The following is a 54,452-nucleotide window of genomic DNA, read 5'->3' as shown; positions in this document are numbered from 1 at the left end:
CAGCCTGTCCCGCACGGGCGCACGGGTTCCGCCGCGCGCGCACGTCGTTTTCCGCGGGCTCCCGGGCGACGTCGTATGGTGTTCTCCGTGACCTCCCCACTCGCGCACTTCCACCCCTTCATCCCTGCCGGAGGGGTGGGCTCCCGGCTGTGGCCCCTCTCCCGGGCCGACGCCCCCAAGTTCCTGCTCGACCTCACCGGCTCCGGCTCCTCCCTGCTCCGCGCCACGTACGACCGGCTCGCGGGCCTGGGCGACGGCCCGGTCATGGTCGTGACCGGGCGCACGCACGCGGCCGCGGTCTGCCGCCAGCTCCCGGAGCTCTCCACCGGCGACCTCGTGCTCGAGCCGTCCCCGAAGGACTCGGCGGCGGCCATCGGCCTGGCCTGCATGCTCGTCCAGCGCCGCGACCCCGAGGCGATCATCGGGTCCTTCGCGGCCGACCACGTGATCGAGCCCGCCGGCGCCTTCCAGGACGTGGTCCGGGAGGCCGTGGCCGCGGCGGCCTCGGGGCGGATCGTGACGATCGGGATCCCGCCGAGCTCCCCGGCCACCGGCTTCGGCTACATCCGGGCCGGCGCCCAGCTCGGGCTGCCGGACGCGCCCCACGCCCTGCAGGTCGAGGAGTTCGTCGAGAAGCCCGACGAGGACACCGCCCGGCACTACGTGGCGAGCGGCAACTACACGTGGAACGCCGGGATGTTCGTGGCGCCCGCGTCCCTGATGCTGCGCCACCTCGCCGCGAGCCAGCCGGAGCTGCACGCGGGGCTCACCGAGATCGCCGACGCCTGGGGCACGCCCGCCCAGGACGAGGTGGTGGACCGGGTGTGGCCCGGGCTGCCCAAGATCGCGATCGACTACGCCGTGGCCGAGCCCGCGGCGGCCGCCGGGGACGTGGCCATGGTCCCGGCGAGCTTCACCTGGGACGACGTCGGGGACTTCGCCGCGATCCGGCGGCTCAACCACGTCGACCCCGAGACCGACCCCGACGTCACGGTCCTCGGCGACAACAGCCGGGTGCTCTCCGACAGCTCCAGCGGCATCGTCGTCTCGGACACGGGCCGGCTGATCGCGCTGATCGGGGTCGAGGACATCGTCGTCGTCGACACCCACGACGCGCTGCTGGTGACCACCCGGGAGCACGCCCAGCGCGTCAAGGACGCGGTGGCCTCCCTCAAGCAGAGCGGCAACACGGACGTCCTGTGAGCGTCGGGGGCGGCGCGCGCCCGGGAGTAGTCTGGACAGATGCCTGACGCGCCATCCTCCGCCGCGGCCCTGGAGGCCGGCCTCCCGCCCGCCATCGGCCCCCTGCTCAAGCGCTACCTGCCCGACCTGATCGCCTTCCGGCGGGACCTGCACCGCCACCCGGAGCTGTCCTACCAGGAGTTCCGCACCACGGACCGGATCGTGGGCGCCCTGGAGAACATGGGCCTGTCCCCGGTGCGGCTCTCGGACACCGGGTGCTACGTGGACATCGGGCACGGCCCGATCGGCGTGGGCCTGCGGGCGGACATCGACGCGCTGCCGATCCAGGAGGGCACGGGCCTCGAGTACTCCTCCGTCAACGACGGCGTGGCGCACTCCTGCGGGCACGACATCCACGCCACGGTGATGGTGGGCGTGGCGAAGGTGCTCGCGGACCTGCACCGGACCGCACACATCGCCGGGACCGTGCGGATCGTCTTCCAGCCCGCCGAGGAGCAGCTGCCCGGCGGCGCCCTCACCGTGCTGCGCCAGGGCGTCCTCGAGGGCGTGCCCCGGATGTTCGCCCTGCACTGCGAGCCCAAGGTCGACGTCGGCCAGGTCGGCACCCGGATCGGCGCGATCACGTCCGCCTCCGACACCGTGCGCATCGAGTTCACCGGCCGCGGCGGGCACACCTCCCGCCCCCACCTCACGCAGGACCTCGTCTACGCGATGGCCCAGATCGCCGTCAACGTCCCGGCCGTGCTCTCCCGGCGGATCGACGTGCGCTCCGGCGTGGCCGTGGTGTGGGGCCAGATGCACGCCGGCGTGGCGCCCAACGCCATCCCCGCCACCGGGTTCATGTCCGGGACGATGCGCTGCCTCGACGCCGACGCCTGGCACCGGGCGGGCACGCTGCTCGACGAGGTCGTGCACCAGGTGGCCGCGCCCTACGGGGTGGACGTGGAGCTGGAGCACATCCGCGGCGTCCCTCCCGTGGTCAACGGGGAGGTGGAGACCACCCTCATCGAGAACGCCGCCCGCGCCGAGCTCGGCGAGGACGCGGTGGTGCTGGTGCACCAGTCGATGGGCGGGGAGGACTTCGCGTGGTTCCTCCAGGAGGTGCCCGGGGCGATGATGCGGCTGGGCACGCGCACGCGGGGCGGGCACACCTACGACCTGCACCAGTCGGACTACGTGGCGGACGAGGCCGCGATCGGCTGCGGCATCCAGGTCATGACCAACACGGCCCTGCGCGCCATCCGGCTGCACTCCCGGCAGACACGGCCGGACGTCACCACGAATTAACGCGGGCCTCCGGCGCCCCGCCACTACCCGTGGGTAGAGTGGCACCACGTCGCGCTTGCCGCGTGACCGGGATCACCGCCCGGCCGCGCCCGTCACCTGGAGGAACCATGACCTTCCCGCCCCGGACGTCCCGAGGAACCCGCCCGCTCTCCGCCGCCGCGCTGCTCGGCGCCTCCGCGCTCGTGCTCGCCGGCTGCGGCGCGGCCCCCGAGGAGGGCGGCGAGGCGCAGGAGCAGGCCACCGACTTCACCGGCTGCATCGTCTCCGACTCCGGCGGGTTCCAGGACCGCTCCTTCAACCAGAACTCCTACGAGGGCCTGCAGGCCGTCGAGGAGTCCATGGGCATCGAGGTCAACCAGGCCGAGTCCCAGGCCGAGACCGACTTCGAGCCCAACCTGACGTCCATGGTGCAGTCCGGGTGCGACCTCACGCTGTCCGTGGGCTTCCTCCTCGCCGACGCCACCCGGGCCGTGGCCGAGGCCAACCCCGAGTCCAACTTCGCGATCGTCGACGACGCCTCGATCGAGCTCGACAACGTCAAGCCGCTCGTCTACAACACGGCCGAGGCCGCGTTCCTCGCCGGCTACGTGGCGGCGGGCAGCACCCAGAGCGGGACCGTGGCGACCTACGGCGGCATGGACATCCCCACCGTGACGGTGTTCATGGACGGCTTCGCCGACGGCATCGACCACTACAACGAGACCAAGGGCGAGGACGTCCGGCTCCTGGGCTGGGACAAGGACTCCCAGGACGGCACCTTCGTCAACAGCTTCACCGACACCTCCGCGGCGAAGACCACCACGCAGAACTTCATCAACGAGGGCGCGGACATCGTGCTGCCCGTGGCCGGGCAGGCCGCCCTCGGCACCCTCGACGCCGTGGTCGAGGCCAACGGCGGCGGCGGGGACGAGGTCCGCTTCGTGTGGGTCGACGCCGACGGCTACGAGACCCTCGACCAGGGCCAGGAGTACCAGCTCACCTCGGTGCTCAAGCAGATGAGCACCTCCGTGCAGGACGTCGTCGAGTCGGCCGCCGAGGGCGAGTTCAGCAACGAGCCCTACGTCGGCACCCTCGAGAACGACGGCGTGGGCATCGCCCCGTTCCACGACCAGGAGGAGGCCGTGGGCGAGGAGCTCGCCGCCGAGGTCGAGCAGCTGCGCCAGGACATCATCGACGGCACGGTCACCGTCGAGTCCGAGAACTCGCCGCAGGCCTGATCCCGGACGACACCGACCACCGCACCCACCGCCGCCAGCGAGGGCCCCGGCCGCAGCTGGCGGCGGTGGCGTGCCCGCCCCGGGCTGACGCACGGCCCAGGAGGAGGACCACCCCACCATGAAGCTGGAACTGCAGTCCATCACCAAGCGGTTCGGCTCCTTCGCGGCCAACGAGGACGTCGACCTGGTCGTGGAGCCCGGGCAGATCCACTGCCTCCTCGGCGAGAACGGGGCGGGCAAGTCCACCCTGATGAACGTCCTCTACGGCCTGTACCGGCCGAGCGGGGGGCGCATCCTGGTGGACGGCGCCGAGGTGTCCTTCCGGGGCCCCGGGGACGCCATGGCCGCCGGGATCGGCATGGTGCACCAGCACTTCATGCTGGTGCCGGTGTTCACCGTCGCGGAGAACGTGGCCCTCGGCGCGGAGAGCACCCGCGGCGGCACCCTCGACCTCGAGACCACCCGCCGCCGGATCCGGGAGATCTCCCAGCGCTACGGCTTCCACGTGGACCCGGACGCCGTGGTCGAGGACCTGCCCGTGGGCGTGCAGCAGCGGGTCGAGATCATCAAGGCCCTCGTGCGGGAGGCGCAGGTGCTCATCCTCGACGAGCCCACCGCGGTGCTCACGCCCCGGGAGACCGACGAGCTGCTCGAGATCATGCGCCAGCTGCGCGGGTCCGGGAAGTCGATCCTGTTCATCTCCCACAAGCTGCGGGAGGTCAAGGCGATCTCCGACGTCATCACGGTGATCCGCCGGGGCCGGGTGGTGGGCCAGACGTCCCCGGAGGCCTCGACCTCCGAGCTCGCGGCCCTCATGGTGGGCCGGGACGTGTCCCTGACCGTCGCCAAGGGCGAGGCCGAGCCGGGGGAGCCGGCCCTGGAGGTCTCCGGGCTCACCGTGGTCGCGGACAACGGCGTGAAGCTGCTCGACGACGTCGGGTTCGACGTGGCCCGCGGGGAGATCCTCGCGGTGGCCGGCGTGCAGGGCAACGGCCAGACGGAGCTGGCCGAGGCGATCCTCGGCCTGCGGGAGCGGGCCACCGGCTCGATCCGGCTGGGCGGCACGGAGCTGCTCGGGAAGTCCGTGCGCCAGGTCCTCGACGCCGGCGTGGGCTTCGTCCCGGAGGACCGCTCCACGGACGGGCTCGTGGGCCCGTTCACCGTCGCCGAGAACCTCGTGCTGGACCTCTACGGCGACGACCGCTTCTCCCGCGGCCCGTCCCTGCGGCTGGGCGAGGTCCAGGCCAACGCCCGCCGCGCCGTCGAGCAGTTCGACGTCCGCACCCCCTCCGTGGACGCCCCCGTGCAGACCCTCTCCGGCGGCAACCAGCAGAAGGTCGTCATCGCCCGGGAGCTCTCCCGGCCCCTCGAGCTCTTCCTCGCCTCCCAGCCCACCCGCGGGGTGGACGTGGGGTCCATCGAGTTCATCCACGAGCAGATCGTCGCCGAGCGGGACAAGGGCGTGGCCGTGCTCATCGTCTCGACCGAGCTCGACGAGGTGTACGCGCTCGCGGACCGGATCGCCGTGTTCTTCCACGGCCGGATCATGGGGATCGTGGGCCCCGACACCCCGCGCGACGTCCTGGGCCAGATGATGGCAGGGGCCACCGCCGAGGAGCTCGGCGCGGCCGGCGTCCGGCCCGACGGCGCGCGGCGGACCGGGGCGCAGCCGGCCGTCCCCCCGCAGACCGGCGCCCCACCGACCGATGCCCCGCAGGCCGGCGCCCCGCAGGCCACGGCGCAGCACCCGAAGGAGCAGGCATGAGTGCCACCGGAGCGGCCCCCGCGGCCGCCGACCAGCAGAAGGCGCCGCCGCCCACGGCCGTCGCCCCCGGGAGCTCCCGGCGGGACTGGACCGGCTCCGCGGTGCAGTCCGTGCTCGCGATCGTCGCCGCCCTGCTCCTGGGCGGGCTCCTCATCGCCCTGACCGACGACCGGGTGGCCGACGCCGCGAGCTACCTCTTCGCCCGCCCCGGGGACACGCTCGCGGCCATGTGGGCCGCCGCGTCCTCCGCCTACGAGGCGATGTTCTACGGCGCCGTCTACAACCCGAACGGCAGCACGTTCGCGCAGCGGGTCTACCCGCTCGCGGAGACCCTCACCGTGGCCACGCCGCTGATCCTGGCTGGGCTCGGGGTGGCCGTGGCCTTCCAGGCCGGGCTGTTCAACATCGGCGCCCAGGGGCAGCTGCTGATCGGCGCGGCGCTGGCCGCCTGGGTCGGCTTCTCCTGGCAGCTGCCGGTGGGCGTGCACCTGCTCGCCGTGATCCTCGCCGGGGCCCTCGGCGGCGCGCTGTGGGGGGCGATCGTGGGCGTGCTCAAGGCCCGCACCGGCGCCCACGAGGTGATCCTGACGATCATGCTCAACTACATCGCGCTCAATCTCGTCGCCTGGCTGCTCACCCGCCCGGCGTTCCTGCGCCCGGGCTCCTCGAACCCCGTCAGCCCCCAGGTCGCGGACACCGCGATGTTCCCCAAGCTGCTGGGTGAGCAGTTCCGGCTGCACTGGGGGTTCGTGCTCGCGGTCCTCGCCACGGTGTTCGTCGCCTGGCTGCTCAAGCGCTCCACGATCGGCTTCGAGCTGCGGGCCGTGGGCGCCAACCCGCGCGCGGCCCGGACCGCCGGCATCTCGGTCACGCGCGGCTTCGTCGTCGTCATGGTCCTCGCGGGCGCCCTCGCGGGACTCGCGGGCGTGGCCCAGATCTCCGGCACCGAGCGCGCGCTGACCGCGGGCGTCGCCGCGTCCTTCGGCTTCGACGCGATCACGGTGGCCCTGCTGGGCCGGTCGAAGCCGTGGGGCACGTTCTTCGCGGGCCTGCTCTACGGCGGGTTCCGCGCCGGCGGCGTCACCATGCAGTCGATGACCGGCACGAACATCGACATCGTCCTGGTCGTGCAGTCCCTGATCGTCCTGTTCATCGCCCTGCCGCCGCTGGTGCGGACCGGGCAGGACCGGGTCCGCTCCCGCCGCGGCGGGAGCGCCACCACCACGGCCGCCACCGCCACCGCCACCGAGGGAGGCCGGGCATGAGCTCGCAGCATCCGGAACCGCGCCCCGAGCAGGCGCCCTGGGACTCCGGCGTCACCGCCGCGACGACCCTGCCCCCGCCGGCCGAGGCGGAGCTGTCCACGACCGCGGCCAACGAGGTCGTGGGCGTCACCAGCTGGCGCACCCCGGTGGTCCTCGGCCTCCTGAGCCTCGTGGCCCTGCTGCTGTTCGGGCTCAACGCCCCGGACAACACGGTGAGCTTCCGCGTCTCGGAGACCGGCGACCTCTTCCGCGTGCCGGACCTCGTGGTGCACGGCGTGCTGTGGGGCTGGCTCACCGTGGCCGTGCTCGCCGGGCTGACGGTCCTCGCGGTCCTGCGCGCCCGGGCCGGGGCGCACCTGCCCCGGTGGGCGGTGCTCGTGTTCGGCTTCTTCTTCGTCAGCGGCTTCCTCGTGTGGGTCGTGGGCAGCGCGCGCAGCCCGGACGTGTCCCTGTCCGGGCTGCTGGCCGGGTCCGTGGCCCTGGCCATCCCGCTGATCTTCGGCTCCCTGGGCGGCCTGCTGTGCGAGCGCTCCGGCGTGATCAACATCGCGATCGAGGGCCAGCTGCTGTTCGGCGCGTTCTCCGCGGCAGTGGCCGGCTCCCTCTCCGGCAGCGCCTGGGTGGGGCTGCTCGCCGCCGTGCTGGGGGCCGGGCTCGTCTCGCTCGTCCTGGCGGTCTTCTCGATCACCTACCGGGTCAACCAGGTGATCGTGGGCGTGGTGCTCAACGTGCTCGTGTCCGGGCTGACCGGCTTCCTCTTCGCCACGGTGCTGGAGTCGGACCCGGGCGTGTTCAACTCCCCGCCGCGGCTGCCGCGCTTCGCCGTGCCCGTGCTCTCGGAGATCCCCCTGATCGGGCCGATCGTCTTCGACCAGTCCGTGATCGGCTACCTGATGTACGCCGCGGTGGCGCTCGTGTGGTTCGCGCTCTACCGGACGCGCTGGGGGCTGCGCACCCGGTCCGTGGGGGAGCACCCCAAGGCCGCGGACACCCTGGGCGTGAAGGTCAACGCCCTGCGCTTCCGCAACGTGCTGCTCGGCGGGATGGTCGCCGGTCTCGGCGGCGCCTTCTACACGCTGGTCTCCGTCTCCGCGTTCACCCGGGACATGACCTCCGGCGCCGGCTACATCGCGCTGGCCGCCCTGATCTTCGGCCGCTGGAACCCGGTCGGGGCGCTGCTCGCGTCCCTGCTGTTCGGCTTCGCGTCCAACCTGCAGTCGATCCTGTCCTTCCTGGGCACGCCCGTGCCCAGCCAGTTCCTGGCCATGCTCCCGTACGTCGTCACGATCCTGGCCGTGGCCGGGCTCGTGGGGGTCTCCCGCGGTCCCGCGGCCATCGGCAAGCCCTACACCAAGGAGTGAGCGTCCCGTGAACGAGCTTCTGCGCCCCGGCGGCGAGGCGACCGACGACGGGCCCCGGATCGACTGGGACCGGCTGCGGGAGGCGGCCGTGGCCGCCCGCGAGCACGCCTACGTCCCGTACTCGCGCTTCCCCGTGGGCGCGGCAGCCCTCACCGAGGACGGGCGGGTGGTCTCCGGGTGCAACGTGGAGAACGCCTCCTACGGCCTGACCCTGTGCGCCGAGTGCGCCCTGGTGTCCGCGCTGCACATGTCCGGCGGCGGGCGGCTCGTCGCGTTCGTGTGCGTGGACGGGAACGGCGACGTCCTCATGCCCTGCGGACGGTGCCGGCAGCTGCTGCACGAGCACCGCGCGCCCGGCCTGCGGCTGCTCACCGTCTCCGGGGTGCGCACCATGGCCGAGGTGCTGCCCGACGCCTTCGGCCCCGAGAACCTCTAGTCCCCGAAAGGACCCCACATGACCGAGCAGTTCGACGCCGTGGACGTCATCCGGACCAAGCGCGACGGCGGTGCCCTCTCGCCCGGGCAGATCGCGTGGGTCCTGGACGCCTATACCCGCGGTGTCGTGGCCGAGGAGCAGATGAGCGCCCTGGCCATGGCGATCTTCCTGCGGGGCATGGACCGGGACGAGATCGCGGCCTGGACGCGGGCGATGATCGCCTCGGGCGAGCGGATGGACTTCTCCGCGCTCGTGCGCTCCGGGGCGCGCTCGGCCACCGCGGACAAGCACTCGACCGGCGGGGTGGGGGACAAGATCACGCTGCCGCTGGCCCCGCTCGTGGCCGTGTACGGCGTGGCCGTCCCGCAGCTGTCCGGGCGCGGCCTCGGCCACACCGGCGGCACCCTGGACAAGCTCGAGTCCATCCCCGGCTGGCGGGCGGCCCTGTCCAACGAGGAGATGCTGGCCCAGCTGCGGGACGTGGGCGCGGTGATCTGCGCCGCGGGCTCCGGCCTGGCGCCCGCGGACAAGAGGCTCTACGCGCTGCGGGACGTCACCGGGACGGTCGAGTCGATCCCGCTCATCGCGTCCTCCATCATGTCCAAGAAGATCGCCGAGGGCACCCAGTCCCTCGTGCTCGACGTCAAGGTGGGCTCCGGGGCGTTCATGAAGGACCTGGCCTCCGCCCGCGAGCTGGCCCGCACGATGGTCGACCTCGGCACCGGCGCCGGGGTCACGACCACCGCCCTGCTCACCGACATGTCCACGCCCCTCGGCCTGGCGGTCGGCAACGCCGTGGAGGTCCAGGAGTCCGTCGAGGTGCTCGCCGGCGGCGGCCCGGCCGACGTCGTGGAGCTCACCGTGGCGCTCGCAGCCGAGATGCTCGCCGCGTCCGGGGTCCCGGACGCCGACCCGGCGGAGGCGCTGCGGGACGGCCGGGCCATGGACGTGTGGCGGGCCATGGTGGCCGCCCAGGGCGGCGACCCCGACGCCCCGCTGCCGCGGGCCCGGGAGTCCGAGACCGTGGTGGCCGAGGCCGACGGCGTGCTCGCCGAGCTCGACGCCCACCGGGTGGGGGTGGCCTCCTGGCGCCTCGGGGCGGGCCGCGCCCGGCGCGAGGACCCCGTCCAGGCCGGCGCCGGCGTGCTGCTGCACGCCAAGCCCGGGGACGCCGTCCGGGCCGGGCAGCCGCTGCTGACCCTGCTCACCGACACCCCCGAGCGCTTCGCACGGGCCCGGGAGGCCCTCGAGGGCGCCGCCGTGATCGCCCCGGAGGCGCCGGCGTCCCGGCCGGACCGCGCCGTGGTCCTGGAGACCGTGCGGTGATCGCCGGCCGCTGAAGCGCCGGGGCCGGATGCCGGGCCCGCCTATACTGCGGAGAGAACCAGCGCGAAACGAGAACCGAGGGCGTGCGCACACGCTCGGAAGGGTGGGTCCAGTTGGGTCTGCGAGGCATTTTCCGGAAGAACACCGAGGACAGCACACCGCGCCACGAGACCGGACGGCCCGAGCAGCCGGCCGGTCCGACCGCCGGCCCCGACACCGGGACCCGGGAAACGGGCCGGGACGGCGACCGGGGCACCGGTTCCCGGGGTCCGGACGGGCACGGTCACGAGGAGCACGGCCCGGAGGAGGTCCGGCCGCTGCCGGACCGCGGACCGCTGCCCTTCCTCGTGGACCGGCTGACGTCCCGGGGGGCCGACCGCGCCGTGCTCACGCTCGTCCAGCGCGGCAACACCATGACCCACCAGACCCAGCAGTCCGTGGGGGACGCCGACCCGTCCGTGGAGTCCGGCACCGTGGACCAGGACTCACCGCTCTTCGACCCCGTGGCCGACCTCTACAGCGAGGCCATGTCCTCGCCCCGCGGCGCGTGGCAGAACGCCCGCATCGAGGTGGGCCCGGAGCAGGACGGGGTCCGCCCCGTGGTGACGACCTACGGCTTCGCCGACGGCAGCGAGGACGTCCGCACCTGGCGGTCGGGGCGGCCCGTGCCGGGCGCCGCTGCCGCGGGCACGCGGTCCACTGCGGAGACGAGCTCCGCCGAGGACCGGCCCGCCGGTGAGCGCCCCACCGGGGAGCGGTCCGACGACGAGCGCCGTCCCGCCGCATCGGAGCCGACGGGCCCGGCCGCGCAGCACTCGGCCGGGGGAGTCCCCGCCGCCGCGGCGGCCGCCGCTGCCGGGGGAGCCGCTGCCGGTGGGGCCGGGTCCTCCGCGGCCGGCGCCGCCCGTGGCCCCGTCTCCGAGCCGACCGGCGTCCCGGTCTCCGCGCGGAGCGCTGAGCCGGCCGCCGAGCCGATCACCGAGCCGACCACCGGGGCGGAGCCCGCTCCCGCCACGGAGGCCCCCGCGGCCGGCCGGGAGCAGGACGAGCACCGCACCGCCGACCGGGAGGCCACCGCCCACGACGTCCCCGACCACGGCGCCGCCCAGCACGAGGTCCCCGACCACGTCGACCACGAGGAGTGGCACGAGGACGTCGAGCCGGCCGCGCCCACCGGGGCGGCGGCCGCGACGGCCGCCGCGGCCGCCGCCGGCACCGCCGCCGGGGACGACCACGACTCCTCCGCCCCGGAGACCGCGGTCTCCACCGACGTCTCCCCGTCCTACCGGGCCCCGGCGGGGGCCCAGGACCGGCCCTCCCAGGACAAGCTGGCCGAGGGCAACCTCGTGCTCAAGGAGGTCGACGTCCTGCGCCGGCTCGCGGACGCCCAGCGGCGCCTGTTCGGCGAGGACGGCACGGCGATGGACGTCTCCACCGTGCTCGTGCGGGTGCGGGCCCTGGGCACCTACTACGACGCCCTGACCCACGTGCGGAAGAACGGCTTCTGGGACCAGCGCCGCACCTTCGACCTCGTCCCCGAGGAGCTGCTGCACGTGCAGGAGCTCAAGGACGAGTCCTACGTGGAGGGCAACGGGGCCCCGCTGGCGATGATGTTCCGCTTCCGGCCGGGCATCCCCCCGGAGGTGTCCTTCGACTACGCGGACGAGGAGGCCTTCGTGCGCTACGAGGACCGGCTGCCCGCGCAGAACTACCTCGAGGAGCTGCGCATGTACCCCCGCACCGGGGCGCACATCCCGCAGCACATGAACGAGGCCCTGCAGGACTGGAACTACTGAGACCGACCGAGACAGGGGCCGTCCCGACCGTGATGCTGACCTCCGCCGAACAGCACCCGGGCCGCGTGCCGGACCGGGTCCTGCGCGACCTGCCCAAGGTGTGCCTGCACGACCACCTCGACGGCGCCCTGCGCCCGGCCACGGTGGTCGAGCTGGCCGCCGCCGCCGGGCACCGGCTGCCGGCCGAGGAGCCCGAGGCGCTGGGCCGGTGGGTGCGGGAGAGCGCCGACTCCGGCTCGCTGCTGCGCTACCTGGCGACCTTCGAGCACACGGTCGCCGTGATGCAGACCCCCGAGGCGCTCGTGCGCTGCGCCCGGGAGTACGTCGAGGACCTCGTGGCGGACGGGGTGGTCCACGCCGAGGTGCGCTGGGCCCCGGAGCAGCACACCGCCGGCGGCCTGTCGATGGCGGAGGCCGTCGAGGCCGTCCGGCTCGGGCTCTCGGAGGGAGTGCTGGCCGCGGAGGACGCGGGCCACATCGTGTCCGTCACCCAGATCCTCTGCGCCATGCGCCACGCCGAGCGCTCCCTCGAGGTCGCCCGCCTCGTGGTGGACAACCGGGACCGCGGCGTGGTGGCCTTCGACCTCGCGGGACCCGAGGACGGCTACCCGCCCGCCCGCCACCGGGCCGCCCTCGAGCTGCTCGCGGACGAGCTGGTGCCCGTCACCCTCCACGCCGGGGAGGCCGCCGGCATCGAGTCGATCCGGGACGCGCTGGCCACGGGCCGCGCCCTGCGCCTGGGCCACGGGGTGCGCATCGCGGAGGACATCGACATCGACTACCTGGAGGACGTCGCCGTCGTCGACCTCGGCCGCACGGCCGAGTGGGTCCGGGACCGGGGCATCGCCCTCGAGGTGTGCCCCACGTCCAATCTCCAGACCGGGGCCGTGGCGGCGTTCGGCGGCGGTCCCGAGCGGCACCCGGTGGACATGCTCTACCGGACCGGCTTCACGGTGACCATCTCCCCGGACAACCGGCTGATGAGCGGGACCACGGTCACGGACGAGCTGGCCCTGCTCGTGAAGCACTTCGGCTACGGGCTCGAGGACCTGGAGCGGCTGCAGCGCAACGCCGCGGCCGCCGCCTTCCTCCCGCTCGAGGACCGCACCGCCCTGGACGGGATGATCACCGACGGCTTCGAGGGGATGCACGCATGAGCCAGGGGCACGGCACCGACGACGTCGCGGCGGGGCTCGGCGTCCCGGAGCGGACCGGGCAGCGCTTCGCGGAGCTCGTGGCGGTCATGGACCGGCTGCGCTCCCCGGGCGGGTGCGCGTGGGACGGGCAGCAGACCCACGAGTCCCTCGTGCGCTACCTCGTGGAGGAGGCCTACGAGGTCGTCGAGGCCGTGGAGGCCGAGGGCGGGCCGGCGGCCCACGCCGGGCTGCTCGTCGAGGAGCTCGGGGACGTCCTGCTGCAGGTGGTCTTCCACTCCCGGGTCGCCCAGGAGCGCCCGCGCGCCGAGGGCGGCTTCGACGTGGCCGACGTGCTCGAGGCCATCACCGCCAAGCTGGTCCGCCGCCACCCCCACGTCTTCGGCGCCGGCGCCACCGGGGACGTCGCGGGGGAGCAGACCCTCGAGCAGCTGCACTCCCGCTGGGAGGACCTCAAGCGGGCCGAGAAGCCCGAGCGGACCGGGCCCTTCGACGGCATCCCGCCGCACCTGCCGGCCCTGGCCCTCGCGGAGAAGACCCTCGCGCGGGCCCGCAAGCACGACCTCGAGCCCGCGGTCCCCGCCGCGGAGGAGCCCGGCGGCCCGCGCACCGAGGAGGAGCTGGGCGAGGCGCTGTTCGCGCTCGTGCGCTCCGCCTCCGCCCGCGGGCTCGACGCCGAGCGGGCCCTGCGCGGGGCCGCCCGCGCGTACGCCGCCGCCCGGAACGGGGACTGATCCCGTCACGGGCCGCACCCGCGGCCGGCCACCGGCGCCGAGTCGCTAGGCTGGAGCCGCCGGGGGCGCCCGGCCCCGCCGGTGCGGACCTTCGGCCGGTGCCCCGCACGGGGGCCCCGACCGCCCCACCACGCACGTTCCACCCACGTCAGCGACAAGCTCAGCACCAACGTCAGGAGCAACCCATGGCCATGATCACCGCAGTGCACGCCCGCCAGATCCTCGACTCCCGCGGCAACCCGACCGTGGAGGTCGAGGTGCTGCTGGAGGACGGCAGCTACGGCCGGGCGGCGGTGCCCTCGGGCGCCTCCACCGGTGCCTTCGAGGCCGTCGAGCGCCGTGACGGCGACCAGAAGGTCTACCTCGGCAAGGGCGTCCTCGACGCCGTGAAGGCCGTCGACGAGGAGATCGCCGAGGCCGTGATCGGTCTCGACGCGACCGACCAGCGGCTGGTCGACCGCACCATGCTCGACCTCGACGGCACGGACAACAAGGGCAGCCTCGGCGCCAACGCCATCCTGGGCGTCTCCCTGGCCGTGGCCCGCGCCGCCGCCAACGCCTCCGACCTCGAGCTCTACAAGTACCTGGGCGGGCCCAACGCCCACGTCCTCCCGGTGCCCATGATGAACATCCTCAACGGCGGCTCCCACGCCGACTCGAACGTGGACATCCAGGAGTTCATGATCGCCCCGATCGGCGCCGCGACCTTCTCCGAGGCCCTGCGCACCGGCGTGGAGGTCTACCACTCCCTCAAGGGCGTGCTCAAGGAGCGCGGCCTCGCCACCGGGCTGGGCGACGAGGGCGGCTTCGCCCCGAACCTGGAGTCCAACCGTGCCGCCCTCGACCTCATCTCCGAGGCGATCGAGAAGGCCGGGTACACCGTGGGCACCGACGTGGCGCTCGCCCTGGACGTGGCCTCCTCCGAGTTCTTCGAGAACGGCAAGTACAGCTTCGAGGGCAAGCAGCTCAGCGCCGCGGAGATGACCTCCTACTACGAGGAGCTCGTGCGCGACTACCCGATCGTGTCCATCGAGGACCCGCTGGACGAGGACGACTGGGCGGGCTGGCAGGCCCTCACCGCGTCCGTGGGCACCCAGGTCCAGATCGTGGGCGACGACCTGTTCGTCACCAACCCGGAGCGGCTGGCCCGCGGCATCGACGAGGGCGCCGGCAACGCCCTGCTGGTGAAGGTCAACCAGATCGGCTCCCTCACGGAGACCTTCGACGCCATCTCCCTGGCCCAGCGGCACATGTTCCACTGCATGATCTCCCACCGCTCGGGCGAGACCGAGGACACCACGATCGCGGACATCGCGGTGGCCACCAACGCCGGTCAGATCAAGACCGGGGCGCCGGCCCGCTCCGAGCGCGTGGCCAAGTACAACCAGCTGCTGCGCATCGAGGAGGAGCTCGGGGACGCCGCGCGCTACGCGGGGGCCTCCGCGTTCCCGCGCTACACCGCGAAGTGACCACCGGCGGCTGACCGGCCCCGCCGGTCCGTCGTCGTGCGGGGGGAGCGGCCGTTCCCGGCGGCCGCTCCCCCCGTGAGCGCTACACTGGTCCCCGTCCCCGCCCTTCCCCCGTGAGGTCGCCATGCCCGCTCCCCGCCCGCGCACCACCCGCCTGCTCGGCGGGCGCGACGCCGCGCCGGGCACCCGCGGGCGCGACGGCGGGACGGGCGGCGGCCCGGGCCACGGGCCGGGCGGCGGGTCCAGCGCCGTGGGGTCGCCGGTCCCCGCCCGCACCTTCAGCGGGCGGTTCCTGATCCTCACCCTCGTGGCCGTGCTCATCGTGTTCCTGGCGGCGCCGACCACCAAGATCTTCCTCGAGCAGCGGGCGGAGATCGCCCAGCTCGAGCGCGCCATCGCCGCCATGGAGGCCCAGCAGGCCTCCCTGGAGGACCAGGTGGACCAGTGGTCGGACGAGACCTACGTCAAGCAGCAGGCCCGGGACCGGCTCCTCTACGTGATGCCGGGGGAGCGGTCCTACCTCGTGGTGGGCGCCGAGGAGATGGACGGCGCCGTGGTGGACTCCTCGGCGGCGCAGGTCGAGGCCGAGAAGCCCGCCTGGGTGGACGCCCTCTGGCAGTCCGTGGTGGCCTCCGCCTACGAGGACGCCCGTCCCGCGGCGGGCACGGGAGCCGCCGGGGACACGGACGCCGCCGGGGACGCGGACGCCGACGGGGAACCGGCCGGCAGCGAGGACGCGGACACCGCCGAGGACGCGGACACCGCCGCCGAGCCGGGCGGCACCGACGAGCCCGCGGCCCCCGGACAGCCGGGCAGCACGGACGAGCCCGGCGCGGGCCAGGACCCCGGCACCACCGAGCAGGCAGAGCAGACAGAGCAGAGCGTCCCGGCCGCCCCGGCGGACGGGGCCGGCGCGCCGCAGGACGCGGCGACGGACAGCCGCGGCAGCGCCGCGGAGTGAGGAACGGCGTGAACCCCCAGCACGGACACGAGCCCGGCGACCGGCCGGCCCCCGCACCCCGGGGACTCGGCGTGACGGCCGCGACGGTCGAGCCCACGGCCCTGGACCTCCAGGTGCTCTCCCGGCAGCTCGGGCGTCCCGTGCGCGACGTCGTCGAGATCCCGGCCCGGTGCACGTGCGGGAACCCGCTCGTGGCGGCCACCGCGCCGCGGCTGGCCAACGGCACCCCGTTCCCCACGGTGTTCTACCTGGCCCACCCCGTGATCACCGCGGCGGTGTCCCGGCTCGAGGCGGCCGGCCTGATGTACACGATGACGGACCGCATCGCCGAGGACGAGGCGCTGGCCGCAGCCCACCGGGCCGCGCACGAGGACTACCTCGCCGAGCGTGCCCGGATCGGTGCCGCGGCCGGCACCGGACCCGTGCCCGAGATCGAGGGCATCTCCGCCGGCGGCATGCCCGTGCGGGTCAAGTGCCTGCACGTGCTCGCCGGCCACGCGCTCGCGGCCGGGCCCGGCGTGAACCCGCTCGGCGACGAGACCCTCACCGCCATCGCCGAGTGGTGGACCCCCGACGCCTGCCACTGCGACCCCGCCTGGCGCGAGGCCTGAGACCCACCCGCCCCCGACACCCCCGAGGACTCCCCATGCGCACAGGCGCCATCGACTGCGGCACGAACTCCATCCGACTGCTCATCGCCGACACCCGGGAGGAGCAGGGCCGCACGGTGCTCGACGACGTGGTGCGCGAGATGCGCGTGGTCCGGCTCGGCCAGGGCGTGGACGCCACCGGGTGGCTGGCAGAGGCGGCGCTCGAGCGCACGTTCGCGGCCACGGACGAGTACGCCCGGCTGCTGGCGGAGCACGGGGTGGAGCAGCTGCGCTTCGTGGCCACGAGCGCCACCCGCGACGCCGGCAACCGGGACGTCTTCCTCGCCGGGATCCGCGAGCGCCTCGGCGTGACCCCCGAGGTCATCAGCGGCGACGAGGAGGCCGAGCTGTCCTTCCGCGGCGCCGCGGCCGCCGTGGGCGGCGCGGATCCGGAGGACCGGGTCCTGGTGATCGACCTCGGCGGCGGGTCGACCGAGTTCGTGCTGGGCAATGCCCAGGGGGTGCGCGCGGAGCGCAGCGTGGACATCGGCTGCGTCCGCCTGACCGAGCGCCACCTCGGCTCCAACCCGCCCACCGCCGCCCAGCAGGAGGCCGTGCTGCGCGACGTCGACCACGCCGTGGACGTGGTCCTGCAGACCGTGCCCCTCGCGGAGGCCACCCACCTCGTGGGCGTCGCGGGCACCATCACGACCGTCACGGCCCACGCCCTCGGGCTGTCCGCCTACGACCCCGCGGCCATCGACGGCGCCGAGCTGCCCGCCGAGCGGATCGCGCAGGCGTGCCGAGAGCTCACGGCCATGACCCGCGCGGAGCGCGCCGCGCTGCCCTACATGCACGAGGGCCGTGTCGACGTCATCGGCGGCGGCGCCCTCGTGTGGCGGCGGATCGTCGAGCGGGTGGGCGCCGCCACCGGTGGACGGGTGGACTCGGCGATCGCGAGCGAGCACGATATTTTGGACGGGATCGCCCTGTCCCAGGTCGGCTGACCCGCCCGGACCCCCCGACCCGGAAGGACACATGTCTCCCAGCGCACCCCGCCCCCGCCCCCCGCGCCACCGCGCCCTCACCCGGTGGGGCGCGGTGGGGGCGGCCTCGGCCGTGGTCGGCGCCGGCGCGCTGGTCCTGCCCGGGGCGGGGCCGGCGCAGGCCCGGCCCCCGGAGCCCGGCCCCGCCCCCAGCATCCCGCTCGAGGACCCCGTCAGCGTGGCACCCCCACCCGGTGACGGCGCCACCCCCGCCCCGGACACCTCCCGCATCGCCGAGGACGGGATCCGTCCGCTGCAGTACTGGCTGGACGAGTACGGCGTGCGGGAGGCCTGGGCGGAGTCCACGGGGGAGGGCGTGCGCATCGCCGTCATCGACACCGGGGTGGACGGCTCGCACCAGGACCTGGAGGGCGCCGTGGTGGCCGGCACCGACGTCTCGGGCGGCGGCTCCGCCGACGGCCAGGAGGGTCTCGGCACCGAGCCCGAGCACGGGACCCTCGTGGCGTCCGTGGCCGCGGGCCGCGGCCACGTGCCCCCGGGCGGTCGGGACGACGACGCCCCGGGCCGGCCCGCCGGCATCGTGGGCGTGGCCCCGGACGCCGAGGTGCTCGCCGTGTCCACCTGGCTGGGCGACGAGAGCCCGGAGGTCCGCAGCGTCGACGAGCAGCTCCCGGACGCCGTCCGGTGGGCCGTGGACAACGGGGCGGACGTCATCAACATGTCGGTGGGCTCCAACGCCACCTCGTGGCCCGAGAGCTGGGACGAGGCCTTCCTCTACGCCGAGGAGAAGGACGTGCTCGTCGTCGCCTCCGCGGGCAACCGGGGGTCGGGGCTCGTCCAGGTCGGCGCCCCCGCCACCATCCCCGGCGTGCTGACGGTGGGCGGCGTGGGCCGCACGGGAGAGGCGAGCTGGGAGTCCTCCTCGCAGGGGATCTCGATCGCCGTGGCCGGCCCGTCCGAGGACATGGTGGGCGCCATCCCCGGCGACCGCTACGCCTCGTGGGCCGGGACGTCCGCGTCCGCCCCGGTGGTGGCCGGCACCGCCGCGCTGATCAAGGCGAAGTGGCCGGAGATGAGCTCCGCCCAGATCGCCAACCGCATCGTCTCCACCGCCCGGGACACCGGCTCGCCGGGCAAGGACCCGCTCTACGGGTACGGGGTGCTGGACGTCGAGGCCGCGCTCACGGAGGACGTCCCCGAGGTCGACCGCAGTCCCCTCGGCAGCATGGAGCAGTGGGTGCGGGTGCACCGCCGCAGCGCCGCGGCGACCCCCACGGCGGGCCCGGCCGAGAGCTCGGCGCCCGTCACGGAGGAGGTCGAGGCGGAGGTCGCCCCGCCCGAGCCCGTCGCCCCGATCGACGAGACCGGGCTGCTGCCCGTCGTGGTGCTCGCCGGGTTCGGGCTGCTCGTGCTGGGCCTCACGGCGGGTGCCGTGGTGCACATCCGCCGCATCGTGGCCGCCGACCCGGACGGGGACCCGGGCGGCCGTTCCTGAGGCGTGCGCCGGAACACGGCGCGGAGGCCCCGGACGAGAACCGATATCGACAGCGTTCTGAGTAGACTCGGGGGCATGTCTTTCACTCAACTGGCCAAGGACCGTCCGCGCCTTCTGATCGTCGGCGGCGGCTACGTCGGCTTCACCGTGGCGCAGGAACTGCAGAAGCGGATCAAGGACTCCGGCGGAGTCGTGACCGTGGTGGATCCCAACCCGTACATGATGTACCTCCCCTTCCTGCCCGAGGTGGCCGGCGGCAACGTCTCCGCCCGCAGCGCGGTGGTGCCCCACCGGCAGCACCTCAAGGACTGCGAGATCGTCACCGGGCACGTGCTCGGCGTCGACCACGCGAACCGCACCGCGACCGTCAAGGGCATCGACGAGGGCGAGACCTTCGAGCTGACCTACGACGAGGTCGTCATCGCCGGCGGCTCCGTGACCCGCGCCTTCCCGATCGAGGGCCTCGCCGAGAACGGCATCGGCCTCAAGACCATCGAGGAGGCCGTGGCGGTGCGCAACTGGGTGCTCGAGCGCATCGAGGTCGCCTCCCTCACCACCGACGAGGAGGCCAAGCGCCGGGCGCTGACCTTCGTGGTGGTCGGCGGCGGCTACGCCGGCACCGAGACGATCGCCGAGATCGAGGACATGGCCCGCAGCGCCGTCGAGCGCAACGAGCGGCTCACGGTCTCCGACCTGCGCTTCGTGCTCATCGAGGCCATGGGCCGGATCATGCCCGAGGTCTCCGAGGAGCGCGCGGAGAAGGTCGTGGCGCACCTGCGCAGCCGCGGCATCGAGGTGCTGCTCAACACGTCGCTCGCCTCCGCGGTGGACAAGCACCTGAAGCTCGTCAACATGCAGGACAAGTCCCCGGCCGGCGAGTTCGGCACCGACACCCTGATCTGGACCGCCGGGGTGCAGGCGAACCCGCTCGTCAAGAGCACGGACTTCCCGCTCGACGAGCGCGGCCGCGTCCGTGCCGGGGCCGACCTGCGGATCACCGGCGACGACGGGCCCCTCGAGGGCGCCTGGGCCGCCGGCGACGTCTCCGCCGTCCCGGACCTCACCGGTGGGGGAGTCGGCGGGTTCTGCGTCCCCAACGCCCAGCACGCGGTGCGCCAGGCGCACACGATGGCCAAGAACATCATGGCCGCCCGCGCAGGCAAGCCGCTCGAGGACTACTACCACGAGAACCTCGGCGCGGTCGCCGGGCTCGGCCTCTACAAGGGCGTGGCCAGCATCAAGGGCCTCCCCGGTCTGCCGGCGAAGGGCCTGGAGTTCTCCGGCGTCGCCGCGTGGGCGATGCACCGGCTCTACCACGGCTACGCGATCCCCACCGTGGACCGCAAGGCCCGCGTCTTCACCGAGTGGGCCCTGAACTTCGTGTTCGGCCGGGACACCACCACGCTGCGCCACGAGCGGGACCCGCGCACGCGGTTCCAGACCGCTGCCGGCAAGGCCCCCGCCCCGCGCAAGGCCAACCTCTGATCCGATCCGTCCACCGCTCGACCCCGTCCCGGCCACGTGCCGCGGCGGGGTCGAGCTGTTCCACGGGGCCGTGACGCCCCCGGCCCGGCCCCCGTGGCGCCTGCCCCGGGGGCCGGCAGGCCGCCCGTCCGTCAGTGGGTGTTCCGGGGGTGGGCGATCTCGCGGGCGTCCAGTTCCACGCTCAGCTCCTGGTGGCGCTCGAGCGTGACCGGGTGGGCGCCGGACGCGCTGCCGAGGTACTCGAGGTCGAGCTGCCGGCCGACCCTGCTGTGCAGGACGTGCAGCTCGGCCAGGGACAGCTCGGTCAGGTCGGCGGGGAACGCGTCCTCCGGCGCCAGGTAGGTCCTGCCGGTGGGCCGGGCGACGACCTCGCTCATGCCGCGGTCGTCCGGAACGGCATCGGGGTGCACCCGTACGGGGCGGGGACGGGGGGACGTCCGGATCCCGGCAGGAACCGGTGGGACGGGAGAGCGGGGTGGTGCACGGGAGCAGCCTCCTGCGGATGCGACGACATCGCGGCCGGCTGCTCGACCACCGTGCCAGCGTACTGGATCCTGCGCCCGGCCGACAGGCGCGGTTCCCGGCCGCGGCCCCGGCCCGTCCTGGTGGTGAGAGCGGGACGAGGCGATAGGGTGGGCGGCGTCCCGGTGACGCGTCCGGGACCGGCCCCCATAGCCCAATCGGCAGAGGCAGCGGACTTAAAATCCGCTCAGTGTCAGTTCGAGTCTGACTGGGGGCACGAAGAATCGTTGGCAATCCGCCCAGACTGGCGGAGTTGCTCACCGTCACTTGGGGCCGATTCGACATTTGGCCTCCATTTCCGACATGGAATCTGCACCGGAGGCGGCCCGAGGTCCGGTGGGAGCGCGTTCTGCGGTCGCCATCCGACTGGCAGTCCAAAAAGCACTCCACCAGGCTCGACGCGAGGCTCGACGCCGACGATTTCCACCATGAGGTCATTCTGGCCGAGCATTGCTACCCGGTGCTGCTCGCCGTCTCGGCCGCGCTGTTCCTGGCCGCCGGCGGCTTCCTGATGTCCGGGGACTGATCGCCTTCGCCACGGGCGGCGCGCGCCGACAGGGGCGTTGCGTGCTGCGCGGCCACGCCCCCCGACGTGGCCTGCGCTGTGTCGGGCCGCTCGTGAGCTGCTCACCGACAGCTTCAGCTTAGAGAGCCTGACCGCACCCCGGCAGCCCCACTTCCGTGCACAAGCATGTGGTGCTGCGACGCCGATTGCCTGGACTACTTCGGCGCCTCGACGATCCGCAGGCCCGGAACATCCTCGGCGACTTGGTAGGCGACGGCCCGCCACCACCTGGCCGTGAGCGGCAACGGTGCGCCCGGCAGATCGAGGGCCGGCATGTCGGCGTCGCGGTCGTAGACCTCGAAGACCGGGTCGGGCCCGGTGTGCTCGAGCAGGTGGGCGGCCAGGTGATCTGCGACCTCGGCGGTGTACGCCTCGATCCGTTCCACGTCCTCGCGCACGACCTTCAGCTCGATCGGCGTCATCCGCCCGTCGGCCGGCGACTGCACCGCGGGCACCGACTGCGGGCGGGACTGCGCCCAGGCGGCCAGGTCCTCGCTCACGAGCCCTCCACCGTCTGCCCGGTGTCGTCCTCGGGGTGGGCGGCGCCGAAGGCCCAGTTCCACGGGGTGGTCAGGAAGTCGTAGGCGTCCTGCGGGAAGCCGTCGGCGTCGATCAGGTCCCGGGCGGCGAGGGCGATCAGGGCGTGGGCCACGGGCATCTGAAAGCTGGTGGCGGTGGCTTCGGCGGCGCGCTCCAGGGCGTCTCCGGACGGGGGAGCGGAGTCGGGGCGGGTGTGCCGGTGCATCAGGAGGAACAAGTCGGTGGCGATCGCCTGCGACAGGCTCCGCCACGACCCGAGGATCTGGTCCAGGGCGTCCTGGCGCCCGGCGGCGGCCGCGGCGCCGACCGCCAGCTTCACGGCAGCCTGACCGAGCGCGTCGTAGTCCACCTCGACGGGGGTGTTGTCGGTGACGAACTTCTGGTGGAGCTCGGCGGCCTTGCGCAGCGCCTGCGACTGCTCGAGGCCGATGTCCGCAGCCTTCTCGAAGACGGCCTGGACCTGCGGGCCCTGGGGACCGGCCGCGGCGGCGAGGACCTCGGGGTTCTGCCAGGTGGGGGTGCTCATCGCGCGGTGCTCCTCGGGGGGTCGGAGGCGGTGAGCGACGTGTTCGCCCGGTGCCTGCTGGTCGCACCGTAGCAGTCGTCCCGACGGCGACAACGAGCCTTCAAGAGCCGGTAAGCGTCTGGCCGCGTTCGCCGCTCGAGCCGAAGGATTGCTCGAGAGATGTCCTCGAAACGCTTCCGGCCCCCTAGGAGGCGCGTACCTTCAGCGCGTCCTCGGCGTTGAAGTCATCAGGGCCCACCGGCCAACGGCAAACCTCGCTGTCCAGGTCGGAACCGAGCCGGCCCAGCGGCAGCGGGTCCATCACGGAGAGCATCTTCGCCTCGGCGGCGAAGCGGGTGGGACCGGGGACGTTCACCGCGACGCGGCCCGTGGCCCGGATCTCCAGCACCAGCAACCTTCCGGTCTCGAAGCAGTACTCCCCATCCACCTCGACACCCGTCACACCTCCGCTACCGCGGCCGACCCGCACGACCTGAGGGCCGCGAGCAGGCGAGCATTTCGTGCTCGAACACCGGGGCGGAGACACCTGCCCTACCGGGCGTGGCCTCAGCCCCTCGACGCGCCCTCCGTGAGACGGTCGAAGGCATCGGAGGCTTGTGTCGGTGAAGCGAAGGAGCAGCAGATGATGACCCGGTGCACGCGCGCGATGCTGGCGGTGACGATCGCTCTCGTCGTCGCTGGTTGCTCGCAGGACTCGGTCGACCTGTACGCCGGCGAGCAGACCGAGGACGACACGCTTCCCGCGGAGATCGATGCCGCGGAGTACGGCTGGGATGCCGACAGCTCTCGGTTGCTGGCCATCCACGAGGGCGCCGAGTTCTACCTCGTGGCCGGGGAGGAAGGCGACTGCCTGCTCACCTACGACCCGACGGGAGCCGGGGACTGGGTCGCTGGTTGCACTCCCGGCGGGCGCGTGGGCACCAGCGGGCAGTTGGGCATCAAGGCGGACTTCGCTCCGGCCGGCCTTCCGGGGGAGGAACCAGAGGGATGGGTGCGGCTCACCCCACAGCTGCAGATCGAGACCGGCTGATCCAGTCGCGTCGCGGCGACAGACTGCGTGCCGCCGGCGGCCGTGAGGGATGTCGGCCGTTGTTCCGGGGATCGGGTCTACCCCCGGCCGGTGTGGTCGGCGATCATGAGGCATGGCCGAGCACGCAGACCCGGAGGAGACACCGCGGTTCGTCACGTTCCAGCCGTGGCGGATCCGGATCGCGATCGCCGTCGTGTTCCTCGGACTGATCGTGGTCGCGGCCGAGCTCGTGCCGGAGGGACCGGATCTGCTGACGACCGGACCTGTCTTCGTAGTCGGCTACACAGCGCTCTCGTTCGCTGTGCATCGATCGGTCGTCCTCAGTCTGGGGGACCACGCCGTGGAGATCCGGCAGGGCTGGCGCAAGCAGCAGCAGATCCCGTACGAGCAGATCACCGAAGCAGCCGTCGGGCCGCGCACCGAGTGGTGGCGCATCGGCCGGCGCCGAATGGACGACGGGGCTACCGGCTACCTGATGGGCGGGCCCAGCGTTCGCATCAGCACCGGGTTGGAGTCGGTGGTGGTCTCGGCCCAGGAGTCCTACCGGGTGGTCGGGGCGATCCAGCGGAAGCGCGAGCACGTCATCGCCGAGCGAGCATCAGGCACGGAACCGACCGGGCGCTGAGACAACCGCGCCGGCGCCACAGCAAGGGAGAACAACGAGATGAGACCACTTCGATACTCGATCAACGTCACGCTCGACGGCTGCTGCCATCACGAGGCCGGGCTTCCCCCGGACGAGGAGTCGATGCGCTACTGGACCGCTGAGATGGAGCGAGCCGATGCCCTGCTGTTCGGCCGGGTGACCTACGAGATGATGGAGTCGGCGTGGCGGAGGCCGGCCACGGGCCCGTGGCCGGACTGGATGGAGGAGTGGGAGATCCCGTTCGCCGAGACCATCGACCGGGCGAAGAAGTACGTCGTGTCGAGCACGCTCAGCGAGGTCGATTGGAACGCCGAGCTGGTGCGAGGCGACGTGGGGCAAGCGGTCGAGCGGCTCAAGCAGGAGCCGGGCGAGAGCCTGTGGGTGGGTGGCGTGACGCTCCCGACGGCGTTGGCGGACCTGGGGCTGATCGACGAGTACGAGTTCGTGGTGCAGCCGGTTCTTGCCGGACACGGGCCGACGCTGCTCGCCGGTCTGCGCGAGCGCATCCAGCTCGAGCTCGTGGACCGCCATGAGTTCCGGTCGGGGGCGGTCGCCCAACGATACCGGCCCGCGCGAGTGACGGCCTGACGACCCGAGCCAGGACAGCGGCCGGCCGATGCCCGGGTACTGGGAGGAGCACCACGACCGGACACCCGAGCACGTGCCGCACCTGCCGGTCACCGGCGTCGTGCGCTCCGTCCAGGCGCTGCACTACGCCTTCGACGAGGGCGCGGACCCCGGCGAGCTGATCATCCGCCCCGACAGCGAAGTGGCCGTGGAGCTCGACGCCGTTCCCGGCGCCGGGACGCAGCTCCCGGGGCGCACGCGGGAGCACGAGGTGCTGGCCTACCGGGTGCAGCTGGAGGTCGCCGACGACGCGGAGCTGCCGGCCTACGTGCCCGACGAGTAGGCCTTGCTCGTTCCGGTCATCGGATCGTCGACCGGTGCGGCAGGTGCGCTATTCGGGAGCAGTCGTTGGTGCGGCGGACACGCCCCAGAAGGCCTCGTAGCCCTCGGCTTCAGCTGCCACCGTGACCGTCTCCGGCGTCGTGTCGTCGGGGGCGCCGAGCTGCACGGTCGTGGTCACCGGTGAGCCCGCGCAGTCCCCTTCGCCGTAGGACCCGTGTTCCCCGCTCAGACTGATCCGTCCGGAGGATAGACCGGCGTCAGCCCCCCGGCCAGCCGGTGCGCACGCCATCGTGACCGCGTACCACCCGGGCTCCACATCGGTCGTCGAACCGGTGGCGCGACTGCCGTCGGTGCCGGTGCTGCCGGCGATGGAGAATCCTCCCTCGGCGACAGCAGGAAGGGTGTTGGCCGCCCACGTTTCGAGGTCGACCGAGGGAGCCGATGAGGACTCCGTTGACGGGCCGCAGGCTGTGATCATCAGCAGCACAGCGGCGGCAGCCAGGGCTGCGGACGTACGGCTTGTCATGTCCGTCACCCTAGTGCCCCGCCGGGGCAGCAGGCCGTCAGCCGGTGCGCTCGGCGGCGTGCAGGGCGTCCAGGTAGGCCCAGCCGCGGCGGGCGCGGAGGACCGGGACCACTGCGATCAGCATCATCAGGACGGCGGTCACCGCCCACCACGTCTCGGTGCGCAGGATCCAGACGGCGACGACGCCGGCGATCCCGGCCACGATCGTGGTCGCCGACTCCAGCTGAGTGCAAGCCAGCACCCCGGCGGCGACGCGGGTGCCCGGATCGTCCGGGACCAGACCGGAGGAGGCGGTGATCCCGATCGATCGGCGCAGCGCTCCCTTGTCCTGGTGGACGTCGAGGCGGGCACGGGGCGCCTGGACGAGGCGCTGCACGATGAGCGCCAGTCCCAGGAGCAGAGCCGGTCCGAAGGTGACCCAGGGGCTGCGTGCGGTACCGCTGTCGTCCAGTCCCCAGTGGACCAGGGCTGGGAACCCGACCGTGAGCACGGCGGCCGCCGGCACGGCGCGGGCGAGGACCTGGCCGCCGGTCGGCACGGGCACCTCGGCGGTCTGCTGGGCGGACTCGTTCATGGTGCCGAGGCTACCGGCCCCGTCCGGGCGCCGGCGCGCACGGCCACGAGGCCGGCGGCGGAGATCGTGACGCCGGCGGGTCATCGCAGGAGGTTCCGCTGCAGCCACAGGGTGCACCACATCTTCAGGCGCAGCTCGTCCCAGCCGGGGACGTCGACGATCAGGGCGGCGGGTCCGTACCGGTGGACCGATACGACGCCGTCGCGATCGCACAGCTCGGAGATCAGCAGGGGCACGATCTCCGGGCGCTCGGCCGGGATGTCTTCGCGCAGGCCCAGGTCGAAGCAGTCGAGCTCGGCGACGACCGTCACCAGCGGCTCGTCGACGGCAGCGGCCTCCGGTCCTCGCCCGTTCAGAGCGTCGACGGTCCGCTGGACGTGGGTGCGCATCTCGGTGCCGGACATCGGATCGCGGCCGTGGGCCGACTGGTAGACGCTGTAGAGCGGCAGGGCCGGCAGGAAGATCTGGTGGTGGTCCGAGGCGAGCACCGGGTAGTTCAGCAGCGGGTGGTCACTGATGCGGTGCTCACCGACCTGCCAGGACGCAGCGGGGACCGCGGCGGTCAGGAGCTGGCCGAGGTAGGTGGCGAAGCCGTCGACGAGTGCGATCGTGGCGGCCGGTGGGTGCGGGTCCACGAGTCGTCCGTGGCGTGCCCAGGACGGCCAGGAGGGGCGGGTGGCATCGTCTTCCAGTGACCGCGGGTCGACGCCGAGCCGCGCGGCTCGAGCGGTGAGCCATGCCCACAGCGGGGAGACGGAGTAGAGGGACCCGTCGAGCGTCTCGCGCGTGTCCAAGCCGGCGCCGGTCAGTGCTGCGCGAAGCCTCTCCAGGGCCGGTTCGCGTTCGGCGAGGTAGACGTCGAGGGCGTCGGCGGTCTGGCGCGCGTCCATCGATTCGTACGGCTGGTCTCCCATGGGCGTGACCCTACTGCCGGGTTCGCAAGCTGCGGAACCTCTGGTGCGCTTCGCGGCCAGCCGACCCGGCGGATCGTGCTGAAGGCCTCCCGGCTGCCACCCTCCGTGTGCGTGACAGCCCGGGGGTGCGGGGACAACGGCGGGTGGGAGGATAGCTTGAGACCATGGCCGACCCCCGACGAGCCCTCTGCTGCGCTCCCTGCGTCCTCGACTCCGGTCAGGCATCGACGATGCCCGCCGCCCCGCTGGTGCGCGGCGGTTCTGGGATGCCCGGGTGAGCACCGTGCTGTACGCGGTCTGGGCGCTGTTCGTCGCCGGGGCCGCCGGCTCCGTCGTCCACACGGTCCGGAAGAACAGGCGGCACGAGCGGCTGACCGCCCACTGGCCGAGGGCGGAGGCCACCGTGACCGGCAGCCGGGCCGGCTGGACCAGCGGCGTCGGCAGCACCAGCCGGTCACGCCGCTTCTGGCCCACGTACCGGTTCGCCGACCTGCACGGCACGGCGTTCACCGGGGCGTCGGAGATCTCCTGCGGCGCACGGCCTGTGCCGGGGACGGTCGTGGAGGTGGCCTACAACCCGGAGGACCCGATGGAGTCCTTCCAGGTCTCGAACCAGACGAGGGTCGCGTTGGGCTGCCTCATCCCGTTCTTCGTCGTCTTCGCCGCCGTCCTGTTCTGGTTCATCACCGTCCTCCCGCTGCCATGACCGCAACCTGTCCCTCGTGGAGGGGGCCGCTCTCCAGTCGATGGCGGCCCCGGCCGCCGAACCGATGAGCAGACGCGGGCGTCATGCCCGGGCAGCGGCGACCGGGGGAGAAGTAGCCGCTGCGCTTGCGCGCCCCACCGTTCATCCCACCCATCAGCGAGGACAGGCCATGATGCAGGACCGCCAGCGGCGTGATGACGTCACCCGGGCAGAGCACCAGCAGGCGCTGGCGAATGGTGAGAAGCGGGTGCTCCGCACGACGGCCACCGGCGCGCTGCACAGCTACGCCGGTGACGAGATCGGGTTCACTCCGGGCCGCGGCCATGTGCAGGTCAGCACCTGGTGGGGCATGGGCATCGTGACGACGGTGCTCTGGTTCGGCTTCGTCTTCTCCTGGGTGCTGCTCTTCGCCCCCGTGGCGCAGGGCGAGCCGCCGATGTGGAGCGCCCTGTTCCTCACCGGGATCGGAGGGCTCATCGGCTGGTACACCTTCAGGATGGCCAGGGACGAGTACCGCGCGTCCAGGGTGCGCAAGCAACGCGGCGTCCCCGAGCCCGGCACCAGCGGGAGCCTGCCCTCGTAGCGGATGACCGCAGGCCGCGGCCTCTGCCGGCGCCGTCGAAGCTGTCGGGACCCGAGCGGACCACCTCGAGCACACGAGGAGCGGGCGCTCTAGTTGTGACGTCCAGGGAGGTTGGTCAGGCGGGTGACCGGTGGCTGGCCTCCAAGTGCGGAGTGGGCTCGATGATGATTGTAGAAGTGCAGCCAGCCCGGTAGGGCATCGTCGCGCTCTGCCGTGGAGGGGTAGAACCGGGCGTAGGCCCAGCCATCGGCCAGGGTGCGGTGGAAGCGTTCGATCTTGCCGTTGGTCTGGGGCCGGTAGGGGCGGGTGCGTTTGGTCTTGATGCTCAGCTCGGCGCAGGCCTGGGCCCAGGCATGGGAGCGGTAGCAGGATCCGTTGTCCGAGAGCACCCGCTCCACGGTGACGCCCTGGTCGGCGAACCACGCCCTGGCTCGGCGCAGCACCCCGATCGCGGTGGCAGCCTTCTCATCGGTGCAGATCTCCGCGTACGCCATCCGGGAGTGGTCATCGATCACGGTATGCACGAAGGCGGTCCCGATCAGGGGGCCACGTACTGGGCCTTTGCGGCGTTGAGTATCGGTGGTGGCGCGGTTGCGGTCGCCTTGCTGCTTACCGAGGTAGCGCCAGCCACCTCCGTCGGGGATGTTGCCGAACTTGGTGACGTCGACGTGGATCAGTGATCCGGGATGGTCGTGTTCGTAGCGGCGCAGGGGTTCGCCGGTGACCCGGTCGATGCGGGAGAGCCGGTTGATCCGGCAGCGCACCAGCACCGCATGCACGGTCGAGGCCGGCATTCCGAGTCGGCCGGCGATCTGCACTGGGCCCAGCCGGTGTCGCCACCGCAGGGCCACGATCCTCCGGACCACCCCGGGGGCGGTCTTGGTCGGGCTGGTGCGCGGGCGAGAGCTGCGATCAGCCATCCCGGCTTGGCCTTCGGCCCGGTAGCGGTCGGCCCATTTCTTGGCCGTGCGGGCAGAGACCATGAACATCTTGGCCGCCGCGGCGTAGGTCCACTGATCCTCGACGATCAGCCGGGCCAGGCGTAGGCGTGTACGAGGGGTCAGGACGGCGTTAACGTGGGACATGAAGGCCTCCGGTGGGTGAAGCGGTGAACTAGACAGCTCCACTTCACTACCGGAGGCCTTCCCGTGTCAGCCCGACTCACCGCCTTGCGGCGGGACAACCTCCCTGGACATCACATCTAGTGGATCGACAGACGCCGGCCGGCCGGCACGCGCAGGGGCGGGCCGTGGCCCGGTGCCAGGACGTCGAAGTCCGTGTCGGAGAGCAGCCGGACCGCGGTCCGCGATGCGGTCGGCAGATCGTGGTGGAACGGGTCGGCGAGAAGCTGCGGGACACCGTGCTTCTCGGCGACCATGTGGTCGGTGATCACCGCGTCGCCGGAGGCGAGCACCCCGGTGCCACCGATGAGGTAGGAGGTGTGCCCGGAGGTGTGTCCGGTGGTCGCCACCGGGCGCGGGCTCCCGGGGACGTCCAGGGCGGTCGTGTCGGGGGTGAAAGGAGTGAGCGCCTCGGGGTCCACGGTGACGTCCTTGAGGCCGCCGACCCGGATGGCGTGGATGCTCCAGGTGAGCCACTTCCACGAGCGGGCAGCGCGGGGGAGGGACTCCTTGGGCCCGATCTGCTCGCGGGCGGTGCCGGCCATGTTCGGCACCTCGGCGGCCGAGCAGTGCACCGGGACGCCGGCGGCGACGAAGCGGCCCAGGGTGCCGATGTGGTCGGCGTGGGCGTGGGTGATGACCACGGCGTCGGGCAGGCCGGGCACCCCGGCCGCCCGCAGGGAGGCGTCGACGAGCGTGCGGTCACCGGGGTAGCCGCAGTCGATCAGGGTGCAGCTGCTGCCTTCGCGCAGGATCAGCCAGTTGGCGGCGGGGCCGGTCACCAGGGTGGTGCCGGAGCCCAGGTCGTGCAGGTTCTCCGCGGTGGTCCATCGGGTCATGCGGCTCGAAGCTCCTGGGGGAAGGCGGTGGCGGCGCTGTGCAACGAGCCTACCTGGATGGTTGCCCGCGGTCGGTGGGCCACCATGGCCGTGCCCGGACGGCGTACCCGGGCCGCCGGCTGCTCTGCCGGCCGGCACCGACCGGAACTGAGCGCCTGCTCGTGCGAGCACAGGACGATCATGGCGACCCCCAGTGGGCCGACCACGGGCAGCCGCCGCACCATGCGCCGGAAACACTCCGCCGCGACGACCTCGCCGGTCCTGCGTCATCGGGACGCCTCCATCCCCGGGTCGCGGCGGGGACGGGCGTCCCAGGCCATCCGGGCCCCCAGGAACACGGCGCCGATGCCCGTGATGAGCCAGTCCCACTCGCCGAGAATCAGACGGATCCCGATGACCCAGGCGATGAGGACGACGACGTCCAGCGTCAGCAGCCTGGCCCGTCTCGACAAGGTGGACCTCCCGGATCGCCGTCGTGGTCCTCGCATCGTGCCACGCAGCAACCAGGACGGTCTGACCCCTCATTCGGGGGCGGCCGGCGCCGGCGGGATCCCGCGGAGGAGTCCATCGTCCTGGCGTGAGCGGACTCCGTCCGAGCACCCAGGATGAACGCCGTCCCGATGATGGGTCCGGTCACCCAGGCCGAGTCGGTGACCGCGGTGTGCAGCGTCAGCGGGTCCAATTCCTCCCCGGTGGGGGAACGGGCGGTCCAGGCGGCCGAGTCCCTGCTCGGAGGTGTGTCTCAGCGCGGCAGGTGGCGCTGCAGCCACAGCGTGCACCACAGCTTCAGCCGCAGCTCGTCCCAGCCGGAGACGTCCACGACCAGCGCGGCGGGCCCGTACCGGTGCACCGACTCGACGCCGTCGCGGTCGCACAGCTCGTCGATCAGCTGCTCCACGACCTGCGGGTGCAGGGTCGGGATGTCCTCGCGCAGCCCCACGTCGAAGCAGTCGACCTCGGCGACCACCGTCACCAGCGGCTCTTCGACGGCGGCGGCCTCCGGGCCCCCGCCGTGGAGGGCGTCCACGGTCCGGCGGATGTGGGCGAGCATCTCCGTCCCGGTCATCGGGGCGCGCCCGTGGGCGGACTGGTAGGCGCTGTAGAGCGGGATGCCGGGGAGGAAGACCTGGTGGTGGTCCGAGCCCAGCACCGGGTAGTTGAGCAGCGGGTGGTCGGCGATCAGGTGCTCGCCGACCTGCCAGGTCGCGTTCGGTGCCGCGTCGTCGACGAGCTGCCCGAGGTAGGAGACGAAGCCGTCCAGCAGCGCGATGGTGGCGGCCGGCGGGTGCGGGTCCACGAGCTTGCCGTGCCGGGCCCAGCTCGGCCACGCGGGGCGGGTGGGGTCCTCGGCGAGCGGACGCGGGTCCACGCCGAGCTCGGAGGCCCGGGCGCTGATCCAGGCCCACAGCGGGGACAAGGAGTAGAGGGAGCCGTCGAGCATCTCGTCGGGCTCCAGGCCGTGCTCGGCCAGTGCCGCGCGCAGGCGCTCGAGTGCCGGACCGCGCTCGGCGAGGTACGCGTCGAGCGCGTCCGCGGCCTGGCGCGCCGTCATCCACTCGTACAGCAGAGTCCCCATGGGCGTGACTCTACTGCGGGGACGCCGGTGGCGGGACCGGTGGGGCGGCCGGCGCGTGGACTCCAGGACCTCGGCGCGTACGGTGCCCAGCAGGGCGCCGGACGCGCCGCGGCCCCGCTCCGACAGGACGGAGCGGGGCCGCGGCGGGACCGGTGCCGGGTCAGCGGTAGTCGATCCGGATGGATCCTCCCGGGCGCCAGGTGATGGAACCGCCCTGGTAGTACTGCACCACGGAGCGGTCGGCGCGGGTGATCTCACCCGTCCGGGGGAAGCCCAGGCGGCTCTTCGTGCCGCCGAGCGCCACGTAGGCGTTGCCGATCGAGCCCTTGGTCTCCTGGGCGTAGGTCCTGGGGCTCCAGTAGATCCGGCCCTTCTGGAACACCTGGTAGACGCCGCCCGTGCCGGTGGACGCCTCGTCGGTGGTGGGGTAGCCCAGGGCACCGGCCGTGCCGCCGGAGCGGTTGTGCTGGGCGCCGATCGAGCCCTTGAGGGCGTGCGCCCCGCCGGCGGCGCTCCAGACGATCCGGCCCTTCTGGAAGGACTGGGAGGTGCCACCCCGTCCGTCGGCGACGGCCCCGGACGTGGGGTAGCCCAGCGACCCGCGCTCGCTGCCGGCCCGTGAGTAGGCCGCGCTGGTGGCGCCGGTGATCGGGTGGGCGCCGTGGGCGGAGCTCCAGAGGATGCGGCCCTTCTGGAAGGTCTGGTAGAACCCGCCGATGCCGTTGCTCCGCCGGTCCGCGGTGGGGTAGCCCAGGGCGCCCTTCTCGTTGCCCGCCGCGGCGAAGACCGTCTCGATGTCCCCGGTCAAAGCGTGGGCCCCGGTGCGGGAGGACCAGAGGATCCGGCCGTTCTGGAACAGCTGGTAGGCCCCGCCGATGCCGTTGGACTTCTCGTCCGAACGGGGGAAGCGCAGGACGCCGGCGGCGGTGCCGTTGCGCTTGTAGGCGGTCTCGACGCCGCCCCGCACCCAGTAGGCGCCGGTGGCCGAGGACCAGTAGATGGTGCCCTTGGCGAAGCTCTGGCGGACCCCGCCGGCGACGGCCTGCTCGTGGGAGGTCGGGGCCCCGGTCTGGCTCTTGATCCGCTGGTACAGGGCCCCGATCGCGCCCTTGGTGGTGTAGGTCGGGGTGGGCGCGGCCGGTGCGGCGGTGTCGGCGGCCTTCGTGATCCACAGCGCGTCGTGGGAGTTCAGCGTCTTGCCCCCGGGGAGGCTGTCCCAGGCGTCCCCGGAGTCGAGGATCAGCTGCTTGTACTGGTCGGAGCTCAGCGTCGGGTTCTTCTGCTTGAGCAGGGCCAGGGTCCCGGCCACGTGCGGGGTGGCCATCGACGTGCCGTAGTCGAAGCGGCTGTTGGGCGCGACTGGTCCCCGGGTGCCCGTGTTGCCCGCGGACAGGATGTGGTGGCCCGGGGCGTAGATGTCCACGGCGCCGCCGTGGTTGGAGTAGCTGGCCCGCACCCGGTCCGAGCCGATGGCCCCGACCGTGATGACGTTGTAGCAGTTGCCCGGGGCGTACTCGATCGCCGGGCGGCCGCTGTTGCCCGCGGCCACGGCCACCGGGATGTTCCGGAACCAGGCGGTGTTGATGGCGTTCTGCAGCGTGGCCGGGCACCCCCCGCCCATGGACAGGGACATGTTGATCACGTCGGCGCGCTTGCGCGGGGCGGGGGCCCCGGCCACGGCGTCGCCGGCCAGCCAGCGCACGGCGTCGGCCATGTCCGAGACGTAGCCGAAGCCGCACGCGCCCAGGGCCCGGGCGTTGAGCAGGGTGGCGTCGGGGGCGATGCCCACGGTGCCGTAGCTGTCCCGCTTGGCGGCGACGGTGCCGGCCACGTGCGTGCCGTGCCAGATGGAGTTGGTGGCCGCGGAGCCGGCGTAGCACTGGCCGGCCGTGGAGTAGGTGCCCGGGTCCCGCGGGTCCGAGTCCCGGCCGTTGCCGTCGTTGCCGAGGGCGGCCGTGGAGACGAAGTCGTAGCCGCCGATGGTCTGGGAGTCCAGGTCGGGGTGGTTGGCGAAGCCGGTGTCGACGACCCCGACGGTCACGCCCTTGCCGGTGGCGGTGTCCCACGCCTCGAAGGCGCGCAGGTTGGTGAGGGCCCACAGGGACGGGACGTCCGGGTCCGCGGCGGTCGCGGCGACGGAGCCCATGTCCTCCGGCTCCGCCTCGTCCGAGCCCGGGATCCGGGCGGTCGAGACGAGCCGGTCGGGCTCGGCGTAGGCCACGGCCGGGTCCTTGGTGAGCTCCTCGGCCAGCTTCTCGGCCTGGTCGGTCGAGACCTCGCCGGCCAGCTCGACGACGGCCGCACCGTCGCCGGTGGTCCGGACCTCGGTGGTGTCCTCGGCCTCCGGGACGTGGGCCTCGGCGGCGGCGTCCTCGACGACCTGCTCCGACTCGGCGTCGGTCACGGGGGTGCGGTACTTGACGATCATCCGGTCGGTGATCTCGGGCGGGGCCTCGGCGCTGACCTGCTGGGCGGACAGGGTCGTGGCGTTCTCGGCGGGGGCGGCGGTCGCGGGCGTGAGAGGAGCCAGCACGAGGGCCAGGGAGAGGGCGGACAGGGTGGGGGCGAGCATGGATCGTTGCATGGGCGAACTCCTGGGGGCTGGGGGGATCCCGGAAAAGGTTCTCACATGCAAATCAATGCGAACAGATCTAAAACAAGATCACGGCTTCATCACGAAGTGTGACGCCAGTCCCGTCGGCCCACGGCCCGTCGGGGCGGTTCAGGCCGTCCCCACCAGCACGGCGAGCCACTCGAGATGGCGCAGCAGCGAGGGGACGCCCGCGGTCAGCAGGGCCACGGCGGTCGCGGACGTCGCGCGGCCCAGGTGCCTCCGCGCGGAGGCACGGGCGCCGCGGGACCGGCGGCGGGCGGCCGGGGCCAGGTCGAGCGCGACCTGGACGAGGCTCCACAGGGCAGTGGCGCCCGCCCCGGCGACGACGAGGCAGCCGTAGAGGAGGACGGCTCCGGGCAGCGGGACCACGGGGCGTGCCGCCGCTCAGCCCGCGAGGACGGCGGCGGTCAGGCCCACGGCGAGCACCGCGGCCACCGCCCAGGTGAGCCGGTAGGCCCTGCGGTAGTGCTCCTCGCTGCGGAGCTCGAGCCAGGCGGCGGTCGCCGGGGCGGCGTCCGGAGAGGTCCGCGCGCGCTCCAGCCGGCCGATCGCCCCGAGGTAGCGGCTCCAGTGCAGGACGGCCAGGGCCCCGACGGCGAGCAGCACCGGGATCGCCGCCAGCGGCACCCAGTGGGCGGGGGACTCGGGCATGAGGGGCCTCCGGATCGGGACAGCGGTCGTTCTCCCCAGCATGTGTGCACCAGCAAAGGCCTGTCTGTCCGCTCTCCTGGGGGCCGGGGCCCGCGCCGGCCGGGCCGCCCGCACGCCCTCGGCTTAAGCACAGCAGTTCTCATGCTTTCGTCAGGCAGGCCTTGCTACGCTGGTCGCACATCTCGCACATCAGTGCCACGGAAGGACCCCTCAATGGCCGGCGGTAACCCGCTTCTCCGCGATCTCTCGAAGCCGGGCGCAGGCAGCGCCCAGTCCCACGGGAACCAGTACGGACAGACCTCCTACGGAACCCCCTACCAGCAGCAGCCCGGCTACGGACGGACCGGCTACCAGCAGGGCGCCCCGTACTCGGCCGAGCGCCTGGACTCGATGTACAACGCCCCGGCCGCCGGGACGAACCAGACCGGCCGGATGACCTACGACGACGTCATCATGCGCACCGCCACGGTGCTCGGTGCCGTGGTCGTCGGCGCGCTCGCCGGCTGGATCATGCCGATCCTCACCATCCCCGGCGCCCTCGTCGGTCTCGTCCTCGGCCTGGTCAACGCCTTCAAGCGCGAGCCCTCGCCCGCGCTGATCCTCGCCTACGGCCTGTTCCAGGGCATGTTCCTGGGCGGCATCTCGGGGATGTTCGAGGCCATGTACCCGGGCATCGTGGTGCAGGCCGTCATCGGCACCATCGCCGTGTTCGTCTCGGTGCTCGTGCTCTTCCGCTCCGGCAAGGTCCGGGCCTCCCCGCGCGCCACCAAGATCTTCATGGTCGCGCTCATGGCCTACGCCGTCTTCGCGCTGGTCAACCTGGGCGCGGTGCTGCTGTTCGGCTTCAACATCCGCACGGACAGCCCGCTCGGCCCCTGGCTGGGCCTGCTCATCGGCGCCGTGGCCATCCTGCTCGCGGCCTACAGCTTCGTGCTGGACTTCGACAACATCAAGCGCGGTGTCGAGGTCGGCGTCCCCGAGAAGATGGCCTGGTCCGCGGCCTTCGGCCTGACGGTCACGCTGATCTGGACCTACGTCGAGATCCTGCGCATCCTGGCGATCATCCGGGAGATGACCTCGAACTAGGTCCAGGCCCCGGCTGCACCACCCACGACGGCCCGGCACCCGCGCACCGCGGGTCCCGGGCCGTCGTCGTGCCGCGACCCGCGGGCGGACGCGGAGGAGGGGCTCAGTGGTACGAGATCCGGGGCCCGGGCGTGGGGCGGGTGGCCGTGTGCTCGACGGCCACGGCGCGGGGCGGGCGGCCCACGAACAGCCAGCCGAGCAGCTTCTCCTCCTCCGTCAGCCCGTAGAACGCGCGGACCGCGTCCTCGCCCTCGCCGTCCCGGTGGGCCCACACGGTGCCCCAGCCGGCGGCCCAGAACGCGGCCTCGAGCAGGGGGCGGGCCCCGTGCGCCGCGTTCAGCTGCTCCTTCCGCGGGACGCCCAGGGTGCCGTCGGGGCTGAAGACGAGCGCGCACCCCAGGCCGCCCGTGCTCGCCCACTTCAGGGCGCCCCGGAAGGCCGCGAGCCGGCGCAGCTGCTTGCCCTTGAGCCGGGGGAAGGGCGCCGACATGTTGGGCACCCGGGTCAGCCCCGCCAGCGCGGCCGCGAGCTCCGGCGCGGAGCGGCGGGTGGTCACGGCCACCCGCCAGCTCAGGCCCGGATCGGCCGCCGCGGTCCCCGCGGCGGCGCGGAGCACGGCCTCCAGCTCCTCCCGCGGCGGAGCGTCCGGGGTCAGGCCGGGAGCCGGCCGGCGCTGGGCGAGAACGCGGAGGAAAGTGCGTGACATCCCGCCAGTCTTCCACCGCGCGCGCCCCGCGTGCCGGACCGGCCCGCGGAATCGTCGTCCGGCCCCGGCCGGGGGGCGCCCGGCGGTCGGACCGCCGTGCCAAGATGGCTCCATGCCTTCGACATCGCACGACGCCGAGCGGCCGCTGCGGCCGGGACCCGGCACCGAGCTCCCCCCGCTGCACGGCAACGCCGCGGGTGGCGTCGCGGTCTCGGTGCGGGTGGCCGCGGCGTGGTCGTGGCGGCTCATCATCATCCTCGCGGCCGTGGGGCTGCTCGGGTACATGCTGTCGACGATCACGGTGGTCATCATCCCCGTGCTCATCGCCGGCCTGCTCGCCGGGCTCCTGTTCCCGCTGGTGAAGTGGTTGCGCGGACAGCACGTGCCGGCGGGCCTGGCCTCGGGCACGGCGGTGCTCGTGCTCATCGGCCTCGTGACGGGTCTGCTCGTGCTCGCCGGCCGGCAGATCGTGCTGGGCTTCGCGCAGCTGTCCGAGAACGTGGTGGTCGGCACCCAGCAGCTGCTGGGCTGGCTCGAGGACGGGCCGCTGAACCTCAGCGCCGACAGCGTGAACGACTGGATCGACGACCTCGGCACCACGATCCAGGACAACAGCGAGGCCATCCTCTCGGGCGCCATGTCCTTCGGCTCGACGGCGGGCAACGTGCTGACCGGCATCATCATCATGCTCTTCACCCTGCTGTTCTTCCTCATGGACGGCGAGCGGATCTGGCTCTTCCTCGTCCGGCTGTTCCCGGTCAGCGCGCGGCGGGCCGTCAACGGCGCCGGCCGCCGGGGTTGGACCTCGCTCGTGCAGTACGCCCGCATCCAGGGCTTCGTGGCGTTCGTGGACGCCGTGGGCATCGGGCTCGGCGCGGCGCTGCTCGGCGTCCCCCTCGCCCTGCCCATCGGCATCCTCGTGTTCCTGGGCTCCTTCATCCCGATCGTGGGCGCCGTGCTCACCGGCGCGGTCGCCGTGCTCGTCGCCCTCGTGGCCAACGGCTTCGGCACCGCCCTGGCCATGCTCGCCGTGGTGCTGCTGGTGCAGCAGATCGAGTCCAACGTCCTGCAGCCGCTCGTGATGGGCCGGGCCGTGTCCCTGCACCCCCTCGCGGTCTTCCTCGCCGTCGCGTCCGGCACCATCCTCTTCGGCATCGCGGGCGCCCTGTTCGCGGTGCCCGTGATGGCCTTCCTCAACACGGTGGTGCGCTACCTCGTGGGCGGGACGTGGAAGGCGGACGACGAGATCCCGTGGGAGCCGTACTACTTCCCGTGGGAGATCAAGAAGCACGCGCGCAGGAACGATCTCACCCGCGACCAGGTCATGGCCCAGCTCCAGCGCTTCCGCCGGACCCGCGCGAAGGAACGGCTGCAGGCCGCGCTCAAGCGCGGCCGACGGGACGACCGCGCCCGGGCCGCCGCCGGCACGGGTCAGGGCCGCGGCCGCAGCGACGAACAGGGGGTCGGCCAGGGGGCGGGTTCCGGTGCTCCCGCCTCGCCGGAGCGCACACCGGGCAGCGACTAGGATGAGGACCGCGCCCGCCGCCGGCGGGCGCTCACCGTGGCACGACCCAGCGGGTCCCGCCCGGCCCCGCACCGACGCACCGACCGGGAAAGAAGACGCACCGTGAGCCTGGCCGAACTGCCCGTCCGTCTCGCCGACATCCAGGACGCCGCCGCGCTCCTCGAGGGCGTGATCGACCGGACCCCGGTGACCCACTCCCGGGCGCTCTCGCGGCTCATCGGCTCCGAGGTCAATCTCAAGGCCGAGAACCTGCAGCGCGCGGGCTCCTTCAAGGTCCGCGGCGCCTACGTGCGGATGGCCAAGCTCACCGACGAGGAGAAGGCCCGCGGTGTCGTGGCGGCCTCCGCCGGCAACCACGCGCAGGGGGTCGCCCTCGCCGCCGCCAAGCTGGGCATCACCGCCCGCATCTACATGCCGCTGGGCGCGGCCCTGCCCAAGATCGCCGCGACCCAGGACCACGGCGCCGAGGTGATCCTGCACGGCACCAGCGTGGACGAGGCCCTCGCCGAGGCCCAGCGCCACGCCACCGCGACCGGGGCGGTGTTCGTCCACCCCTTCGACCACCCGGACATCGTGGCCGGGCAGGGCACGCTCGGCCTCGAGGTGCTCGAGCAGGTGCCCGACGTCGACACCGTCATCACCGGGGTGGGCGGCGGGGGGCTGCTCGCCGGCATGGCCGTGGCGGTCAAGGCCCGCGCCGAGCAGCTCGGCCGGCCGATCCGGCTCATCGGCGTGCAGGCGGAGAACGCCGCCGCCTACCCGCCGTCCCTCGCGGGGGACGCGCTCGTGACCCTCGACCGGGTCTCGACCATTGCCGACGGCATCGCCGTGGGCAAACCCGGGCAGCTGCCGTTCAGCATCATCAAGGAGCTCACCGACGACGTCGTGACGGTCTCGGAGGACTCCCTCGCCCAGGCGCTGATCTTCCTGCTCGAGCGCAACAAGCTCGTGGTGGAGCCCGCCGGCGCCGTCGGCGTCGCGGCCCTTCTGGATGGCCGCCTGCAGGCCGCGTACCCGGACCTCGGCAACACCGTGGTGGTGCTCTCGGGCGGCAACGTGGACCCCATGCTCATGCTCAAGGTCATCCAGCGGGGGCTCTCCGCCGCCGGCCGGTACATGACCATCAAGATGATGCTCACCGACCGCCCGGGCGAGCTCGCCCGCATCTCCGAGCTCATCGCCGTCCAGGACGCCAACGTCACCGGCGTGGACCACACCCGGATCGGCGGCTCGCTCAGCCTGGGCGACGTGTCCATCACCATCGACATGGAGACCAAGGGGCACGAGCACTGCCGCCAGATCCTCCGGGCGCTCGAGGCGGAGGGCTACCACCCCGTCGTCGTGCACTGACCGCCGCCGGGCACCGGTCCCGGCCCCCGACGACGACGGCGCCGGTCCCCGCGGGGACCGGCGCCGGTGTCGTCCGGGGGCGGCGTCAGGTGCGGCGCCGGCCGGTGAGGTAGGTGACGAACGCGCTGACGAACGTCGCGAAGACGAAGACGTTGCGCAGGCTGCCGGGGGCGCTCGCGGCGGGGTCGCCCTGACCCGCGAAGTGCAGCACCACGGCCACGACCCCGAGCACCGCCGTCAGGACCATCAGCGCCTTGGTGCCGGGGCCGGGGCTGCGCAACCAGTGGGTCGTCACGGGAGCCTCAGACCTTGAACGGCTTGGCGTCCAGGATCTTGACCGGGATCTCCTTGCCGTTGGGGGCGGTGTAGGACAGCTCGTCACCGACCCGGTGGCCGGAGATCGCGGAGCCCATCGGGGACTTCTCGGAGAAGACCTCCAGCTCACTGCCGGCGGCCAGGTCCTCGGCCACCTCGCGGGAGCCGATGAGGAAGGTCATCGCCTCGCCCGCGATCTCCGCGGTGACGACCATGCCGGCCTCCACGACCCCGTCGTCGGCAGGGGCCTCGCCGACCTGGGCGTTCTCGAGCAGGTTCTTGAGGTGGACGATGCGCCCCTCGTTCTTGCTCTGCTCCTCGCGGGCGGCGTGGTAGCCGCCGTTCTCCTTGAGGTCGCCCTCCGAGCGCGCCTGGTCGATGCGCTCCACGATCTCGTGCCGGTACGGGCCGGAGATGTGGTCGAGCTCCTTCTTCAGGCGGTCGTAGGCCTCCTGGGTCAGCCAGGCGCCGGTCTTGTTCGTGGTGGTCACAATCTCTCCTCGGTGAACGGTCGGTCGGGCCGCGGCAGTCCTCCCGGGGTCCGGGCGGGTCCGCGGCGGACCGGGACGACGGCGTGGGGGCCGCCGGCGGTGCGGGGGTCCGCTACGCAAAGACCCCGCCCCGGTGCGGGTCGTCCGTTTCGGACGGTGTCCGGCTGCCGGGGACGGGGAGTCATGCTGCCCAGTCTAGGCGGGGCGGGCGGACAAGCCCAAAGGCCCGACGGCGGCGGCGACACACGGGCGGGACGACCGCCGGGGGCTCAGTCCTCGAGCCAGCAGGAGTCCACGACCGCGGTGGTCGCCAGGTTGGTGGTGCGCACGGCCGCGCGGTGGGAGCTCGTCCCGCCGTCGCCCAGGCGGTCCTCGGGCACGGCCCCGATGGTCACCTCGGACCAGCCCACCACGGCGTACTCCTGGTTGAGGGCCTGCACCGCGCACGTGACGACGTCCTCGGGACGCTTGGTGAGCTCGAAGTCCGCCGTGGCCCGCGCCTCCGAGACCACCTCGAAGCCGATGTCCTTGAACGTGGGGGCGCTCTGCCGCGCCGTGACCACCCAGACGACGAAGACGGCGGTGACCAGGGTGGCCGCCAGGGCGAGACCGATCCAGCCGCGCGTCCCGATCCGGCGCTCGCGGCGGGGGGCTCCGTAGCGGTCGCGGAGCAGGTCTGGGGAGTCGGTGGACACGGCGGCCTCGGGTCTCGGGGGCAAGGGGGCGGCGCCGGGCCCGGCGACCGCCCGACCACTGTAGCCGAGGCCCCTGGGAGCACCCCGGGCGCAGGACCGCCCGGCGAACGCGTAAAATGGGCCGCGGCCCGTGCCCGCACCGGCCGCTTCCCCGACTCCCCGACCGTTCCCGAGAGGACCCCCCGAGTGACCTCCCTGTCAGAGATGCGCCTGCTGGCCGTCCACGCCCACCCCGACGACGAGTCGAGCAAGGGCGCCGCGACCATGGCCCACTACGTCCGGCAGGGGGTCGAGGTCATGGTGGCCACGTGCACCGGTGGGGAGCGGGGCTCGATCCTCAACGCCGAGATGGAGGGCCACCCGCACGCCGAGCGGGACCTGACCGGTCTGCGGCGGCACGAGATGGCGCAGGCGGCCGCCGCGCTGGACGTCGACCACCGCTGGCTCGGCTTCATGGACTCGGGGCTGCCCGAGGGGGACCCCCTGCCGCCGCTGCCGTGGGGCTGCTTCGCCCTGCAGCCGCTCGAGCGCGCCGCCGCGCCCCTGGTCCGGCTCGTGCGCCGGTTCCGCCCGCACGTGATCCTGACCTACGACGAGAACGGCGGCTACCCGCACCCGGACCACATCCAGACGCACAACGTCTCCGTCGAGGCGTTCCGCGCCGCCGGCGACCCCGAGCGGTACCCCGGCCTCGGCGAGCCGTGGACCCCGCAGAAGCTCTACTACGACCGGGCCTTCAACCTGGAGCGCTTCGTGGCCCTGCACGAGGCCCTCGAGGAGCGCGGCCTGCAGTCCCCGTACGCGGCCCGGATCGCGATGCTGCAGGAGAGCGACCCGGAGGGCCACCGCCCGCCGGCCCCCCGGCACGAGACCACCACCAAGGTGCGCTGCCCGGACACGTTCGCGCTGCGGGACGAGGCGCTGCGCAGCCACCGGACCCAGGTGGCGCCGGACGGGATGTTCTTCGCCGTCTCCGCCGAGCTGCAGTCCCAGGTGTGGCCGTGGGAGGACTACGTCCTGGCGGAGTCCCGGGTGCCGACCGACCTGCCGGAGCACGACCTGTTCGCCGGGATCGTGGGCTGAGCGCCGGGATGACCACCGTGCTGAACGTGCTCGCCCTGCTGCCGGCGATGGCGCCCAACCCGATCGACGAGGGCACGCTGCGCCCCGGCCTGGACCCGAGCCAGGTGACCCCCGGGATGCTGGGGTTCCTCATGACGCTGCTGCTGGCCGTGGCGGTCATCTTCCTGGTGCGCGACTTCAACCGCCGCAACCGGCGGCTGCGCTACCGCGCGGAGTACGCCGAGCGCCGCGCCGCGGAGGAGCGGGCCGGCGGCCACACCGGGACCGACAGCGCCGGGACGGACGGCGCCGACGCCAGGACCGGCGCCGACGGCGACCGGGCCGGGGGAGGGCCGGCGGCGCGGGCCGAGGAGCCGGAGGGGCCCGACCCGCGCGGCTGAGGCAAGAGCCCGGCCTCGCGGGCGCGGCCCCCGGGGCCCGCGGAGCCCGGTGAGCGGGTGGGCGGGGCGGAGCCGCTCAGCGGAGCATCGCGAGCATGATCGCCACGTAGTGCAGCACGAAGCCCAGCACCGTGAAGGCGTGGAAGACCTCGTGGAAGCTGAACACCTCGGGGAGCAGGCGCGGCCGCCGGGTGCCGTAGACCACGGCGCCGGTGATGTAGGCGATGCCGCCGGCGGCGGTCAGCGCGGCCGCCGGGGGGCTGGTCTGCCAGAACTGCGGCAGGTAGAAGAGGGCCAGGCAGCCCATCACCACGTACAGCGGGGTGTACAGCCAGCGGGGCGCCAGGGTCCACAGCAGCCGGAAGAGCACCAGACCGGCGGCGCAGGACCAGATCACAACCAGCAGCAGCCGGGACTGCGGCGGGTCCAGCAGCGCGACCGCCAGCGGGGTGTAGGTGCCGGCGATCAGCAGCGCGATGTTCGAGTGGTCCATCCGGCGCAGGACCATGTGCAGCCGCCGGGGCCAGTAGGCGCGGTGGTAGATCGCCGACACGCCGAACAGCAGGATGCCCGTCACGCCGTACACGGCGCACGCGATCCGCAGCTCGGTGCTGGGCGCCAGCAGGATCGCCACGAGACCCAGGGCGACGACGACGGGCGTGAAACTCGCGTGGATCCAGCCCCGCCACGCGGGCTTGCGCTCCACGAGTCCCTCGATCCCGTGCTCGACCGCCTCCTCGACGCGGCCGGCGGCCCGGCGGGCGGCGCTGTGCGTGTGCTCCATCATGTTCCTCCCGGCGTGCTGTGCGTGAGTCCGTCCGGTCTCCCACCGGGTAGTTTAGGAGGCGTCGCCGAGAGCCGGCCGGGTCCGTGATCACCACCACGCCCGGCACCGTGGCCCCCACCACGTCCGGCCCGACCCCCGACACCGTGCGCGAGAACCCGGGAGGAAGCACAGATGCCCAAGCCACGGCCGCTCTACCGGTTCTACGAGCGCCGGCTCTCCGCCGAGCTCGACCCGCGGCGGTTGCCCAAGCACGTCGGCGTCCTCGTGGACGGCAACCGGCGGTGGGCCAAGCAGTTCGGCGCCTCGACCGCGGACGGGCACAAGGCGGGCGCGCAGAAGATCGTCGAGTTCCTCGGCTGGTGCCGGGAGCTGGACATCGAGGTGGTCACCCTCTACATCCTCTCGACCGAGAACCTCAAGCGCCCGGCCGCGGAGCTGGAACCCCTGCTCGAGATCATCTCCGACCTCATGGACACGCTCACCGAGACGGGCATCTGCCGGGTCCAGCCCGTCGGCGCCCTCGAGATGCTGCCGCCGCGGCTCGCGGCGTGCCTGGCCGACCTCACGGAGCGCACCGCGGGCAATGCCGGCCCGCACCTGAACATCGCGGTCGGCTACGGGGGCCGGCAGGAGATCGTGGACGCCGTGCGGGAGGTCCTCACCGATGCCCTCGACGCCGGCGCGGACGTCCGGGAGCTCGCGCAGAGCCTGTCCGTGGAGGACATCTCCCAGCACCTCTACACGCGCGGGCAGCCGGACCCGGACCTGCTGATCCGCACCTCGGGCGAGCAGCGGCTGTCCGGGTTCCTCATGTGGCAGTCCGCCTACAGCGAGTACTACTTCTGCGAGGCGCTGTGGCCGGACTTCCGGCGCGTCGACTTCCTGCGGGCGCTGCGGGACTACGCCTCGCGGCAGCGGCGCTTCGGCGGCTGAGCCCACCGGACCCCGCCCGTCGTCGTCCCGGACGCCGTCCCCGGGCGCGGCGCCGGGCACGTCCGGGGCGGTCGCTGGCAATTTGCGCGCCGTTCATCGTTTCTGCTCGCGCGGCGGGTCCGGTCCGCATACGTTGTCCTCAGGTGGACGGCGCTGACGCCGCCCGCCGGACCGAGGAGGAAGGGCCACCATGAGCATCTCCAAGAAGCAGGAGCGCATCACCGACATCTCCGCCCCCCTGGGCGCCGGGGTGCGCTCCTACGTGATCGACACCTCGGTGCTGCTGTCGGACCCCCGGGCGATCCTGCGCTTCGCCGAGCACCAGGTGGTGTTGCCCGTCATCGTCATCACCGAGCTGGAGGGCAAGCGGCACGACCCGGAGCTGGGCTACTTCGCCCGGCAGGCCCTGCGGCTGCTCGACGACCTGCGCGTGGAGCACGGCGGGCTCAACCGGCCCGTGCCCCTCGGGGACCAGGGCGGGAGCCTGGTGGTGGAGCTCAACCACGTCTCGGACACCGTCCTGCCGGTGAGCTTCCGGCTCAAGGACAACGACTCCCTGATCCTGGCGGTGGCGCTGAGCCTCGCCAACGAGGGCAAGGACGTGTGCATCGTCTCCAAGGACCTGCCCATGCGGGTCAAGGCCTCCGCCCTGGGCCTGGAGGCCGAGGAGTACCGGGCCGAGTGGGTCGGCTCCGACGTCGAGTGGTCCGGGACCGCGGCCCTCGAGGTCCCCGACGACGTGGTGGACCGGCTCTACGGCGGCGAGGCCGTCGTGGTCCCGGGCGCCGAGGGGCTGCCGGCCAACACGGGCCTGACCCTGCACTCCGTGCGCGGCAGCGCCCTGGCCCGGGTCCGCGCCGACGGCTCCGCCCGGGTGGTGCGCGGGGACCGGGACGTCTTCGGCGTGCACGGGCGCTCCGCCGAGCAGCGGCTCGCGATCGACCTCCTGCTGGACCCCGAGGTGGGCATCGTGTCGCTGGGCGGGCGCGCCGGCACCGGCAAGTCCGCCCTGGCCCTGTGCGCGGGCCTGGAGACGGTGATGGAGCGCCGGGAGCACCGCAAGGTCATGGTCTTCCGTCCCCTCTACGCCGTGGGCGGCCAGGAGCTCGGCTACCTGCCCGGCTCCGAGGAGGAGAAGATGAACCCGTGGGGCCAGGCCGTGTTCGACACCCTCGGGGCGCTGGTCTCGCAGGAGGTCGTCGAGGAGGTGCTCGACCGGGGCATGCTCGAGGTGCTGCCCCTGACGCACATCCGCGGCCGGTCCCTGCACGACGCCTTCGTGATCGTGGACGAGGCGCAGTCCCTCGAGAAGAACGTGCTGCTCACCGTGCTGTCGCGGATCGGGCAGAACTCCAAGGTGGTCATGACCCACGACGTCGCCCAGCGCGACAACCTCCGGGTCGGCCGCCACGACGGCGTGACCGCCGTGGTCGAGGCGCTCAAGGGCCACCCGCTCTTCGGCCACGTCACGCTGACCCGTTCGGAGCGCTCACCGATCGCCGCCCTGGTCACGGAGGTCCTGGGCGACCTGGACAGCTGAGCCGGGGGCCTCAGGGGCCGACGGGCCAGGGCAGGTGCCTGCTCACGTCCGTGAGGTCCAGGGGCACCGACCGGAAGAGGTCGTCGATGAAGTACTCGTCCACGGCCTCGATCCGCAGGTCGTGGCCCGTGCCGGCCAGCGGGCCCTCGAGCACCTCGGAGCGGACGCAGACGGCCGTCCGCTCGTCCAGGAGCACCCGGGTGCGGGCCGGGGCCAGGGGGTGCCCCGGCGTCGTCGGGGTGTAGGCGTGGCCGGGGACCACCACGGCGCCGCGCACGGGCCGCCCGTGGTGGGTGCCGGTGCGGACGTCCTCGACCGTGCAGGGCCGCCGCTCCGGCAGGTAGGGCGGCACGGGGGCGTCCCCGGCCAGCTCGACGGGGTCGAGGATGGCCTGCCAGCGGCCGCCGCCGAAGACGGGGTCCCCGTAGGCCGCCTCGGGCCTGCGCTCGACGAGCCCGGAGTCCGTGAACACCGGGGCCACCAGCTGCGGCGCGAGCAGCCACGAGGCCGAGGTCGAGGCGACGTAGAAGTCGTCGCGCGACTGCTCCCGCGTGGTGGCCGTGTAGAGGGGGGTGCCGTCCAGGGCCTCGACGCGCAGGCCGTCCGGGCGGCGGACCCAGGCCCGGACGGGCCGGCGGGGCGCGGCGTCCGCGGGTGCCGGCCAGGACAGCACGAACCGCAGGGTGTCCCAGCGCCACGGGGAGGAGCGGCTGAGCGCGCAGAACTCGTTCTGGTCGGTGGGCGCGGGGACGGGGGAGCGGTGCATGACCCCAGTCTAGGGAGGGCCCCGCGCGTCCACAGGCGCCCCGTCCCGGCCGGGGCCGGGGCTACGATGCCCGGTGTGGGCACCTTCCTGACCGAGCAGTTCACCCGCGGGGACGCCGCCGGGTGGGCCGCCGGGGCGCTCGCACTGCTCGGCACCGCCGTGCTCGTGGTCGCGTGCGCGTGGCTGTGGCGCACCGACGTGCGGGAGCACCGGCTGCCCGGCCGCGTGGTGCGCCCGCTGTACCCCGGGTGCGGGGTGCTGCTGGGCGGGGCGGCGGTGGTGGCCGGCGAGCCGGTCCGGCTGCTGTGGATGCTGTGGGGCCTGGTGGTCGTGGGCGGGCTCTACGTCCTGCTCCGCATGCTCCACCCGGCCGGGATGGGCATGGGCGACGTCCGGCTCTCCGGTCTGCTCGGCATGTGCCTGGGCTTCGTCTCCGTCTGGCACGCCGTGCTGGGGGCGGCGGCCGGGTTCGTGCTCGGCGGTCTGGCCGGGGCGGTGCTCGTGGTGCTCGGTCGGGTCGACGCCCGCTCCCGGGTGGCGTTCGGTCCCGCCATGATCACCGGGGCCCTCGGGGTCCTCCTGCTGCTGTGACCCGCGCCGGCCTGCCAGAATGGGCCGGACCCCACCCCAAGACACTGCACGAGGAGCCCGCATGCCCACCCCCGAGTTCGTCCTGTCCCTGCGGGAGAAGATCGGCCACGATCTCCTGTGGCTGCCTGCCGTCACCGCCGTGGTGCTGCGCGAGGACGGCCGGGTGCTGCTGGCCCGGCGCAGCGACAACGGCAACTGGGGACTGGTGAGCGGGATCGTGGAGCCCGGCGAGGAGCCGGCGGTCACGGCGGTGCGCGAGTGCCTGGAGGAGACCGGCGTCGTCGCCGTCGTGGAGGAGCTCGTGGCGGTCAGGGCGGGGGAGCCCGTGCAGTACCCCAACGGGGACCGCTGCCAGTTCCTGGACCACACCTTCCGCTGCCGCTGGGTCTCCGGCGAGGCCCGCGTCAACGACGACGAGTCGCTCGAGGTCGGCTGGTACTCCATGGACGAGCTCCCGCCGATGCCGACCCACCAGCTCGAGCGCCTGCGGGCCGCGCGGGCGCACAGCGGCCCGCCCCGCTTCGTGGTCTGAGCCCCCGGATGCCGCGAGGGGTCGCGAACTGAGCCCGGACACAGCGAGGGGTCGCGTCCGGAGGGAATGCCGCAGCATTTCCGTCCGGACGCGACCCCTCGGTGCGCCGGGAGCGCAGGGTCAGGTGTTGGGGCCCGTCATGGTGGTGACGTCCAGCGCCCGGTCCAGCTGCTCCTCGGTGAGCTGGCCGTTCTCGACGTAGCCGAGGGCGATGGTCGCCTCGCGCACCGTCATCTTGTTCGCCACGGAGTGCTTGGCGATCTTCGCGGCGGCCTCGTAGCCGATGGCCTTGTTCAGCGGGGTCACGATGGACGGGGACGCCTCGGCGAGGAAGCGGCAGCGCTCCGTGTTCGCCTCGAGCCCGTCGATCATCTTCTCCGCCATCACGCGCGAGGAGTTCGCGAGCAGCCGGATGGACTCCAGCAGGGCCGAGGCCATGACCGGGATGCCCACGTTGAGCTCGAACGCCCCGTTGGTGGAGGACAGCGAGACGGTGGTGTCGTTGCCGATCACCTGCGCGCAGACCTGGATCGTGGACTCGCAGATCACCGGGTTGACCTTGCCGGGCATGATCGAGGAGCCGGGCTGGAGGTCGGGGATGAGGATCTCGCCGAGGCCGGTGTTGGGGCCGGAGCCCATCCAGCGCAGGTCGTTGTTGATCTTCATGTAGCTGTAGGCGACGTTGCGCAGCTGCCCGGAGGCCTCGACCAGGCCGTCCCGGTTGGCCTGGGCCTCGAAGTGGTTGCGGGCCTCGGTGATCGGCAGCCCGGTCTCCTCGGCGAGCAGCTCGATGACGCGGGCGGAGAAGCCGGCGGGGGTGTTGATGCCGGTGCCCACGGCGGTGCCGCCCAGCGGGACCTCGGCCACCCGCGGCAGCGAGGACTCGACCCGCTCGATGCCGTAGCGGACCTGCGCGGCGTAGCCGCCGAACTCCTGGCCCAGGGTCACCGGCGTGGCGTCCATGAGGTGGGTGCGCCCGGACTTCACGACGTCCTGGAACTCCGCGGCCTTCCGCTCGAGCGACTCGGCGAGCTGCGTCATGGCCGGGACCAGGTCGTTGATCAGCGCGCCCGTGACGGCGACGTGCACGGAGGTCGGGAAGACGTCGTTGGAGGACTGGGAGGCGTTGACGTGGTCGTTGGGGTGGACCTCGACGTCCGTGCCCTCGAGCGCCTGGTTGGCGAGGGTCGCCAGCACCTCGTTGGTGTTCATGTTGGAGGACGTCCCGGAGCCGGTCTGGAAGACGTCGATCGGGAAGTGCTCGTCGTACTGCCCCGTGGCGACCTTGTCCGCGGCGTCCGCGATGGCGCGGGCGCGCTCGTCGTCGAGCACCCCCAGCTCCGCGTTCGCCTTGGCGGCGGCCTTCTTGATCTGTGCCAGCGCGACGATGTGCTGGGGCTCGAGGGGCTTGCCCGAGATGGGGAAGTTCTCGACCGCACGCTGGGTCTGAGCGCGGTACAGGGCGTTCGCGGGAACGCGGACCTCGCCCATGGTGTCGTGCTCGATGCGGTACTCGGTGGTCTCTGCGGTGGTATCAGCCATGGCGCCAGTCTAGGACAGCGCCGGGTGACGCCCGGCACGGCGACCCGGGGTGACGGCCGCCGCGCCGGGCACCCGGTTCAGCGGCCCGGAAGCCAGGTGCCGTGCCCGTGGACGAGCTCCGCCTGGCCGTCCTCGAGGTGGTAGAAGACGCCGACCACGGCGACCTCGCCGTTGGAGACCGCGTCCGCGATCACCCGGGACTGCTCCATGAGGCGGGACGCCGTCTGCTTGGTGTGCTCCACGACCGCCGCGTTGACGTCCTCGTGGCCGTGGCGCTGGGTCTCGAGCACGGAGGGCATGATCCGCTCGATGAGGTCCCGCTGGAAGCCGCGGGGCATCTGCCCGGAGCCGGCGACGTCGTGCGCGGCGGTCACGGCCCCGCACGAGTCGTGGCCGAGGACCATGATCAGCGGCGTGCCGAGGTTCGCGACCGAGTACTCGATCGAGCCGAGCACGGCGTCGTCGATGACCTGCCCGGCGGTGCGCACCACGAACGCGTCGCCCAGGCCGAGGTCGAAGATGATCTCGGCGGCCAGCCGCGAGTCCGAGCAGCCGAAGATCACGGCGAACGGGTTCTGCCCGCCGGCCACGGACTGCCGCCGGGAGGCGTCCTGGTTGGGGTGCATGGACTCGCCCGCCACGAAGCGGGCGTTGCCCTCGCGCAGGCGCTGCCAGGCGGCGGCCGGGGTGCGGGGCGAGGTGTCGTCGGGGCGGGTGTCCGGGGTCATGGCATCTCCGTGGTTCTCGGGGCAGGGGCGTCGGTGAGGTCCTCGGCGACGGCGGCGGCCAGCTGGTCCAGCTCGGCGCCGGGCGCGTCGCCCTTGAGCACCACGGTGGAGCCGTTGACCTCACCGGTGTACACGGTCAGGGCGTCCTGGTTCCGGGACTCCTCCCGGATGTGGACGTCCCACGGCACGCCGCCCACGTCGACCGTCGCGGTGGCGGGGACGGCCTCGGCCTGCTGGGCCAGCCACGTGGGGTTGGCCATGGACGTCTGCACCAGGCCGATGAAGCTGCCCTGCGGGGTGGCCCAGCCGATCTCCCAGAAGGGCACCCCCTCGGCGGCGCCGCCGTTCCACCGGGCGTAGTTGGCGGTCCAGTCCTCGCCCGGCTCCGGCACGACCGGGGTGAAGGGCGCCTCGTCCGCGACGTAGTCCGCCTCCTGGGCGACGTCGACGTCGGGGCGGTACGGCTGGGCGTCGGGGCGGGGCTGGAGCCACACGAACGGCAGGACCAGCAGGAGGAGGACCGCCATGGAGATGATCATCCCCTGCACCGGGGCGTTGAGCCGCCGGGCCTGCTTCTCCGTGATCTGCGGGAGCGGCTGCTCCGGGGTCTCGGCGGCCTCGGGGCCGGACGCGGTGCCGGGGCCGGCGGCCGCGGGGTGCTCTGCCGAGGGGTGCTCTGCGGGACGGTCGGGGGTCGAGGAGCTCACCCGTCCATTGTGCCCTGTCCGCCGGCCCCTGTCCGCCGCGCCCGCCGCCCTGTCCGCCGCCCCCGCTCCCTCCGCCCCGGACCCGCCCGGACGCACCCGGCCGCAATGTGGCCCAGGTCGCGGTCCGCGGGGGCGCGGGCGATATGCTGGGCGGGACGTGGACCGCACCCGCGGCCGAGCCCGGCCCGGGGGTCCCGAAGAACGTGAACTCGAAGGTGAGGAACAACGTGGCCGAAGAATCCACCGGAACGATCCAGGCGCGCTCCAACAATGTGGCCGACCGCAACCTGGCGATGGAGCTGGTGCGGACCACCGAGGCCGCGGCGATCGCCGGGGGCCAGTGGGTGGGCGCCGGCGACAAGCTCGCCGCCGACGGGGCCGCGGTCGACGCCATGCGCGCCCTGCTCTCCACCGTGCACTTCAACGGCACCGTGGTCATCGGCGAGGGCGAGAAGGACGAGGCCCCGATGCTCTTCAACGGCGAGCAGGTGGGTGACGGCTCCGGGCCGGCCTCCGACGTCGCCGTGGACCCGATCGACGGCACCCGCCTCACCGCGCTGGGCATGAACAACGCCCTGGCCGTCATCGCGGTGGCCGACGGAGGGTCGATGTTCGATCCCTCCGCCGTGTTCTACATGGACAAGCTCGTGGTGGGGCCGGAGGCCGCGGACTTCGTGGACCTGCGCCTGCCCGTCAAGCAGAACCTGCACCTCGTGGCCAAGGCCAAGGGCATCAAGATCAACCAGCTCACCGTGTGCGTGCTGGACCGCCCGCGCCACCAGAAGCTCGTCGACGAGATCCGCGCCACCGGCGCCCGCACCCGGATGATCCTCGACGGGGACGTGGCCGGGGCGATCGCGGCGTGCCGCGAGGGCACCGGCGTGGACGTCATGATGGGCATCGGCGGCACCCCGGAGGGCATCGTCACCGCGTGCGCCGTCAAGGCCACCGGCGGCATCATCCAGGGCCGGCTGGCGCCCACGGACGACGACGAGAAGCAGAAGGCCCTCGACGCCGGGCTGGACCTCGACGCCGTGCTGACCACCGACGACCTCGTCACCTCGGACAACTGCTTCTTCTCCGCCACGGGCATCACGGACGGGGACCTGCTGCGCGGTGTGCGCTACCGCGGCAGCCGCATCACCACCCAGTCCATCGTGATGCGCTCCCGCTCCGGGACCGTGCGGATGGTCGAGGCCGAGCACCTGGCCTCCAAGTGGGAGAAGTACGCGCGCCACTGAGCCTGACACCGGGCCGTCGCCGGGCCCGGCCGGCACGGCCGTGACAGGACCCCCGCACCGACCTCCGGTGCGGGGGTCCTGCCGTCCCGGTCGGACCGTGTCCGGCACCGGTCGCGAGCCCTCCCGGCCATAGACTGGAGGCCGAACTGCGGGCGCCGACCGCGGTCCCCCAGCCGGGGCGGAGCGCCCGGGTGACGAGGAGGATCCCCACGTGAGCACCACGGTCAGCCCCTGTCCCAACCGCAAGACCTGGGACGCCACCGTCCGGGTGACCGGCGGGCACCCGCAGCAGCTGTGGGGCATCGGCGAGGCCCAGGTCTCCGCCGAGGGCCCCGGTCTGCGGGTCGACCGCGTCATGGTCCACGACGCCGAGCAGCGCACCGTGGGCTACGCGCAGCTCTACCTGCGCTCCGAGGCCGAGCGCGTGGTCGCCGGGACCGTGCACTGCCACGTCCACCGGCCCGAGGACCTGCCCGTGGTCGCCGCCGCCCTCGCCGACTGGTCCCGGGAGGAGCACTCGGCCGTCCTGCTGCGCTTCCAGGCCGACACCCTGCGCGCGCCCGGCACCCCGGAGGCGCTGGAGGCCGCCGGGTTCACCCGGCCCGCCGCGGGCGCCGGGCCGGAGGAGCCCCGGCGGCTGGAGGTGGTGCTGGGGGAGACCGAGCGGGACCTCTCGCGGCGGCTCTCGGAGGCCACCCTGGACCGCTGCCGCACGGCACTGCGCACCCCGGGCGTGACGGTGCGGGAGGTCACGGCGGGCAGCCGGGTCCTCGCGAACATCGGGCTGCGGACCCGGCTCATCACCCAGCTGCTGGAGGACCTGGGCGAGGACTCGCTGCTGCTCGTGGCCACCGAGGCCGCCGAGGACGGCCGCGAGGCCGCCCTGGGCTACCTGTGGTTCGTGCACACGCGCGGTCTGGCGATGATCTACCGGCTCGGCTTCACCCGCCGGGGCCGGGACCTGGGCGTGGACGACGCCCTGCTGCTGACCGGGATCGTCGAGCTGCAGAAGCGGCGCGTGCAGCGACTCGACGGCGGCGACCCGGACGAGACGGAGGTGCCGCTCGTGGTCCGCGAGCTGGCGGCGACGGAGCGCCCGGTGCTGGGCCCCTGGGAGAAGGCCCTGGGCCGTGGCCCGGCGGGGGAGTTCTCGGAGGACGTCGCCGAGGCCGCCGCCGAGGCCTCGGGGACCGCGGTCGCCGCGGAGCTGGGCCTGGGCGAACCGGCCCCGGCGTGGTCCCCCGACCTCGGGGAGCCGGACGACGTGCCCGAGGACGACGACGGCGCGTCCCGTCCCGCCCGGGGGCGTGCCCGGCGGGCCCGGGACCTCACCCGCCGCGTGGTCGGCGAGAGCATCTCCGCCCTCCGGGACGCGGCGGGGCGCTGAGACCGGGCGCTCAGGACTCCCGGCGGCGCAGCCCGGCGACGGACTCCCGGAGCCGGCCGGTCAGGCCCGGAAGGCTCTTGCGGGCCGATACGGCGGCCTCCCTGGCGGCGCGCACACCGGTGTACGCGGCGTACGTCCCGCGGCTCAGCGGCAGGTCCCAGGTCCCGGGATAGGACTCCGGGCGGCCGCCGAAGGACTTCTTGAACTTCGTGAAGCCGTGCCACGCGTGGTCCGGGCCGGCGTCCTCGGGCGCCGTGCCGAAGAGGTCGAAACGGCTCAGGCCCTTCTGCTTGGCGTCCAGGACCATCCGCACGACCAGGGGGATCCCCGCCGAGAGCCTGCGGTGCTCGAAGTCCATCGCGGCGTGGGCGTAGGTGCGGGTGTCGTCGGAGTCGTAGACGAGGGAGGCGCCGATGGGCTCCCCGTCCAGCCGGGCCACGTAGAGGGCCGCCGCGCCCACGGGCATGAGGCTGCGGGCGGCCTCGCGCAGATAGGCGTCCTGCTGCCGGGCGAAGTCCTTGCGCTCGGCCGTGGCCTCGAGGAAGCCCAGCAGCACGTCGACGTCCTCGGGGTCGGTCGAGGTCGTGAAGGTCACGCCCTTCTTGGCGATGTTGCGGTGCAGGTTGCGGTTGGTGGACTTCATGTCCTTGAGGATCGCGTCCTCGTCCTGGGTG

At 73.2% G+C, this 54,452-nt stretch carries 59 protein-coding genes and 1 tRNA gene (1 of these 60 only partly in view); 36 read left to right on the top strand and 24 right to left on the bottom strand.

Translation table 11 applies throughout. The annotated features are described in order from the left end of the window. Nucleotides 1-75 precede the first annotated feature (75 nt). From EQG70_RS13285 to EQG70_RS13205, 17 genes are all read left to right on the top strand, one after another. The gene (locus EQG70_RS13285) at nt 76-1,203 is read left to right on the top strand and encodes a mannose-1-phosphate guanylyltransferase (protein WP_017832185.1); all 1,128 of its coding nucleotides are present in this window, start codon (nt 76-78) and stop codon (nt 1,201-1,203) included. Between the two features lie 39 nt (nt 1,204-1,242). Continuing rightward, nucleotides 1,243-2,490 carry an amidohydrolase gene (locus tag EQG70_RS13280; protein WP_017832186.1) on the top strand — a complete coding sequence of 416 codons (1,248 nt, stop codon included), beginning with the start codon at nt 1,243-1,245 and terminating at the stop codon, nt 2,488-2,490. A 107-nt stretch (nt 2,491-2,597) separates the two neighbouring features. Continuing rightward, a complete protein-coding gene (locus EQG70_RS13275) occupies nt 2,598-3,707 on the top strand; it encodes a BMP family lipoprotein (protein ID WP_017832187.1) in 1,110 nt (369 codons plus the stop codon). Between the two features lie 118 nt (nt 3,708-3,825). Continuing rightward, nucleotides 3,826-5,472: an ABC transporter ATP-binding protein gene (locus tag EQG70_RS13270; protein WP_109268802.1), complete on the top strand. Its 1,647-nt coding sequence runs from the start codon at nt 3,826-3,828 to the stop codon at nt 5,470-5,472. Further along, nucleotides 5,469-6,737 (top strand): ABC transporter permease, encoded by a 1,269-nt coding sequence (locus tag EQG70_RS13265; RefSeq protein WP_109268801.1) that lies wholly within the window; start codon nt 5,469-5,471, stop codon nt 6,735-6,737. The genes EQG70_RS13270 and EQG70_RS13265 overlap by 4 nt, the downstream gene beginning before the upstream one ends. Beyond that, a complete protein-coding gene (locus EQG70_RS13260) occupies nt 6,734-8,098 on the top strand; it encodes an ABC transporter permease (RefSeq protein ID WP_109222555.1) in 1,365 nt (454 codons plus the stop codon). Before EQG70_RS13265 ends, EQG70_RS13260 begins: the two co-directional genes overlap by 4 nt. Nucleotides 8,099-8,105: 7 nt before the next feature. Continuing rightward, nucleotides 8,106-8,534 (top strand): cytidine deaminase, encoded by a 429-nt coding sequence (locus EQG70_RS13255; protein ID WP_109222556.1) that lies wholly within the window; start codon nt 8,106-8,108, stop codon nt 8,532-8,534. A gap of 18 nt (nt 8,535-8,552) precedes the next feature. After that, nucleotides 8,553-9,860 (top strand): thymidine phosphorylase, encoded by a 1,308-nt coding sequence (locus EQG70_RS13250; protein ID WP_109268800.1) that lies wholly within the window; start codon nt 8,553-8,555, stop codon nt 9,858-9,860. Between the two features lie 113 nt (nt 9,861-9,973). Continuing rightward, nucleotides 9,974-11,656 carry a hypothetical protein gene (locus EQG70_RS13245; protein ID WP_109268799.1) on the top strand — a complete coding sequence of 561 codons (1,683 nt, stop codon included), beginning with the start codon at nt 9,974-9,976 and terminating at the stop codon, nt 11,654-11,656. 32 nt (nt 11,657-11,688) lie between these two features. Further along, the gene (locus EQG70_RS13240) at nt 11,689-12,813 is read left to right on the top strand and encodes an adenosine deaminase (protein ID WP_017832193.1); all 1,125 of its coding nucleotides are present in this window, start codon (nt 11,689-11,691) and stop codon (nt 12,811-12,813) included. Next, on the top strand, nt 12,810-13,544 hold the full coding sequence (locus tag EQG70_RS13235; protein WP_017832194.1) for a nucleoside triphosphate pyrophosphohydrolase: 735 nt from the start codon (nt 12,810-12,812) through the stop codon (nt 13,542-13,544). Before EQG70_RS13240 ends, EQG70_RS13235 begins: the two co-directional genes overlap by 4 nt. 185 nt (nt 13,545-13,729) lie before the next feature. Then, entirely contained in the window at nt 13,730-15,013 is a 1,284-nt protein-coding gene (eno, locus tag EQG70_RS13230; RefSeq protein WP_109222558.1) for a phosphopyruvate hydratase, read from the top strand. A 124-nt stretch (nt 15,014-15,137) separates the two neighbouring features. Beyond that, complete coding sequence (locus EQG70_RS13225) at nt 15,138-15,974, top strand: FtsB family cell division protein (protein ID WP_109268798.1); 837 nt, start codon at nt 15,138-15,140, stop codon at nt 15,972-15,974. Nucleotides 15,975-15,982: 8 nt separating this feature from the next. Beyond that, nucleotides 15,983-16,585 carry a DUF501 domain-containing protein gene (locus EQG70_RS13220; protein ID WP_017832197.1) on the top strand — a complete coding sequence of 201 codons (603 nt, stop codon included), beginning with the start codon at nt 15,983-15,985 and terminating at the stop codon, nt 16,583-16,585. Nucleotides 16,586-16,620: 35 nt separating this feature from the next. Beyond that, complete coding sequence (locus EQG70_RS13215) at nt 16,621-17,571, top strand: Ppx/GppA phosphatase family protein (RefSeq protein WP_109222560.1); 951 nt, start codon at nt 16,621-16,623, stop codon at nt 17,569-17,571. A 31-nt stretch (nt 17,572-17,602) separates the two neighbouring features. After that, nucleotides 17,603-19,066, top strand: coding sequence for a S8 family serine peptidase (locus EQG70_RS13210; RefSeq protein WP_095650470.1), 1,464 nt, complete (start codon nt 17,603-17,605; stop codon nt 19,064-19,066). Between the two features lie 75 nt (nt 19,067-19,141). Then, nucleotides 19,142-20,551 carry an NAD(P)/FAD-dependent oxidoreductase gene (locus tag EQG70_RS13205; protein ID WP_017832200.1) on the top strand — a complete coding sequence of 470 codons (1,410 nt, stop codon included), beginning with the start codon at nt 19,142-19,144 and terminating at the stop codon, nt 20,549-20,551. 131 nt (nt 20,552-20,682) lie between these two features. Here the strand turns inward: EQG70_RS13205 and EQG70_RS13200 are convergent, their stop codons facing one another. Then, nucleotides 20,683-20,928, bottom strand: coding sequence for a hypothetical protein (locus tag EQG70_RS13200; protein WP_017832201.1), 246 nt, complete (start codon nt 20,926-20,928; stop codon nt 20,683-20,685). A gap of 288 nt (nt 20,929-21,216) precedes the next feature. Between EQG70_RS13200 and EQG70_RS13195 the strand changes: the two genes are divergently transcribed. Both EQG70_RS13195 and EQG70_RS13190 read left to right on the top strand, forming a co-directional pair. Then, nucleotides 21,217-21,290 (top strand) — tRNA-Leu (locus EQG70_RS13195). A gap of 36 nt (nt 21,291-21,326) precedes the next feature. Then, on the top strand, nt 21,327-21,599 hold the full coding sequence (locus EQG70_RS13190; RefSeq protein ID WP_035927039.1) for a hypothetical protein: 273 nt from the start codon (nt 21,327-21,329) through the stop codon (nt 21,597-21,599). Nucleotides 21,600-21,793: 194 nt separating this feature from the next. Here the strand turns inward: EQG70_RS13190 and EQG70_RS13185 are convergent, their stop codons facing one another. The 3 genes from EQG70_RS13185 to EQG70_RS13175 all read right to left on the bottom strand — a co-directional run bounded on the left by EQG70_RS13185 (nt 21,794) and on the right by EQG70_RS13175 (nt 23,146). Next, nucleotides 21,794-22,138, bottom strand: a complete 345-nt coding sequence (locus EQG70_RS13185) for a hypothetical protein (protein ID WP_035927044.1) — start codon at nt 22,136-22,138, stop codon at nt 21,794-21,796. Beyond that, complete coding sequence (locus tag EQG70_RS13180; protein WP_052132941.1) at nt 22,135-22,704, bottom strand: hypothetical protein; 570 nt, start codon at nt 22,702-22,704, stop codon at nt 22,135-22,137. The genes EQG70_RS13185 and EQG70_RS13180 overlap by 4 nt, the downstream gene beginning before the upstream one ends. 184 nt (nt 22,705-22,888) lie before the next feature. Next, a complete protein-coding gene (locus tag EQG70_RS13175) occupies nt 22,889-23,146 on the bottom strand; it encodes a hypothetical protein (RefSeq protein WP_109149401.1) in 258 nt (85 codons plus the stop codon). A gap of 180 nt (nt 23,147-23,326) precedes the next feature. Here EQG70_RS13175 and EQG70_RS13170 point away from each other — a divergent pair, with 180 nt between their 5' ends. The 4 genes from EQG70_RS13170 to EQG70_RS13155 all read left to right on the top strand — a co-directional run bounded on the left by EQG70_RS13170 (nt 23,327) and on the right by EQG70_RS13155 (nt 25,290). Next, a complete protein-coding gene (locus tag EQG70_RS13170) occupies nt 23,327-23,734 on the top strand; it encodes a hypothetical protein (protein ID WP_109243281.1) in 408 nt (135 codons plus the stop codon). 112 nt (nt 23,735-23,846) lie between these two features. Continuing rightward, on the top strand, nt 23,847-24,359 hold the full coding sequence (locus EQG70_RS13165; protein WP_109268797.1) for a hypothetical protein: 513 nt from the start codon (nt 23,847-23,849) through the stop codon (nt 24,357-24,359). A 39-nt stretch (nt 24,360-24,398) separates the two neighbouring features. Beyond that, entirely contained in the window at nt 24,399-24,968 is a 570-nt protein-coding gene (locus EQG70_RS13160; protein ID WP_109268796.1) for a dihydrofolate reductase family protein, read from the top strand. A 28-nt stretch (nt 24,969-24,996) separates the two neighbouring features. Continuing rightward, nucleotides 24,997-25,290, top strand: coding sequence for a hypothetical protein (locus EQG70_RS13155; protein ID WP_109268795.1), 294 nt, complete (start codon nt 24,997-24,999; stop codon nt 25,288-25,290). A 48-nt stretch (nt 25,291-25,338) separates the two neighbouring features. On the opposite strand, the gene EQG70_RS13150 is transcribed toward EQG70_RS13155, so the two are convergent. From EQG70_RS13150 to EQG70_RS13140, 3 genes are all read right to left on the bottom strand, one after another. Next, nucleotides 25,339-25,815, bottom strand: a complete 477-nt coding sequence (locus EQG70_RS13150; RefSeq protein ID WP_126346500.1) for a hypothetical protein — start codon at nt 25,813-25,815, stop codon at nt 25,339-25,341. A gap of 37 nt (nt 25,816-25,852) precedes the next feature. Beyond that, a complete protein-coding gene (locus tag EQG70_RS13145) occupies nt 25,853-26,389 on the bottom strand; it encodes a hypothetical protein (RefSeq protein WP_035927081.1) in 537 nt (178 codons plus the stop codon). A gap of 80 nt (nt 26,390-26,469) precedes the next feature. Continuing rightward, on the bottom strand, nt 26,470-27,303 hold the full coding sequence (locus EQG70_RS13140) for a hypothetical protein (protein WP_109243283.1): 834 nt from the start codon (nt 27,301-27,303) through the stop codon (nt 26,470-26,472). Between the two features lie 274 nt (nt 27,304-27,577). On the opposite strand from EQG70_RS13140, the gene EQG70_RS13135 reads away from it, so the two are divergent. Next, the gene (locus EQG70_RS13135; protein ID WP_017832211.1) at nt 27,578-28,009 is read left to right on the top strand and encodes a DUF3592 domain-containing protein; all 432 of its coding nucleotides are present in this window, start codon (nt 27,578-27,580) and stop codon (nt 28,007-28,009) included. A 169-nt stretch (nt 28,010-28,178) separates the two neighbouring features. Next, complete coding sequence (locus EQG70_RS13130; protein WP_035927093.1) at nt 28,179-28,592, top strand: phage holin family protein; 414 nt, start codon at nt 28,179-28,181, stop codon at nt 28,590-28,592. 89 nt (nt 28,593-28,681) lie between these two features. On the opposite strand, the gene EQG70_RS13125 is transcribed toward EQG70_RS13130, so the two are convergent. The 7 genes from EQG70_RS13125 to EQG70_RS13100 all read right to left on the bottom strand — a co-directional run bounded on the left by EQG70_RS13125 (nt 28,682) and on the right by EQG70_RS13100 (nt 35,393). After that, nucleotides 28,682-29,677, bottom strand: a complete 996-nt coding sequence (locus EQG70_RS13125) for an IS481 family transposase (RefSeq protein ID WP_126346499.1) — start codon at nt 29,675-29,677, stop codon at nt 28,682-28,684. 116 nt (nt 29,678-29,793) lie between these two features. After that, nucleotides 29,794-30,552: an MBL fold metallo-hydrolase gene (locus EQG70_RS18175; protein WP_167508906.1), complete on the bottom strand. Its 759-nt coding sequence runs from the start codon at nt 30,550-30,552 to the stop codon at nt 29,794-29,796. 266 nt (nt 30,553-30,818) lie between these two features. Then, nucleotides 30,819-31,004 carry a hypothetical protein gene (locus tag EQG70_RS18170; protein WP_017832214.1) on the bottom strand — a complete coding sequence of 62 codons (186 nt, stop codon included), beginning with the start codon at nt 31,002-31,004 and terminating at the stop codon, nt 30,819-30,821. A gap of 290 nt (nt 31,005-31,294) precedes the next feature. Then, on the bottom strand, nt 31,295-32,128 hold the full coding sequence (locus EQG70_RS13115; RefSeq protein ID WP_109269299.1) for a hypothetical protein: 834 nt from the start codon (nt 32,126-32,128) through the stop codon (nt 31,295-31,297). Nucleotides 32,129-32,288: 160 nt separating this feature from the next. Then, the gene (locus EQG70_RS13110) at nt 32,289-34,712 is read right to left on the bottom strand and encodes a S8 family serine peptidase (protein WP_126346498.1); all 2,424 of its coding nucleotides are present in this window, start codon (nt 34,710-34,712) and stop codon (nt 32,289-32,291) included. Between the two features lie 138 nt (nt 34,713-34,850). After that, entirely contained in the window at nt 34,851-35,111 is a 261-nt protein-coding gene (locus tag EQG70_RS13105) for a hypothetical protein (protein ID WP_035927104.1), read from the bottom strand. 15 nt (nt 35,112-35,126) lie between these two features. Further along, on the bottom strand, nt 35,127-35,393 hold the full coding sequence (locus EQG70_RS13100; protein ID WP_017832219.1) for a hypothetical protein: 267 nt from the start codon (nt 35,391-35,393) through the stop codon (nt 35,127-35,129). Nucleotides 35,394-35,606: 213 nt separating this feature from the next. On the opposite strand from EQG70_RS13100, the gene EQG70_RS13095 reads away from it, so the two are divergent. Continuing rightward, complete coding sequence (locus tag EQG70_RS13095) at nt 35,607-36,479, top strand: Bax inhibitor-1/YccA family protein (protein ID WP_017832220.1); 873 nt, start codon at nt 35,607-35,609, stop codon at nt 36,477-36,479. Nucleotides 36,480-36,582: 103 nt separating this feature from the next. Here the strand turns inward: EQG70_RS13095 and EQG70_RS13090 are convergent, their stop codons facing one another. Further along, nucleotides 36,583-37,185, bottom strand: a complete 603-nt coding sequence (locus EQG70_RS13090) for a nitroreductase family protein (protein WP_109269298.1) — start codon at nt 37,183-37,185, stop codon at nt 36,583-36,585. 112 nt (nt 37,186-37,297) lie between these two features. On the opposite strand from EQG70_RS13090, the gene EQG70_RS13085 reads away from it, so the two are divergent. Both EQG70_RS13085 and ilvA read left to right on the top strand, forming a co-directional pair. Then, nucleotides 37,298-38,710, top strand: coding sequence for an AI-2E family transporter (locus tag EQG70_RS13085; RefSeq protein ID WP_109269297.1), 1,413 nt, complete (start codon nt 37,298-37,300; stop codon nt 38,708-38,710). Nucleotides 38,711-38,812: 102 nt separating this feature from the next. Next, nucleotides 38,813-40,060 carry a threonine ammonia-lyase gene (ilvA, locus tag EQG70_RS13080; RefSeq protein ID WP_109269296.1) on the top strand — a complete coding sequence of 416 codons (1,248 nt, stop codon included), beginning with the start codon at nt 38,813-38,815 and terminating at the stop codon, nt 40,058-40,060. Between the two features lie 85 nt (nt 40,061-40,145). On the opposite strand, the gene EQG70_RS13075 is transcribed toward ilvA, so the two are convergent. The 3 genes from EQG70_RS13075 to EQG70_RS13065 form a co-directional block, all read right to left on the bottom strand. Then, complete coding sequence (locus EQG70_RS13075; protein WP_017832417.1) at nt 40,146-40,355, bottom strand: hypothetical protein; 210 nt, start codon at nt 40,353-40,355, stop codon at nt 40,146-40,148. Between the two features lie 7 nt (nt 40,356-40,362). Continuing rightward, a complete protein-coding gene (gene greA, locus EQG70_RS13070) occupies nt 40,363-40,866 on the bottom strand; it encodes a transcription elongation factor GreA (protein ID WP_017832416.1) in 504 nt (167 codons plus the stop codon). A 269-nt stretch (nt 40,867-41,135) separates the two neighbouring features. Then, a complete protein-coding gene (locus tag EQG70_RS13065; RefSeq protein ID WP_017832415.1) occupies nt 41,136-41,561 on the bottom strand; it encodes a DUF4307 domain-containing protein in 426 nt (141 codons plus the stop codon). 204 nt (nt 41,562-41,765) lie between these two features. On the opposite strand from EQG70_RS13065, the gene mca reads away from it, so the two are divergent. Together mca and EQG70_RS13055 are read left to right on the top strand one after the other, a co-directional pair. Further along, nucleotides 41,766-42,644: a mycothiol conjugate amidase Mca gene (gene mca / locus EQG70_RS13060; protein ID WP_031282471.1), complete on the top strand. Its 879-nt coding sequence runs from the start codon at nt 41,766-41,768 to the stop codon at nt 42,642-42,644. Between the two features lie 8 nt (nt 42,645-42,652). Beyond that, complete coding sequence (locus EQG70_RS13055) at nt 42,653-43,024, top strand: hypothetical protein (protein WP_109269295.1); 372 nt, start codon at nt 42,653-42,655, stop codon at nt 43,022-43,024. Between the two features lie 76 nt (nt 43,025-43,100). Here EQG70_RS13055 and trhA read toward each other — a convergent pair whose 3' ends face one another. Then, nucleotides 43,101-43,808: a PAQR family membrane homeostasis protein TrhA gene (gene trhA, locus EQG70_RS13050; RefSeq protein ID WP_035927115.1), complete on the bottom strand. Its 708-nt coding sequence runs from the start codon at nt 43,806-43,808 to the stop codon at nt 43,101-43,103. A 174-nt stretch (nt 43,809-43,982) separates the two neighbouring features. On the opposite strand from trhA, the gene EQG70_RS13045 reads away from it, so the two are divergent. Next, the gene (locus tag EQG70_RS13045; RefSeq protein ID WP_095650453.1) at nt 43,983-44,744 is read left to right on the top strand and encodes an isoprenyl transferase; all 762 of its coding nucleotides are present in this window, start codon (nt 43,983-43,985) and stop codon (nt 44,742-44,744) included. Nucleotides 44,745-44,934: 190 nt separating this feature from the next. Then, nucleotides 44,935-46,284, top strand: a complete 1,350-nt coding sequence (locus EQG70_RS13040) for a PhoH family protein (RefSeq protein ID WP_017832410.1) — start codon at nt 44,935-44,937, stop codon at nt 46,282-46,284. Between the two features lie 10 nt (nt 46,285-46,294). Here the strand turns inward: EQG70_RS13040 and EQG70_RS13035 are convergent, their stop codons facing one another. After that, nucleotides 46,295-47,050, bottom strand: a complete 756-nt coding sequence (locus tag EQG70_RS13035; RefSeq protein ID WP_109269294.1) for a hypothetical protein — start codon at nt 47,048-47,050, stop codon at nt 46,295-46,297. A gap of 66 nt (nt 47,051-47,116) precedes the next feature. Between EQG70_RS13035 and EQG70_RS13030 the strand changes: the two genes are divergently transcribed. Together EQG70_RS13030 and EQG70_RS13025 are read left to right on the top strand one after the other, a co-directional pair. Continuing rightward, nucleotides 47,117-47,641, top strand: coding sequence for a prepilin peptidase (locus EQG70_RS13030; RefSeq protein ID WP_249039456.1), 525 nt, complete (start codon nt 47,117-47,119; stop codon nt 47,639-47,641). 61 nt (nt 47,642-47,702) lie between these two features. Beyond that, nucleotides 47,703-48,173, top strand: a complete 471-nt coding sequence (locus EQG70_RS13025) for an NUDIX hydrolase (RefSeq protein WP_035927122.1) — start codon at nt 47,703-47,705, stop codon at nt 48,171-48,173. A 120-nt stretch (nt 48,174-48,293) separates the two neighbouring features. Here EQG70_RS13025 and EQG70_RS13020 read toward each other — a convergent pair whose 3' ends face one another. The 3 genes from EQG70_RS13020 to EQG70_RS13010 form a co-directional block, all read right to left on the bottom strand. Beyond that, nucleotides 48,294-49,715 carry a class II fumarate hydratase gene (locus EQG70_RS13020; RefSeq protein ID WP_109269292.1) on the bottom strand — a complete coding sequence of 474 codons (1,422 nt, stop codon included), beginning with the start codon at nt 49,713-49,715 and terminating at the stop codon, nt 48,294-48,296. A gap of 77 nt (nt 49,716-49,792) precedes the next feature. Continuing rightward, nucleotides 49,793-50,443: a carbonic anhydrase gene (locus tag EQG70_RS13015; RefSeq protein WP_109269291.1), complete on the bottom strand. Its 651-nt coding sequence runs from the start codon at nt 50,441-50,443 to the stop codon at nt 49,793-49,795. Beyond that, the gene (locus EQG70_RS13010; protein WP_109269290.1) at nt 50,440-51,150 is read right to left on the bottom strand and encodes a DUF4245 domain-containing protein; all 711 of its coding nucleotides are present in this window, start codon (nt 51,148-51,150) and stop codon (nt 50,440-50,442) included. Before EQG70_RS13010 ends, EQG70_RS13015 begins: the two co-directional genes overlap by 4 nt. A gap of 293 nt (nt 51,151-51,443) precedes the next feature. Here EQG70_RS13010 and glpX point away from each other — a divergent pair, with 293 nt between their 5' ends. Together glpX and EQG70_RS13000 are read left to right on the top strand one after the other, a co-directional pair. Continuing rightward, complete coding sequence (glpX, locus tag EQG70_RS13005; protein ID WP_109269303.1) at nt 51,444-52,391, top strand: class II fructose-bisphosphatase; 948 nt, start codon at nt 51,444-51,446, stop codon at nt 52,389-52,391. A gap of 211 nt (nt 52,392-52,602) precedes the next feature. After that, entirely contained in the window at nt 52,603-53,778 is a 1,176-nt protein-coding gene (locus EQG70_RS13000; protein ID WP_109269289.1) for a hypothetical protein, read from the top strand. 10 nt (nt 53,779-53,788) lie between these two features. On the opposite strand, the gene EQG70_RS12995 is transcribed toward EQG70_RS13000, so the two are convergent. Further along, on the bottom strand, nt 53,789-54,452 hold the 3' portion of the coding sequence (locus EQG70_RS12995; RefSeq protein WP_109269288.1) for a lipid II:glycine glycyltransferase FemX. Its footprint extends 356 nt past the window's final position; only the last 664 of its 1,020 coding nucleotides appear in the window; its start codon lies off the right edge, out of view — the gene reads right to left on this strand; it ends in the stop codon at nt 53,789-53,791.

The sequence above is a fragment of the Kocuria rosea genome, assembly GCF_006094695.1.
GTDB lineage: Bacteria > Actinomycetota > Actinomycetes > Actinomycetales > Micrococcaceae > Kocuria > Kocuria rosea.
Note: the sequence above shows the minus strand (reverse complement) of the source record. Positions and strands in the feature narration are given on the sequence as shown.

Excerpts from the sequence above, each read along its gene's own strand:
- EQG70_RS13115 (WP_109269299.1), bottom strand. The coding sequence starts at position 32,128 with ATGGGGACTCTGCTGTACGAGTGGATGACGGCGCGCCAGGCCGCGGAC.
- EQG70_RS13035 (WP_109269294.1), bottom strand. The coding sequence starts at position 47,050 with ATGCACCGCTCCCCCGTCCCCGCGCCCACCGACCAGAACGAGTTCTGC.
- EQG70_RS13125 (WP_126346499.1), bottom strand. The coding sequence starts at position 29,677 with ATGTCCCACGTTAACGCCGTCCTGACCCCTCGTACACGCCTACGCCTG.
- EQG70_RS13150 (WP_126346500.1), bottom strand. The coding sequence starts at position 25,815 with ATGACAAGCCGTACGTCCGCAGCCCTGGCTGCCGCCGCTGTGCTGCTG.
- trhA (WP_035927115.1), bottom strand. The coding sequence starts at position 43,808 with ATGGAGCACACGCACAGCGCCGCCCGCCGGGCCGCCGGCCGCGTCGAG.
- EQG70_RS13280 (WP_017832186.1), top strand. The coding sequence starts at position 1,243 with ATGCCTGACGCGCCATCCTCCGCCGCGGCCCTGGAGGCCGGCCTCCCG.
- EQG70_RS13160 (WP_109268796.1), top strand. The coding sequence starts at position 24,399 with ATGAGACCACTTCGATACTCGATCAACGTCACGCTCGACGGCTGCTGC.
- EQG70_RS13110 (WP_126346498.1), bottom strand. The coding sequence starts at position 34,712 with ATGCAACGATCCATGCTCGCCCCCACCCTGTCCGCCCTCTCCCTGGCC.
- EQG70_RS13275 (WP_017832187.1), top strand. The coding sequence starts at position 2,598 with ATGACCTTCCCGCCCCGGACGTCCCGAGGAACCCGCCCGCTCTCCGCC.
- EQG70_RS13040 (WP_017832410.1), top strand. The coding sequence starts at position 44,935 with ATGAGCATCTCCAAGAAGCAGGAGCGCATCACCGACATCTCCGCCCCC.
- EQG70_RS13270 (WP_109268802.1), top strand. The coding sequence starts at position 3,826 with ATGAAGCTGGAACTGCAGTCCATCACCAAGCGGTTCGGCTCCTTCGCG.
- EQG70_RS13020 (WP_109269292.1), bottom strand. The coding sequence starts at position 49,715 with ATGGCTGATACCACCGCAGAGACCACCGAGTACCGCATCGAGCACGAC.
- EQG70_RS13240 (WP_017832193.1), top strand. The coding sequence starts at position 11,689 with ATGCTGACCTCCGCCGAACAGCACCCGGGCCGCGTGCCGGACCGGGTC.
- EQG70_RS13045 (WP_095650453.1), top strand. The coding sequence starts at position 43,983 with ATGCCCAAGCCACGGCCGCTCTACCGGTTCTACGAGCGCCGGCTCTCC.
- EQG70_RS13145 (WP_035927081.1), bottom strand. The coding sequence starts at position 26,389 with ATGAACGAGTCCGCCCAGCAGACCGCCGAGGTGCCCGTGCCGACCGGC.
- EQG70_RS13025 (WP_035927122.1), top strand. The coding sequence starts at position 47,703 with ATGCCCACCCCCGAGTTCGTCCTGTCCCTGCGGGAGAAGATCGGCCAC.
- EQG70_RS13155 (WP_109268795.1), top strand. The coding sequence starts at position 24,997 with ATGCCCGGGTACTGGGAGGAGCACCACGACCGGACACCCGAGCACGTG.
- EQG70_RS13095 (WP_017832220.1), top strand. The coding sequence starts at position 35,607 with ATGGCCGGCGGTAACCCGCTTCTCCGCGATCTCTCGAAGCCGGGCGCA.
- EQG70_RS13205 (WP_017832200.1), top strand. The coding sequence starts at position 19,142 with ATGTCTTTCACTCAACTGGCCAAGGACCGTCCGCGCCTTCTGATCGTC.
- EQG70_RS13210 (WP_095650470.1), top strand. The coding sequence starts at position 17,603 with ATGTCTCCCAGCGCACCCCGCCCCCGCCCCCCGCGCCACCGCGCCCTC.
- EQG70_RS13260 (WP_109222555.1), top strand. The coding sequence starts at position 6,734 with ATGAGCTCGCAGCATCCGGAACCGCGCCCCGAGCAGGCGCCCTGGGAC.
- eno (WP_109222558.1), top strand. The coding sequence starts at position 13,730 with ATGGCCATGATCACCGCAGTGCACGCCCGCCAGATCCTCGACTCCCGC.
- EQG70_RS13015 (WP_109269291.1), bottom strand. The coding sequence starts at position 50,443 with ATGACCCCGGACACCCGCCCCGACGACACCTCGCCCCGCACCCCGGCC.
- EQG70_RS13085 (WP_109269297.1), top strand. The coding sequence starts at position 37,298 with ATGCCTTCGACATCGCACGACGCCGAGCGGCCGCTGCGGCCGGGACCC.
- EQG70_RS13130 (WP_035927093.1), top strand. The coding sequence starts at position 28,179 with ATGATGCAGGACCGCCAGCGGCGTGATGACGTCACCCGGGCAGAGCAC.
- EQG70_RS13180 (WP_052132941.1), bottom strand. The coding sequence starts at position 22,704 with ATGAGCACCCCCACCTGGCAGAACCCCGAGGTCCTCGCCGCCGCGGCC.
- EQG70_RS13090 (WP_109269298.1), bottom strand. The coding sequence starts at position 37,185 with ATGTCACGCACTTTCCTCCGCGTTCTCGCCCAGCGCCGGCCGGCTCCC.
- EQG70_RS18175 (WP_167508906.1), bottom strand. The coding sequence starts at position 30,552 with ATGACCCGATGGACCACCGCGGAGAACCTGCACGACCTGGGCTCCGGC.
- EQG70_RS13165 (WP_109268797.1), top strand. The coding sequence starts at position 23,847 with ATGGCCGAGCACGCAGACCCGGAGGAGACACCGCGGTTCGTCACGTTC.
- EQG70_RS13250 (WP_109268800.1), top strand. The coding sequence starts at position 8,553 with ATGACCGAGCAGTTCGACGCCGTGGACGTCATCCGGACCAAGCGCGAC.
- EQG70_RS13235 (WP_017832194.1), top strand. The coding sequence starts at position 12,810 with ATGAGCCAGGGGCACGGCACCGACGACGTCGCGGCGGGGCTCGGCGTC.
- glpX (WP_109269303.1), top strand. The coding sequence starts at position 51,444 with ATGGAGCTGGTGCGGACCACCGAGGCCGCGGCGATCGCCGGGGGCCAG.
- EQG70_RS13170 (WP_109243281.1), top strand. The coding sequence starts at position 23,327 with ATGATGACCCGGTGCACGCGCGCGATGCTGGCGGTGACGATCGCTCTC.
- EQG70_RS13055 (WP_109269295.1), top strand. The coding sequence starts at position 42,653 with ATGACCACCGTGCTGAACGTGCTCGCCCTGCTGCCGGCGATGGCGCCC.
- EQG70_RS13265 (WP_109268801.1), top strand. The coding sequence starts at position 5,469 with ATGAGTGCCACCGGAGCGGCCCCCGCGGCCGCCGACCAGCAGAAGGCG.
- EQG70_RS13215 (WP_109222560.1), top strand. The coding sequence starts at position 16,621 with ATGCGCACAGGCGCCATCGACTGCGGCACGAACTCCATCCGACTGCTC.
- EQG70_RS13285 (WP_017832185.1), top strand. The coding sequence starts at position 76 with ATGGTGTTCTCCGTGACCTCCCCACTCGCGCACTTCCACCCCTTCATC.
- EQG70_RS13100 (WP_017832219.1), bottom strand. The coding sequence starts at position 35,393 with ATGCCCGAGTCCCCCGCCCACTGGGTGCCGCTGGCGGCGATCCCGGTG.
- EQG70_RS13140 (WP_109243283.1), bottom strand. The coding sequence starts at position 27,303 with ATGGGAGACCAGCCGTACGAATCGATGGACGCGCGCCAGACCGCCGAC.
- EQG70_RS13200 (WP_017832201.1), bottom strand. The coding sequence starts at position 20,928 with ATGAGCGAGGTCGTCGCCCGGCCCACCGGCAGGACCTACCTGGCGCCG.
- mca (WP_031282471.1), top strand. The coding sequence starts at position 41,766 with ATGCGCCTGCTGGCCGTCCACGCCCACCCCGACGACGAGTCGAGCAAG.
- EQG70_RS13225 (WP_109268798.1), top strand. The coding sequence starts at position 15,138 with ATGCCCGCTCCCCGCCCGCGCACCACCCGCCTGCTCGGCGGGCGCGAC.
- EQG70_RS13030 (WP_249039456.1), top strand. The coding sequence starts at position 47,117 with ATGCCCGGTGTGGGCACCTTCCTGACCGAGCAGTTCACCCGCGGGGAC.